The sequence below is a fragment of the Nodosilinea nodulosa PCC 7104 genome, from assembly GCF_000309385.1.
GTDB lineage: Bacteria > Cyanobacteriota > Cyanobacteriia > Phormidesmidales > Phormidesmidaceae > Nodosilinea > Nodosilinea nodulosa.
Map to the genome: position 1 here is coordinate 1,904,029 of NZ_JH976537.1, position 55,750 is coordinate 1,959,778.

The following is a 55,750-nucleotide window of genomic DNA, read 5'->3' on the forward strand; positions in this document are numbered from 1 at the left end:
GGACAAGAAGCGGTTGGTGGACTTTCTCCCCAAAGGAACCGGTGAAAATTTTATAAGGTTCTCAAGAACTTTTACGAGGAGGTTATTTATGACTGGGCTGGCGAGGATAGGAGCGTGAGCGAATTTGAGAAAGACGGGCCTAAGGTTGTGATTATTTTAGACAATGCGAGCATTCACAAAAAGGAGGAATTTACAGAGAAGATAAAGTTAGAGATGCCAAATTTAGTTTTGGAGTTTTTACCTGAGTATAGCCCGGACTACAATCTGGTCGAATTGGTTTGGCATTCAGCAAAAGAGTTCATCTCAAATCGTTTATTTAAGTCTATTGAAGATCTCGAGGCTCTTATCAATAAGCTTCTCAATGAAGGAGAACTGGCCATAAATTGGCATCGGAAGGTGAAAAACAAGGGAAGTGCTATTGATGCAATTTAGATGCGCAACAGCTTACAGTCGCTTTAAATATGCAGTAAAATTTATCATTTATCAAAGGAAGCTTCTTCTTTACAAAAAAGACCTGGCTAGTTGTGAAACTATGTCGCTAAGGCTACTATTCACCCAAAAACAAAAATTCCAGGTTTACTACAATGAAGAAGTTAATCGGAAGATTAGTGAATGCTATGGCCGCGATTCGTAGCATTGCTCAGTTTGAGCAATGCCTTGGGTATTGATAGATAGATAAGCAGATGGATTTTAATCCCTCACAACCTTGCCTCGGATGCGGCGGTAGACCTTCTCCAGCTCGACCCAGACAAATAGCAGGGTGCTGAAGCCGAAGCAGATCAGCAGTTCGTAGGGGCTGAGCAGGTGGGTGCCGAAGAAGTTTCGCAGGGGCTCAACGTAGATCAGCATGAGCTGAAGCAGGCAGGTGACAGTTACGGCCACCAGCACAAACGGGTTTGAGAAGGGCGACATTTCTACGGTTAGGCGGGTGTTGGAGCGCACGGCGATCGCGTGGCCCATTTGAGCCAGACAAAGCGTGGTAAACACCATCGTCTTCCAGCGATCGGGGTCGCCCTCTTGCTGCGACCAGTGATAGGCCCACACCATCATCGTCACCGAAATAATCGTAAACACAATGCCAATACGCAGCATGTATGCCCCCAGCCCCCGCGCAAAAATGCTCTCCTGGGGGTCGTGGGGGGGGCGCTCCATCACGTCGGGTTCTGCCGGTTCCACCGCCAAAGCCAGGGCCGGAAAGCCGTCGGTGACCAGATTCATCCACAAAATTTGCAGGGGCGACAGGGGCACATCCAAAATGGGCAGCAGCAGCGGCGACAGGGCGATGGTGAGCAGCTCACCGATGTTGCTGCCCAGAATGTACTTCACGAAGCGGCGAATGTTGGTGTAGACCACCCGCCCCTCTTCGGTGGCCGCAACGATGGTGGCAAAGTTGTCGTCCAGCAGCACCATATCGCTGGCCTCTTTGCTGACATCGGTGCCGGTAATGCCCATGGCAATGCCAATTTCGGCCTGCTTGAGGGCGGGGGCATCGTTGACGCCGTCGCCGGTCATAGCCACGATCTGGTGGTCTTTTTGCAGGGCTTTAACAATTCTCAGCTTGTGCTCGGGAGACACTCGGGCGTAGATGCTGACCTTTTTGACGGCGGCCTCTAGCTCGGCCTGGTCCATGGCCTCCAGGTCAGCGCCGCTGAGGGACCGGGATTGGCTGTCGGCAATGCCCAGGGATTGGGCGATCGCCATGGCGGTGAGCTGGTGGTCGCCGGTAATCATCATCGGGCGAATGCCTGCGCCCCGGCAGCGCTCCACCGCCACCCGCACCTCCGGGCGCAGGGCGTCGATCATGCCCACCAGGCCCAGCCACACCAGGCCTTGCTCGGCGGCGTCGGCATCGCCCTCGATGGGTACGGTCGCCATGGGCCGATAGGCGAAGCCCAGCACCCGCAGCCCCTGGCCCGCCATGGCGGCGTTGTCGGAAAGGACCTGCGATCGCCCCTCGGCAGTTAGCGGAAACTGCTCTAACCCCTTTATCCCGCTGGTGCAGCAGTCGAGCAGCATCTCCGGCGACCCCTTGGCCAGCATCAGGTAAGGGGCCTCGAGCACCTTCCCCGGCAGGGTGAGGTCAGTCCCCAGCGCCCCTACGCCGCTCACCACCACGCTCATGCGCTTGCGCTCCGACGAAAAGGGAAACTCCACCACCCGCTGCATTTCGTGGCCCAGGCGGTGGCGATCTAACCCACTCTTGCAGGCCATCACCACCAGCGCCCCCTCGGTGGGGTCGCCCATAATCGCCCAGTCGCCCGCTTCCTTTTGCAGCACAGCATCGTTGCACAGCAGGCCATCCAGCAGCAGCAGCCCTATGTCGGGCACCTGGCGGGGGTCCACCGAGGCTCCGGCGCTCAAAAAGCTGCCCTCGGGGGCATAGCCTTCGCCGGTAATCTCCAGCGTCTGGGACAGGGTGCGCACCTGCTGCACCACCATTTTGTTCTGGGTCAGGGTGCCGGTTTTGTCGGAGCAAATAGTGGTCACCGAGCCCAGGGTTTCGACCGCAGGCAGGCGGCGAATCAGGGCGTGGCGGCGCACCATGCGCTGGGTGCCGATCGCCAGGGTGACGGTAATTACCGCTGGTAACCCCTCGGGCACCACGGCCACGGCCATACTGAGGGCAACTTCTAGCAGGTTTTCAAAGGCCTGCCAGCCGCCAAAAATAACCCCACCCACCACCACGATGGCGACCAGGGACAGCGATCCGACCACCAGCACGTTACCCAGCTGATCCATGCGCTGCTGTAGGGGCGTGGGCTCGGTTTCGACCCCTTGCAGCATGGCGGCAATGCGGCCCAGCTCGGTTTTCATACCGGTGTTGGTGACCAAGACTCGGCCTCGGCCCTGCACCACTTCGGTGCCCTGAAACACCAGGTTTTTGCGATCGGCCAGGGCGGCATCGGCGGCTAAGGTCATGGTCGCCTGCTTGTTGACCCCCTGGGCCTCTCCGGTCAGGGCCGACTCGCGCAGCTGGAGGTTCACCGCCTCTAGCAGGCGGCCGTCGGCGGCCACCTGATCCCCCGCCTCCAGCAGCATGATGTCGCCGGGCACCAGGTCCTGGGAGGGCACCTCCAGCAGGCGACCGTCGCGCTGCACCCGCACGTTGGGCGAGGCCATTTGCTTCAGGGCGGCGAGGGCTTTTTCGGCCCGACTCTCCTGCAGGTAGCCCAGCACGCCGTTGAGAACGACAATGGCAAAAATGGCGATCGCATCCTTGGGAAATTCTTGATTTCTAAAGGACAGCACCCCCGACACTACCGCCACCGCGATCAGCATCAGCAGCATAATGTTGGTGAACTGGTCAAGCAGAATGCGCCAGGCGGGGCGACCCCCGACTTCCTCTAGCTCGTTAGGGCCATACTGGCGGCGGCGATCGATTACGGCCTGGGGGCTAAGGCCGGTGTCGGCACTGCTCTCGAGCTGGTCTAGAGCTGCGTCAACGCCAACCGTATGCCAGGCGGTGATGGGGGCAGGGGAGAGGTCATTCATGCAACGCTACCGGCTACCGTTGGATCTAACGCTCTAATGGTATAGCCTTGGCCAGGGCTGCGGAGCGAGGCAAAAAGAGTGGCATCAGAACGTAACGCTATGAACGCTATGGGCGATGGATATTTCAGGGCCGCCTCTGGGGCTTGGCGGCAGCTGCTAAAGCGCCTGCCCCTGCTGCTGCTGCCCCTGGTGCTGAGCGGCTGTCTGCGCTACGACCTCACCCTGCGGTTTGATCACCATACCCACGGCCAAATCTCCCAAACCATCGCCCTCAGCGATCGCGGGGCAGCCCTGGCCCAGCCGACCCTGGCCCCCTGGCTGGAGGCGCTGAGGTTGCGATCGCGCCCCCTGGGTGGCCAGCTCAGCCAAGGCCCCCAAACCATCACGCTCACCGTACCCTTTGGCACCGCGCAGGATTTGACCGATCGATTTCAGCAGCTGTGGGCGGAGCCAGCGCCAGCCCCAGACTCTGACCCTGGCCCCGCGACGGCCCGCAGCGCTGACATCGCCCGCCCCACCTATCTAGAGCTGCCTGGCTGGGGGGCCGTGCCCTTTGACCTGAGCCTAGACCAGACTAACTGGGTGCTGGCCAGCCGCACCCACCTCACCTATACCCTCGACCTGCGCGACCTGCCCGCCAATGCTGCGGACTCTGCCACTCCCCCCTGGGCCGATCTGCGCTTTCGCCTCCAGGTGCCCTGGGGGTTGGCTAAAATTTCTCCTGCGGCTGCATCGCCCCTGGCCAAAGATGCGGGCGGGGCCGTCTGGCAGCTTGAGCCAGGGCAGATCACCCGCATTGAGGCCGTGTTTTGGCTACCCAATGCCATTGCCCTGGGCACCCTGGGCATTGTAGCCCTGGTCTTGGGCGGCTACGGCCTGCGCTATCGTGTGCTTAAATCGGCAAAAACCTTTCACCAAAGTTAAAGTCTGCCTGGTTAAATAACCTTATCTAAGTCCAGATCCGGGGGCTGCCCGTCGGCAGGCGATCGATCCCAGGCTGAACCTAGTATTGACCCAGCGAACCCAGCATTTTGAGGCCAGAGCCATGCGGCAAGTAAATTTCGTCGTTATTTTTGTAATTGCCTTAGCCCTGGTGCTATTCGGCATTGAAAACACCGAACCCGTCATTATCCACATCGCCCCCGGCATAGATGTGGAATCGCCCCTGTGTGTCGAGCTGATTATCGCCATGGGCATTGGGGCCGTCTTTGCCTGGGTATTTAGCGTCTGGGCTCAGGTGCAGGGTTATATTTCCTTTGGTAAAGATATGCAGCAGCGCGAGGTGCGCATTCAGCAGCTAGAGCAGGACGTACAGCGCTACCGGGTGGAGCTCGAAGAGCAGAGCCTGATGCTGCCCGCGGCCAAGGTCGAGGATGGCGATGGCGGAGAGGCCTTTGCCCAGTAGAGTGAATGCCGATAGGTTTGATCGGCGCTCGGGTAATAGTTCGTTAAGATAGGGCCAGCTCTCGGCTTGAGTTCGCCCTTTGGTTGATCGTGTCTGCTATTGTCTCCAACGCATTTCCCATGCGTGAATTGGATATAACTGGCTAACGACAAGGGAATCTGTAATGGCTTCTAACCCTACTGACGATGCGACTAAAGCAGCGCCATCCCCTAGTACTGGGGTAATTCAGCGATTTGCAGGGGGTGCTACGCTCGGTGCATTTTTGAGCATTGTTCTAATGTCCTATGGAGCATCCATTGACTGGAACTGGCCTCAGGTAGGGGTTGTATTGGGCTTGGCCCTGGGGTTTGGGCTGCTGTCAGCGGTTTTTGGCAAGCCGTTTGTCGACGCGGCGGTGCAGGCCTTGAACAATCTGGGGCTTTAACCTACTGAAATTCTCCAAGTTTCTCAGCCCGTCTTCCAAAAATTCTTTATGGTTTGGCAGCACCGCTGTCTTTTAACCGTTCTATGTCGTCATCCCTGGCTCAAACCGCGATCGCATTTCTCATCGACCTGGCCGATCAGGGCGAAATCGACCCGTGGGATGTGAAGGTGATCGACGTGATCGATCGCTTTTTATCGCTGCTCAAGGCCCAGTCTGAAACCCTGGCCAGTCAGGGCCGCACCCCCTACGAGGCCAACCTCTCCGAGTCGGGCCAGGGGTTTCTGTACGCCTCCATGCTGGTGCTGCTCAAGGCCGACACCATGGTGCGGGCCGAGGCCGAGGCCGAGGCCGAGGCCAACCCTGAGGAGCTGTGGGAAGAAGAGATTCCCGAGCTGGTGCCACTGCCCCGCAACCTGGAGCGCCACCTGCACCGCCGGGCTGTCGCCCCCACCCCCCAGCGCAGGCAGGTCACCCTGCAGGAGCTAATTCAGCAGCTCGAAACCATGGCCACAGTCATGGCCGACCACACCCCCCGCCTGCGAGCCCGGCGGGCCAGGCCCCAGCCCCAGCGCCAGGCGGTGCGCGCGATCGCCCAGCTGGCCCACCAGGAAAATCTCTCCGAAATCGCCGCCGCCCTCGAAACCTTTCTCGACCAGTACTGGGACGAGCTGGGGGAAGACCTGCTGTGGATCGACTTTGAGCTGTTGCTGGAGCAGTGGCCCAACTTTAAGCCCGCCGACCTGGAAGATAACCACGACTTTGATACCCCCCACGCCGCAGCGGTGCACGAGAAAGTGGGAGTGTTTTGGGGCCTGCTGTTTCTCTCGGCCCAGTCGAAGGTGGAGCTGGGCCAGGACGCCTTTTACGGCGATTTACGGGTCAGAAACCTCAACCGCGCCCCCCTGACAGCCGCAGAGGCCGAACTGCCCGCGTTTATTCTGCCTGACTAAAACTTAGAGGCCTGGGGGCGGTAGGCGATCGCTACCGTTTCAAGAGCGCTCAGGCTATTTTAAAGAAAGTGTAAGAACTCCTTGAAGGCCCGCTGGGTTATCGGCGCTCTGGTAGGGGTCGCTGTTAGCATGGCCGAGTGCAATGGCGAAGACCGGTCCAGGAAGGCCAACGCCCCATCCTGCAATCATTTCCGGCTTCTGGCTCGGCGACTTAACCCCACCCTTAACTCAAAAATCTGCTCCGCTGTAGATCTATACCCTGCAAACTAAAGGATCCTATTTTTATGAAAGCCATGATCTTGGCTGCCGGCAAAGGCACCCGTGTCCGGCCCATCACCTACACCATTCCCAAACCCATGATTCCGATCATGCAGAAGCCGGTGATGGAGTTCTTGCTTGAGCTGCTGCGCCAGCACGGGTTTGACCAGATTATGGTAAACGTCAGCCACCTGGCCAACGAAATTGAGGGCTATTTTCGCGATGGGCAGCGCTTTGGGGTAGAGCTGGCCTATTCCTTCGAGGGCCGCATCGAAGAAAACGGCGAGCTGGTCGGCGATGCCATTGGCTCCGCCGGGGGCATGCGCAAAATTCAGGACTTCTCGCCTTTCTTTGACGACACCTTTGTGGTGCTCTGCGGCGACGCGCTGATTGACCTCGACCTCACCGAGGCCGTGCGCCGCCACCGCGAAAAGGGTTCGATCGCCACCATCATTACCAAAACCGTGCCCCTCAAGCAGGTGCCCAGCTACGGGGTTGTGGTCACCGACGGCGAAGGGCGGGTGAAGTCGTTCCAGGAAAAGCCCTCGGTCGAAGAGGCGCTCAGCACCGAAATCAACACCGGCATCTACATTTTTGAGCCGGAAGTCTTTGACTACATTCCCTCGGGCGTTTCCTTTGACATTGGCGGCGATCTGCTGCCCAAGCTGGTGGCCAACCACGCCCCTTTCTACGGCATTCCCATGGAGTTTGAGTGGGTCGACATCGGCAAGGTGCCCGACTACTGGCGCGCCATCCAGGATGTGCTGACCGGCGTGGTCAACCTGGTCGATATTCCCGGCGAAGAGATTCGCCCCGGCGTTTACGTCGGCCTCAACGTCAAGGCCAACTGGGATAAGGTCAACGTCGAAGGTCCGGTCTACATCGGCGGCATGACCCACATCGAAGACGGGGCCACCATCATTGGCCCCAGCGCCATTGGCAACAACTGCTCGATCTGCAGCGGCGCGATCGTCGACAAGAGCGTGATCTTTGAATATTCGCGGATTGGCCCTGGGGTGCGCCTGGTCGATAAGCTGGTGTTTGGCCGCTACTGCGTCGATAAAACCGGGGCTTCTATCGATATGAAGGCCGCCGCCCTCGACTGGCTAATTACCGACACCCGTCAGCAGTTTCCGCTGGTGCCGCCCGTGGAGCACCGGGCGATCGCCGAGCTGCTGGAACAGCACATTTAGAGCGTCGCCTGGAGCGTCGCCAGCTGACTAAAACCCCAGGGGTGAAGAAACTCCTGGGGTTTCGGTGTTGCTGCCGCCGCCAAACGCGGTGCTCCTATCCCCAGCGCGATGCCCTGACTACTCCAGACGTTGCGCGGCCTGGGGTGAGGGGCGATCGCCCCTCACCCCAGGCCGCGCAAGAACCCGGCAAACTGTTCTTTTTGATACAACTACAAGCTTGGCTTTTACCAATTCTTAGGAGATGGTGTAAAAGCTGCAGAGCAGCCGTGGGCAAACTGGCGGTTATGAACGCTAGGGTTTGCTGGTGGGGCTGTGATTTCGCCACTATATTGGTCTATCCCTGAATCAGAGAGTTGTACACACGATGAGCGATCGCAACCGTGCTTTTGGTTTTTCTCGGCGGCAGGTGGTGCGGGGGCTGCTGGCCTCCTCTGCCTTTGGTCTCACCGCCAAGTTTGGTACTGGCTGCGCCCAGTCGCCCAGCACAGGGGGTGACGCCGCAGCCGACGGCGCTGCCCCCGAAGAACTGGTCGTGGGCTTTATCTACGTCGGTCCTAAGGACGACTACGGCTATAACCAGGCCCACGCCGAGGGGGCTGCGGCCATGGTCGCCAACGTGCCGGGGATTCGCCTGGTAGAGGAAGCCAACGTGCCCGAAACCACGGCGGTAGCCGAAACCATGCGCAGCATGATCGAAATCGACGGGGCCAAGGTACTGTTTCCCACCTCCTTTGGCTACTTCGACCCCCACATTCTGAACATGGCTAAAGAATTTCCCGATGTGCAGTTCCTGCACGCCGGGGGGCTGTACCAGGAGGGCGTACACCCCAACAATGTGGGCAGCTACTTTGGCTACATCGACGAAGCCCAGTACGTGGCTGGGGTGGTGGCCGGGCGCATGAGCAAGTCGGGCAAGCTGGGCTTTGTGGCGGCCAAGCCCATTCCCCAGGTGCTGCGCAACGTCAACAGCTTTACCCTGGGGGCGCGATCGGTGAATCCGGCGGCGACCACCCAGGTGATTTTTACCGGTGAGTGGGCAGAGCCAGTCAAAGAAGCTGAGGCCACCAACAGCATGGCCGACCAGGGAATTGAGGTGATTACCTGCCACGTTGACAGCCCCAAAGTGGTTATAGAAACGGCTGAAAAACGCGGTGTCTATACTTCGGGCTATCACGCCGACCAAAGCTCCCTGGCTCCTAAGGGCTACCTCACCGGGGCCGAGTGGGACTGGTCGAGCATCTACACCAAGCTGGGGCAAGATTTCATGGCGGGCAAGACCCTGATGGCCGGAGATATTCCCCATATCCTGCGGGGTGGGCTAGCCGATAACTTCTGTAAGCTCTCGCCCTACGGTCCGGCGGTAACCGATGAGGCCAAGGCCGATGGTGATGCCGCAGCCGCCGGGATTAAATCTGGGGACCTGGTGATTTATAAAGGCCCTCTCAAAACCAACACTGGCGACGAAGTTCTTCCGGCCGATAAGGAGATGAAGACCAACAACGTTGAACTCGAAAAAATGGACTACTTTGTCGAAGGCGTGATCGGTTCTGTGAGCTAGGGCATAACCATGGCGTCTACGACAGCTTGGCGGCGCTTCGCGCAGCGTCCTTTGAGAGAATCGCTAGAATCGATCGCCCTTCCCATTGGTGCAGTGCTGGCGGCCCTGGTCATCTTTGGTGTTTTTTGTGCCCTGGCGGGGGCAAATCCCCTGGCGGTGTACGGGTCTATTTACAAAGCGGCCTTTGGCAGCTGGAGCGCCTGGCAAAACACCCTGATTCGGGCCTCGCCCCTAATGCTCACGGCCCTCTGTACGGCCCTGCCCGCCCGGCTGGGGCTGGTGATTATCGGCAACGAGGGGGCGTTAGTCGTTGGCGGGCTGGCCGCCGTGCTGGTGGGCCTGGGGCTGGGGGGAACGCTGCCCGGCGGCCTGGTGCTGCTGGCGATGGCCCTGGGCAGCCTGGTGGCAGGCGGGCTGTGGATTATGGCGGCGGGGGCGCTGCGCCACTACCGGGGGGTGAACGAGACCATCAGCAGCCTGCTGCTGAACTACATCGCGATCGCCCTGATGAACCACCTGGTGCAGGGGCCCCTGCGCGACCCGGCTTTTGTCAGCAAGCCCTCCAGCTACGAGATTGACCCGTCGGCCTGGCTGGGCACCCTGCCCGACACCCGCGTGCACTGGGGCCTGATCTACGGTCTGGTGGCCTCGGCGCTGGCCTACATTTTGATTCAGCGCACCACCTTTGGCTTTGCGGCCCGCACCGCCGGGGGCAACGTGCGGGCCGCCCGCATCGCCGGACTGCCGGTGGGCAAGCTCACCCTGGCGGTGTGCTTTTTGGCCGGGTCCTGCGCCGGGCTGGCGGGCATGGTGGAGGTCGCCGCCGTGCAAAAGCGGCTGAACGAATCGATCGTGTCAAACTACGGCTATGCGGGGATTTTGGTGGCCTTTGTGGCCCGCCACAACCCCCTGGCCACGGTGCTGGTGTCGGTGCTGCTGGGCGGCATTTTGGCGGCGGGGGGCATCTTGCAGCGATCGCACAACCTGCCCGACGCCACCGTGCTGGTGTTCCAGGGCATCGTCTTTCTCTGCGTGCTGTACAGCGAGTCGCTCTACGGTCGCTTTGCTTTCTTTCAAGAGCGCGAGGTTGAGGCTGAGGGGGCAGTTGTGGCCGGGTAGATGGGTAGGTGGGTGGATGGGTAGATGAGTAGGAGGGATGAGTAATGGCGACGGAAGCACTGGGCTGGTGGGGGGTACCCCTGGGAATTTTGGCCGGTACCCTGCGGGGCAGCGTACCGTTTTTGCTGGTCAGCCTGGGGGAATGTCTGACCGAGAAAAGCGGCAAAATCAACCTGGGCCTGGAGGGCACTCTGCTGTTTGGGGCCATGAGCGCCTACGCCATCTCCTACCTCAGCTCGGGCATTGTTGGCCCCACTCTGGCCCCCTGGCTGGGGGTGCTGGCGGCGGGGGTAGCGGGTATGGTGCTGGGGTCGATTCACGGCTGGCTGTCGCAGCAGCCCCGCGTTAACGATGTAGCCGTCGGCATCGCCATGATTATCTTTGGCGGCGGGCTGGCGAATTTCTTTGGCAAGCCGTTTATTCAGCCCCAGGCCCCCCATCTGCCGACCCTGCCCATCGGCGGCTGGAGCGACCTGGCCCCGGTGCAGTCGGCCCTGCAAATTAGCCCGCTGTTTTTGCTGGGGGTGGCGATCGTGCCCCTGATGAGCTGGTTCTTTAAGTCGACCCGATGGGGCCTCTACGTGCGGGCCGTGGGCGACAGCCCCGATGCGGCTCTGGCCATGGGAATCTCAATCTTTTGGGTGCGGATGGCCAGCATTGTGGCGGGCAGCTTTTTGGCGGGCATAGGCGGGGCCAGTCTGTCGCTGTTTTACCCCGGCGTGTGGACCGAGCGCATCTCCAGCGGCCAGGGGCTAATGGCGGTGGCGCTGGTGATCTTTGCCCGCTGGCGGCCCTGGCAGTGCCTGTGGGCGTCGCTGCTGTTTGGCGGTGCCCAGGCGTTGGGGCCTGCGTTTCAGTCGGTGGGCATTGACTCGTACTACTACCTGTTTAACGCGGCCCCGTACATTCTCACGCTGGTGATTATGATCATCACCTGCTCGCCCAAGCGAACGCTGGCGGGCGCGCCGGGAGCGTTAGGCCAGGATAGTTAGACTGGCTCAGTCGTCCTTCACCCACGTATAGCGGGCAGGCTCAAACTCCAAGTGCTGTTTGAAGTCGTGCACCATGTTCAAAAGGCCATCCAAAGAGCTAATCTGCAAGCCTTCTTTCCAGTTTTTGCGATCCATTGTGCCAACGACAAGGTAGTCATTGCCAACTAGGTCGGGATAATGTTGCAGGCAGATGGTCTGAAGTAGGCCGTCCAGGTCGTCCTTGTGAACGATCAGCAGGTCGCAGTTGGGGCAGTAGCGGCAGGTTTTATTCAGGCTCACCGGCTGGGGGGGCTTGAACAAAATAAGCAGCGGCTTTTTGCGCAGCTTGGTGGGTCGGTCACATTTGGGACACCGAGTAAACCGCGCATCGTGGTAGGGGTTGAGAAAAAACTTATGTTGGGGAGGAAGGTAGCCAAACTGCCCCGGTTTTCTGCTTTGCTTCTTAGCCATTGGCAAGCCATTACGCTATAGATAACGGTACAGCTGGATAGGGAAATTGCGCCATGGTCACAGCACCACCGCCCCTAAAAGAGTCGCAGGTCAAAGCCCTGGCTACGGAGCAAAGCTTCGAGCGGGGTCAGCGCTACTACCGCAAAGGGGCCATTTTCAACCCGGTGCTTCAGGGTCTTACGCTCTGGGCTGACTGCGAAGGCTCTATGACCTATCGGCCCAGGGTAACGCTGAGTGCCCAAGGAATTGAAGACTCTAGCTGCACCTGCCCCTACGACTGGGGCGGCCTGTGCAAGCATCAGGTGGCGCTACTGCTGACGTATATTCACGATCGCGATCGCATCCGAGTCATTCAGCCGATCAAAACACTACTGGCCCAGCGCAGTCGAGAAGATCTGGTACGTATGGTCGAGCAAATGGTGCAGCGCTACCCCGATCTGCTGGCGATGGTTGAGGCCCCTGCGGCCCCCACCGCTGGCCAAGCCCCCGACCTTGACAAGTACCGTCGCGCGACTGCGCGAGTGTTTCAGGGCACCGAGATGAAGCCCATGGCCGCGGCGCTGGCGGCACTGGCGGAGCACGGCCAGCGATTTGCCCAAAACCAGGATTGGACGAATGCCGGAGACATCTACCAGCTCCTGCTAGAGACCGCCAACGACTGCTACGACTACAGCGTGCTTGACATTGATTACAACGGTGAGGTGGGCTGCGTTATTCAAGATATTGCCCAGGGCCTGAGCGACAGCCTGGGCAATGCTGAAAATCTCGATGTGGGCCGCCATCGGCTCTGGATTGAGACCTGCCTGAATGCAGTATTCAAAGATATTGAGCTGGGCGGCATGGACTACGCCTACCCGGCCTGGGATGCCCTACTCACTTATAGCACCGATGAGGACTGGGCCTGGGTAGAGAAGCAGGTGCGCCAAGCCCTTGATAAAACAGGGCAGCGGACCTTCGGCAGCTGGGGACGAGAGGCCCTAGTCAAGCTGCTGGCTGACCGGGCCGAGAGGCAGGGCAGCGGTACGGACTCTGGCGAACTATTACTAGAGCTGGGTACTCCGCAGCAGCGGGCCTTCTACCACCTCAACCAAGGGAATTTTGAGGAAGCGCTGGCGATCGCGCGATCGCACTTTAAAGACCTACCGGGGCTGGTGATCCAGTTCGCCGATGCCCTCCTTGGGGCTCAGGCCACCGACCTGGCGATCGAGTTCGTGCAGGAGTGCAATCAGAAAAGCCACTTCAGCTATCAAGAATGGCTGACCAATTTCTATAAAAACCACGGTCAACCCGAGCAGTTTGTCGCGGCCCAGATTGAGCTGCTCAAGGCCCACTTTACCCTGCAAGGTTATCAAGAATTGCAGGCCCAGGCAGAGCCCCTGGGGCAGTGGAAAACGCTTCGCCAGCAGCTTATCACTGAACTCAGCGAGCAAAAGCAGGTTACCGCGCTGCTCAATATTGCCCTGCTTGAGCAAGACTGGGACCTGGCCCTGAGCTATTTGAACCAGCTGCGTTTCAACAAATTGGCCCATCAGGAGCGAGTGGCGAAGGCAATCCAGACGGATCGGCCTGGGGAGGCCATAGTTCTCTATCGAGAACTCGCAGAAGCGGCCATCGGTCAGCGCGGTCGTGACAACTACCGACAAGCGGCCGGTCATCTCAAAGCGATCCAGCGGCTCTCGAAGACAACCCAGCGAAAGGCAGAATTTAGCCAGTACGTTCAGCAGTTGCGCGATCGCAACAAAACCCTGCGTGCCCTCAAAGAAGAGCTAGACAAAGCAGGGCTTTAGCCAGAGAAATGAAGACCGTTACAGTGAGATAATTGGGCGGGAAAACCGTCTCCCCCTGACCTCACTTCGGACAATCCCCCTATGACCATTGCTGAGCAGCTCATTCGCATGGCCGAAGACGAGCTGACCGAGTACAGCACCGACGCCCGCAAAATCGAGAAGCTGCGCCGCAAGTTTAGCTTTGCCGTGCCCTACCCCAAGCAGGCAGCCGTGCGAGAAGAAGTGGCGGCGAGCATGCCCAACAATTTTCTGGCCAAGCTGATAGAAGAAAACCGCCAGACGGTGGCCCTACCCTTTTGGGGCATCGGCGGCCTGGGGCTGCTGCTGGGCATCTCGGGGAAGCAGCCGCTGGATTTAATCGCCACGGGCATTGGCTTTTACCTGGCCTTTCAGGTGCAAAAGTGGGGCTGGGAGCTTCAGGCCAAGCGGTTGGTGCTGCAAACCCTAGATGAGATTGAAGCCAGCGTGAAAAATCCAGAACCCGAAACGACGCCTTAGACGATACAGCGTCCTCTACCCAGAGATAGCTATGGTGTAGCCTAGTGCAGCGATACAGTCCTAACGCCGCGCTCAAGCTGAGCTGCAGCGCTAGGCGATCGTCCCTGCCACAGCCCGTTCACCTACCCACTGACTTCTTTTGCCCATGGCTGAGTCTCTTACCAACCAAATTGTGCTCATCACAGGGGCCAGCAGCGGCATTGGCGCTGCCTGTGCCCGCCAGCTAGCTGCCACCGGGGCGAGGCTGATATTAGCAGCCCGCCGCCTGGAGCCACTGCAGGCGCTGGCCACAGAAATCCAGCAGCACCAGAGCGCAGACGTACTAACTCTAGTGCTCGACGTGCGCCAGCCCACAGCCGTGAGCGATGCTATTAACGGATTGCCCGAGGCCTGGGGGGCGATCGACATTCTAATCAACAACGCCGGGCTGAGCCGAGGGTTAGACAAACAGTACGAAGCGCCCCTGGACGACTGGGAGGCCATGATCGACACCAACATCAAGGGGCTGCTCTACGTGACGCGGGCGGTGGTGCCGGGCATGGTGGCACGGGGCCGGGGCCACGTGGTGAATATCGGATCGATCGCAGGGCGGCAGACCTACCCCGGCGGCAGCGTTTACTGCGCCAGCAAGGCGGCGGTCAAGTCTCTCTCAGAAGGTCTAACGCTCGATCTGCTGGATACCCCGGTGCGGGTTACCAATATCGACCCTGGCCTGGTCGAAACCGAGTTCAGCCTGGTGCGCTTTGGGGGCGATGCCGATCGCGCCAAAGGCGTCTACCAGGGCATGACCCCTCTGACCGGAGACGATATAGCCGATGTCATTTTGTTTGCCCTCACCCGCCCGCCCCACGTCACCGTCAGCGACCTGCTCATCATGCCCACCGATCAGGCCTCGGTGTTTCACGTTCATCGCAGGGCGCAGTAGGTGCTTAGGTTAGTGGGGAACGCCTGCCGCCGGGGCCAGCGCTATACAATGGGTCATGGCGCGCAACTATTTCTTAAATACCGACTATGACTCTCTCCGTTGGCGACCCCGCCCCCGACTTTAGCCTCCCCGATGCCACCGGCAAAACCTACAGCCTGGCCGACCTCAAGGGCCAGCGGGTGGTGCTGTACTTTTACCCCCGCGACAACACCCCCGGCTGCACCAAAGAGGCCTGCGGATTCCGCGATCGCTACGCCGACTACCAGGGCAAAGATGCCGTGGTGCTCGGGGTCAGCACCGACGACGCCAAATCCCACGGCAAGTTTATCGACAAGTTCAGCCTGCCCTTTCCGCTGCTGGTGGACGAAGGCGGCGAAGTGGCCAGCAAATTCGGCGTTTATGGCCTGAAAAAGTTCATGGGCAAAGAATATATGGGTATTACCCGCAGCACCTTTATCATCGGCCCCGACGGCAACCTGGAGAAAATCTATCTCAAGGTCAAAGCCGAAACCCACGCCGACGAGGTGCTGGCCGACTTGGAAACTCTGTAGCCCATGGCCTACTTCGCCCATATTTTTCGCACCCTGATGGGGCTGCTGCTGCGCCGCCCCATTTTGGGCACCTGCGTCATTCCGCTGATGGCTGACGGCACCATTGCGCTGGTGCGCCGCCGCGACAACGGCCTCTGGAGCCTGCCCGGCGGCATCGTAGACTGGGGCGAAGATGTGATCACCGCTGCGGCCCGCGAACTCAGGGAAGAAGCCGGATTGCAAACCGTAGGGCTGGAGCGCCTGGTGGGGGTCTACTCCCAGCCGGGGCGAGATCCCCGCTTTCACTCGGTGTGTGTGACGGTGGCGGTGCGGGTTAGGGGCAAGCCCTACCCCGCCGATCCCCGCGAAATATTAGAAGCGCGCACGTTTACGCCCGAGGGGCTGCCCTGGGAGCACCTTTCCCACGATCATCGCCAGCATTTGCAAGATTTCTTTAAGGGAGAAACGGTTTTAGCCTAAGCTTTTGGGTAAGCCCGCCGGATTCGTCTACTAGAGCACAATCCCCGGTTATTCTGGTGCCATCTACCCCAACGAGTTGCTATGCCGCTATCCGCCGAGATTCCCCTGCGCACTGGCCGGATCAAACTGCCGCCGGGGACCATGTTTTGGCATGAGGGGGGCAAATCCCAGGCCGAAACGGTGGTATTTCTCCACGGCTCCTGGCACGATAGCACCCAGTGGCTGCCGCTGATGCAGCGCCTCGCCCCCGGCTACCACTGCCTGGCCCCCGATCTGCTGGGCTTTGGCGAATCGTGGCCCCAGGGCAAAACCACCTACTCCGTGGCGCTACAGGTGGAAGCGCTGCACAGTTTGCTGAGCGCCCTGCGCATTCATCGCTGTCGGCTGGTGGCCCATTCGCTGGGGGCCTGGGTGGCGGCTCAGTACGCCCTCACCTACCCCGATCGGGTGCAGAGTCTGGCGGTGCTGGCGCCGGAGGGGGTCAGCGATCGCGCTTTGCGAGGCCGCTGGCGGCGCGATCGCTGGCTGGTTGCCCCCTGGTCGCCGCTGCCCCTGGTGCTGCCCTGGCTGGGCAAAGGCCCCTGGGCTAGGGCGCTGCGCGATCGCCGCCGCTGCCTGCGCCAGCATTCTGCTGCCTGCCAAATGCTCTTTCGCCGCCGCGCCGCCGCCATCAATGGCGAGCTGCTCCAGGGCGAACTGCTCCAGCAGAGACTAGAAATGCTTGGCTGGCCAATACTGGCGCTAGAGTCCGCCGCCGCTGACCCCACCGCCCATCGTCTTACTCAGGCCTGGCTGCGCCTGCTCAGCAATTCGCAGCACCAAACAATCTCCCCAGCCGACACACCCCTGGGCGTAGGCGAAGGGGACTGCGCAGCGGCTCTGGAGGCATTTATGGGGACCAACCGGGCGAAACAAACAAAATTTAGCGCTCCACCAGCGATCGCCCCCAGTTCAGCCCCTGGAATCTAGCGCAGAAACGGTGCAGAAATTGCCCCTAGTCCTGGCCCTTAAGCGATTCAATTTCCTGGCGAATTTCGGCCAGTTCCTGGGTGAGCGCTTCTAAATCGCTCTGCACCGAGGTGTTGACCACAGGGCTGGCCACGGTGGTAATGGTGGAGACCTCTGGCTCCGAGGCGGAGCTGGTAAACGGGTTGGGCATTTGGCTCAGCAGCGAATCTACAAACAACCGGGCCTCGCGCTCGGTGGTTTCGCCTTTAACTTCCAGCTCTTCGGTGAGGCGGTTGACGTCATTGCCCAGGGCAGAAAACTTCTGGCTAGAGTTTTCAGGATCCTGAATTGCTTCAAGCAGCGAGGCAGTGGCCCCAAGGGTCACGCGAAATCCTTTTTGCAAGGTCTGGGAGAGATCGTCGGGATACATAGCTTTACTGCCTTAGAAACTCCATAAATCAGGAAATCAGGTGGCGGTTAGCGGCCACCAGTTGCCCCCAGTAGCGCCATCAAGCCCTGGTTTAATCCAACAGTAGCGCATTAAATCAGGCTCTCCAGAACGCTTTGGCTCGGACCCAAAGCGCCACTAGAAGCTGTTCAGCTTTGTATTTTACCCTGCTCGCCCAGGCAGGTGCGGCATCTCAGACTACTATCCTCCCTGGGATAGAGGGAAGCGATCGGGGGGCCAAGCCTGGCTTCTAAGGGGGTGGTGGGGAGGATGTAGCGTCGTGCGCCTAGGCTAAATAGGCGTTGACGTCTTCGTAAATTTGCGATAGCTCAGCCTCGGTGGTGACCCGAATGCGGTCGTCTCGCAGCGTCACCAGGGCCTTAGCCGAAAAGGGACTCGGCCAGATGTTGGGGTTGCAAAAGACCTCCAGAAAAATTTCCCCGGTGTGGCGATACTCCATCGGCGGCTGCGGCGGGCGGCGGGCCGACTCTCCCGCTGCCGCCGCCGCCGCTTTGAGCGCTGCCATCAGCTCGCCTAGGGCCGTTTTCAAGCCTAGCGCCGCTTCTTCGGAGAAGGAAAATTGGAGGGATCCCTGGGGCAGGTTGAGGGTAAGGGGGGCGCTCATAGTAATGTGCTCGTCGCGATCGGTGGATGGTTGACAGGTAGCTTTGATCGGTTGTGCCAGTCACCTGGCGGAACCAGGTAAAGGATCGGCGGTGCACCTAAGCCACTTCCCAGGTCTAGGTCTAGGCCTGGGAACTGATTGATGCTGGCACCTGCTAGCCAGGGTACGGCATTGGGGGGCACTGCGGACAGGCCAGGCGATCGCCAAGGGTGTATGCTCGACGGCTTCATCGGCAGGGGAGCACGGCCAAAGGTAACGATAGGTTACGTTGTGTGTCTCGCTACGGCACTGTGCTGCTTTTTGTATAGCGCCACGGTGCTGAGGTCAAATCCCAAAGAAAACCCTAAAGCTTTGCCAGTTCTAGGGTTGCACTCCCTACAGTAGTAATCAGTAACCAAGCTTGTCAGCGCTGATACAGCTTAGGTAGCTTGTAATTCATGAGTAGGGCAATTACTCCGGCAGGTTTTCCATAGTCTTAACACTCTAGCCTCAACACTCTGAGATCATTTCCGAGATTGTGCCCCTGCTGCGTCCCCTGACGACGGCCTTTGTAAAAGTCTGATTGCCCTGCTTCCATCGCTCAAACGCCCCAACTGCACTGCTCAATGCTGGAGATGGCATGGCCGCAAATTTCCCTTTTCTTTCTTCCCCGGCTTCAGCCCGTGAATCGCTGTGGTCTGCCACAGCCGCTACTCCGGTCGATCGCATTCGCCGTCTGGCGTGGAAAATCGCCTTTGCCACCCTGGCCCTGATGGCGGTGGGCAGCGCCACCCGAGTCATGAATGCGGGTTTGGCCTGCCCCGACTGGCCCCTCTGCTACGGCCAGCTGGTGCCCCAGCAGCAGATGAACCTCCAGGTATTTTTGGAGTGGTTTCACCGCCTGGATGCCGCCTTGATTGGCCTCAGCACCCTGTGGCTGGTGGCCCTGTGCGGCTGGTATCGGCGGCAGGTGCCGGGCTGGCTGCCCTGGGCGGCGGTAGGTGCCCTGGTCCTGATTGGCTTGCAGGGGGCGCTGGGGGGGCTAACGGTGACGCAGCTGCTGCGTTTTGACATTGTGACGGCCCACCTGGGTGCGGCTTTGCTTTTCTTTAGCGCTATGCTCGCGATCGCTAGCTGCCTGCTGCCCTACCGCTCCACCGGTACCGTGGGGCGATTGCCCTGGCTGGGGCTGGGGGCAACGCTGATCGTCTATGGTCAGTGCATGCTGGGGGGCTTGGTGGGGTCGCGCTGGGCGGCCCATCAGTGCCTGGGGCTGAGGGAACTCTGTCAGGTGATGAACAGCCATCTGCTGGGCATCGTGCCCGCCTCCGTAGCGGTGCTGGTGCTGACCTGGACCGTGTGGCGAACTCCAGCGCTCACCTATCCGCTCCGCCGCCTGGGCAATTTGGCTAGCATGCTGCTGGTGTTTCAGCTCGTGATGGGGATTGCAACCTTTCGGCTGCGGCTTCAAATAGAGCCTCTCACCGTGGCCCATCACGCCCTTGGGGCAGCGCTGGTGGGTACGCTGGTGTGCTTTACGGTGCTGGCCTGGCGCGACTCGCGCAGTGATCTGTCCCAGAATCGCCTGGAACCTGCCTCCGGAGACTATCGGGCTGGCGCGGCGGCGCTTGCCTCTGGGCTGACTGGCGCTGGTCCCACTGCCGTTAAACCGTAGTTATGTCTGATTGGCAACAGCACAGTCGCTTAAAGCCGTTATCTTGGGAGCTATCCGACTGTTTTTGGTCATAGGCAGTTAATTTTGCGGTTTTTTACAGAATCGGTTTTTAGAACCACTTAGGATTTTTTGCATGAATCAGACCACCACATGGAATGCCCCCACCCGCCACCACGAGTCGTTTAAGGCCGTTGTGCAGAGCTATGTACAGCTCACCAAGCCCCGGATTATTCCCCTGTTGCTGATGGAAACGGCGGCGGCGATGTGGGTGGCAGGCCAGGGAGAAGTAGACCCAGTACTGGTAATGGTGACGCTGCTGAGCGGCACCCTGGCGGCAGCCTCGGCCCAAGCCATTAACTGCGTCTACGATCGCGACATCGACTACGACATGGAGCGCACCCGCCATCGCCCGCTGCCCTCCGGACGCATCCAGATTCGCGATGCGCTGGTGTTTGCCGCTGTGCTGGCGATGCTGGCCTTTGGGTTGCAGGCGCTGGTGGCCAACCTGCTCAGCGCCGTGCTGGCGATGGTGGGCCTGGCCATCTACGTGGGGGTCTATACCCACTGGCTGAAGCGGTCTTCGCCACAGAACATTGTCATCGGCGGGGCGGCCGGGGCGATTCCCCCCCTGGTGGGCTGGGCCGCTGTCACGGGCGATTTGCCCCTGGCGGCGTGGCTGTTCTTTGCGATCGTGTTTATCTGGACGCCCCCCCACTTCTGGGGCCTGGCAATGCTCATTCAAGACGACTACGCCAAGGTCAACGTGCCGATGATGCCCGTGGTGGCAGGCGATGAGTCGACCGCCCGGCAGATCTGGTACTACACGCTGGTGCTGGTGCCCCTGACCCTGATGATGACCTACCCCCTGGGGGCCACGGGTGCGGTATACGCCGCGATCGCCCTGGGGCTAGGCGGCATGTTTATTCAAAAAGCCTGGGCGCTGCTCAAGGAACCGAGCGATCGCGACCTGGCCAAGGGCCTCTTCAAGTTCTCGATTCTCTACATGATGCTGCTATCGGCGGCCATGGTAGTCGATAGCTGGCCGATAACGCGATCGGCGGTGGCGGCTGTCTCGGGTCAGCTAGGGCCATTGGTGAGCCTGCTGCCGTTTTAGAAGGTAGCGGTAGGCAAGCTTAGTAAGGGGTTCTAGGCTACGGCTGGTTTGATGACGATGGCAGCTGAATCTCGATGCCGATTTTGCTGCCTAGCTCAATCACACCATCAACCAATTCGTTGGCTGCCGCTACACCGCCAGTCAGCATGGTGGCTGCGGTTGCTAGGGCCGCAAGACGTTTTCTCAACTTCGGCATGCTGCGCTGGTCATCGGGCTTTTGAAGTTCGGCCTCAACGTCGTCGATATCGATAATCAGGTCGTCGCGCACTTCGGGGGGCAGTTGGCCAGCGGTCTGGCGCAGGCGATCGACAATTTGGAGCAGTTCGGCGGTGGTGGTGCCGCTGGTTTGGCTAAAGCCTGTGGCAACAACCTGGGCATGGCCGCTGGCTTCGTTGACCAGATTGCCAATGTTGCCGCCGTTGACCTGGGTGCCAATTTTTTGCCCCATAACTTTGTCGCCTGCAACGTTGTCGCCGCTGCCGTGCTGGTGAATGGTACTAGCCATGGTTGAAGCCTCTAAAGAAATATCGTTGGGAGCGTAGTGGAGCTTGAGGAGCTGGCTGGTGTGTAGCGGCACCATGGCGTAGGTTTGGCCGTCATCGTCGCTAAAGTCGACTTCGTAGACATCGGGGGCCAAGCTCTCGACCAGGGTGCCGACTTGGCCAGCCGCTAGGTGATGGGTAGGTAGGTCTTCTTTGAGAGCAACCACATCTAGCAGTTGAAATTTTGTTAGAGCGCTGACCATGGGCATCACCTCAAAATGTAGCAACTCACAAGCCGAGGAAAGGTTTCGTCGGGGCGAATAATCCAGGCAGTACGAACAATCGCGGCGTTTTGGTTACGGGTGAGCGGGAAGTCAACAATGTAGCGTTGGCCATACTCGTCAGCCATCCCAATCACCGCATCGTACTGCTGAAGTGCTTGCAGAATATACGCCCGAAGCACCTCTGTATCGCTGCTGGTTAACCCTAAGATAGCGGCAAAAAGGCGGGCCTTGTGTTTGCCCCGAGAGTGGGTGGGGTTAAGGCTGTAGTCTCGCAGCTTCTCCAGATCGATGTAGACTTCACCAGCATTGGGGAGTTTCATTCAGAGGCGGGGGTGTTTTTGTCGCCGTGCACCAGGTCGCCTGCTACATTATCGCCGCTGCCATGCTGATGGGTAGTGCGGCTGCCCTGGTAAATGTGAATATCTCCATAGCGTTCTTCCATATCAAGGCCGCGTTCTTTGAGGTCGCTCTGGCGACGGGCTTCCACGGGTTCATAGCCGTCGAGGATCTGGCGCAGGTTGAGGCGCAGGCGTAGTTTGCCAATGGTGACGGTCTGTTCGCCCATGGCCTCTAGGCCCAAAAGCTCCTGGTAGTCGAGCGGGGGATGGTCGGGATGATTGGGGACGGGCACCCATTCGGTGACTTCTAAATCGGCAAAGCTCTTGTGGATTCTGGTGAAGGTGTCCCGAATAAGGGCCAGGAAAATGCGGCGGGTGGTTTCGCGTCCGCTAATGGAGATAAAAATCTTTTTGTCTTCAGGGTCGGCTTTGACGCGGGCGATGTTGCAGACCTCGTCGCCTTCGCAATATTCCAGCATGACGCCGCTGCGCCAGCAGGTTTGGCCGTGGATTTTTTCGTGGCTGAGCACGATGAACCGCGACAGCACACTCTCGGGCAGGATGCGGTAGTGGTACTGAAACTCTAGGGTGTCGCCCTCCAGTCCTGTATCTTCGGGTTCGTCTTTGGGCAGCAGGCCCGGGATGAGAAAGCGGGGGCAGGGGCAGTCGGGCAGGGCGAAGCAGAGCTGAAACTCCTGCATGAGTTCGGTCAGGTAGCGGTAGCGCTCTGGAGGGTAGCGGGTTGGCTCTAGCACCCGGCTCAGATCGTCGTAGTCGAGAATGCCTTTGCCCTGGGTTTTGAGGGTGTCGTCGCTGAGCAGGGTGTAGATGCCCGTCGTCACCCAGTCGGGGTTGAGCACGTTGGTGTTTTGCAAAAAGTCGTGCTCACGAAAGTTGAGCACCAGGCCCAGATTGTGCAGCAGGTCGATGAGCTGGGTTTGGTTTTGCTCTTCGGGAATCTGGTTTTGGTGGCAAATGCCGATGTACTCGCCGTAGCTAATGAAGTCTTTATCTAGGGCTTCAAGCTGTTCTTTGACCTGAAACCAGGAGAGGGGCAGCAGATTATACACATCCCGCAGTTTGCCCACTTCGGCGATAATTTGCTGGCGTAAATCATCGATGCCGTCGCCGCTTTGGCAAGAGGTTTCCAGAATGGCGCAGATGTTGGGATATTTGTCTCGCAAAGCTTTGCGGTTGATGTCGAAGGGCTGCTCGTCTTTTTTGTTGCCGACAATGATCACGGGCGACTCGCTGCCAAAGCTTTGGATCAGCTTGAGCCAATATTCAATGCGGTTTTCGTCTTCGCTGGTGCGGCAGTTGCAGACCAGCAGGTAGAGGCTGCGCTTGGTGAGAAAAAACTGGTGGGTGGCGTGGTAGATTTCTTGACCGCCAAAATCCCACACGTTGAGGCGCACGTCTTTGCTGTTGACGTGGACACCCCAGGTATGCACCGTGAGGCCATCGGTTTGGGCTTCATTGGGGTTGTAGGTGCCCTCCATGAGCTGCTTGACCAGAGAGGTTTTGCCGACGCTGCCCTGGCCCACTAACAACAGTTAGGCCTCGTTGAGAGGCCTAACATCACCGCTACGAAGTTTACGTAGGTAGTTAAAAATCTCCTCAACCGGACCAGGATTCTCACTAAGTTTAGTTGGCCCCAAAATTTCTGGAGAAATAGGCAGAGGGTTCTGTCGTAGATCAATCCTAATTAGGGCAGTTAAGGTTTCTAAACTTTCAGGAATTTGGCTAATTTTATTATTGCTGAGATCAAGCTCCTTTAGATTTTGAATCTGAGCCAAGGAATCCGGAATATAGCTAATTTGATTGGAACGGAGGTCGAGTTCTTGTAGGTTCTGGAGCTGAACCAAAGAATCCGGAATGTGGCTGATCCGATTGGAGCGGAGGCTAAGCTGCAGAAGATTCTTAAGTTTCGCTAGAGAATCTGGAATTTGGCTTATATGGTTATCGAAAAGAAAAAGTCTTTGTAGGTTTTGAAGGTGGGCTATTGAGTCAGGAACTATGCTTATTTGGTTGCCGCCAATGTTGAGCTATGTCAGATTTTCAAGTTGGATTAAGCTATCCGGAATAATCTGAATTTGGTTGCTGTGAAGAACTAACAACTGAAGCCTTTTAAGTTGGGAAAAGCTATTCGAAATTGCGAAAATTTGGTTGCTATGAAGAGTCAGTAGCTGGAGGTTGGAAAGTTGTTCTAAGAAATCTGGAATGAAACTGATTTGGTTCAAGCCAAGGTGAAGTGATCGCAAGCTTTCAAGCTGAGTCAAGCTGGCGGGAATAACGCTGATTTTGTTATTATATAGATTGAGTTCCTGGAGGCTTTGAAGTTGAGACAGGCTGTCGGGAAGGACACTTATTTTATTATGGCTAAGGTTGAGCTCTTGGAGGCTTTGAAGTTGAGACAGATTGTCAGGAATCGCGCTGATTCGGTTGGCACTCAGATTGAGTTCTTGGAGAGATTGAAGTTCAGTAATCGCTTCGGGTAGATCGGTAAGTTGATTGCTTATCCACTCAGATTTTACCTTATCCCATTTTCCGAGAATCAAGCTCTTAAGCTGGATGAGCTTGCCAATTTCAGGGGGTAACTCCGTCAGCCCTTTGCCCGCCAGGTCTAGCTCTGTCCAGCCTTCAGCGGCGGCCTTATCGATTAGTTGCAGAAGCTCATCCTGTGTCATGGGGGCAGCCTTTTAGGTAACAAGATGAATCCAGTCGTAGGCGTCATGTACTGAATTGACCAGGCGGCGATCTGCCGTCCACAGTTCAGCGGCCAGTATTTCAGCCAGGGCCAGATAGTGAGCATCGTAGGTCGCTGGTAGCGAGAGCTGGTTAGCGATTTGCCAAGCCCGCTCATGCAAGTTGGCATCCCCTACTTAGCAGTACTTGATCGCGCTGTTGGCGTTCTTGATTAATCAGATCGGCAATGGGGAGATTGGCCATGCTGCCATCATCACCTTGTTGAAGGCGCTGATGCAGGTGGCGCAAACGATTTTGGCTGGCTTTCCAAGCCGCTTTGCGATCTAGCTTGTTGTACAGCAAGCTCCGCTCCGCCTCAGAGAGGGACTCAATGACCTGGAGAAGGGAATCTACCAGCTTGGTGTTCATGGGTGAAGGTGCACTTAACTAACCCTATTGTAGGAGCTACCCAAACTCTGAGGTTCCCTGGCCGGGGCGGTCTAGCTCTGTCCAGCCCTTTGCGGCGACTGGTCGATCAGCTGCAGCAGCTCGTCCTGGGTCACGGCAATTTTGGCTTAGGCGGGGTTCCCCCTTTTGTAGCCGCGATTTGGGCAGAGTGGGCGACTTACCAGATTGTTGTGAAAAAGTTGACAGCCGTAGATACTGTGTTGGCCCGAGATCGTCAAGGGACAGCCAAGGCCGATTTTTGGGGTTTCAGCTTTTCAGGATCGTAGAGTTGACCTGAGGACAACACGCCGTAGACGATACGAATGAGCTTGTGCATAGCAGCGCCGATAATCGCCATTTTGGTTTTGCCCGCCGCCGTTAGGCGCTCACACCAAGGGTGAAGTTCTCGGGCATGGCGCAGGAAGGCGATGGCCGGGAAATACAGCGCTTTTCGCATGCGGGCATTGCCAATCTTGCAGAGTCGGGTTTTGCCCTGCACTGATGTGCCAGAGGTATGTTCTTGGGGCGTTAACCCCGCATAGGCAGCGAGCTGACGAGCGGAGGTAAAGGCATGAATATCGCCGATTTCAGCCAGCAGCCGGGCGGCGGTATCGGGGCCGATGCCCACGATGGAGACCAGCAAGTCCGCCTGGGCCTGCAAGTGCTCATGGCTCTGGATATGACTGCGCAGCTGCTTTTTTAACGCCTTGACCTGGGCTTCGAGGAAGGTGATGTGGGCTTGAATATCAGACTTTAGCGCGTCGGAACTGATGGCCAAGCGGTTCTTCTCCTGGGTCAGCATGTGGGTGAGGGCATCGAGACGGCGGGTGTACTCTTGTAGCGTTTGGATGTCCGCTGATGACGGTTGCCAGGCACTGGGCTTGAGGTCACGGCAGAACTGGGCAATCAGCGTAGCATCAGGGCGATCAGCTTTGGTGCGCTTGAGTTGGCTTTTGGCGTAGCCGTGAATCCGCACCGGGTTGACAATGCTGACCCGGTAGCCCTGCTGGTGGAGCGCTGTCGCTACACCATGGCCATATATACTGGTCGCCTCTAGGCATACATGGGCCGTCTTCACCCCGGCCTCGATTAACCACGCCTGCAAGGCGGCATAACCCACTTCGGTGTTATCAAAGGTCTGATACTGGGGTTTGGCACGCTCTGGAAATAGAATCGCCACATGTAAGGTGGCTTTGCTCACATCAATGCCAACGGGAATCAGGTTTTGAGTCATGGTTCGATACTCCTGATGACGGCAAGGGGGCAGATCGCTCTCAGCGCTATCCTTGTTATCCAGCTTGGGAATCTCAGGACTCCCTAATATACTGTCCAGTCTGCTGGCGGCAATCTAGGTCAATGAAAGGGGGAGGCTCTTGTTCTACATAGCAAGCTCCAAAGGGCTTTAGGGTGCGTCCAGAGTCACTCCTAGGTCTATTTTGGGCCAAACCTTACATACAAGGGTGGGTTAGGCGGTCACTTCCCTACGCCACCTGCCTTCACCATTGCGCCCCGCCGTAACCCACCGTCCACCTATTGCAGAGATTTCCCGTTTGGGAAAGCGGTAGGTCGGGGCGATCGCCTCTAGCCCTGCACCTTGGGCGATCGCATCACCCCGCCCTGGGGGTAATTAAGACCCATCCTCCCCTGCTCACCCTCCCGCCGCCCGGTGGAGTTCTGTAGAATGACAAGGGTAGAAACCAATACGCTTGGGGCTAGCTCTACAGATGGGCGCAGCGGTATCGATTCAAAACCTGAAGAAGTCCTACGGGGCGGTAAAAGCGGTGCAAGACGTATCGCTCACCATTCAACCGGGCGAAATTTTTGGCCTGCTGGGGCCAAACGGGGCGGGCAAAACCACCACCATTCGCTGTCTTTGCACCCTGGCGCTCCCCGACAGCGGCACCCTGGAGGTGATGGGGGTTTCCGTGGTCGAGCAGCCCCGGCTAGTGCGCCAGTACCTGGGCTACATTGCCCAGGAGGTAGCACTCGACAAGGTGTTGACCGGGCGCGAACTCTTGCAGCTTCAGGCCGATATCTACCACATGCCGAAGGGAGTTGCCCGTCGCCGCATCGAACAGATGATCGACCTGCTAGAGCTAGGCGACTGGGCCGATAAAAAGACCGGCACCTACTCCGGCGGATTGCGCAAGCGCCTGGATTTAGCCCTCGGGCTTCTCCATCAGCCCGATTTGCTGGTGCTCGATGAGCCCACCGTAGGCCTCGACATTGAGACACGATCGGCGGTGTGGAGCTTTTTGCGACAGTTGCGGGCAGCGGGCACCACCATTTTGATTACCAGCCACTACCTCGAAGAGGTCGATGCTCTGGCCGATCGCGTCGCCATTATCGACCAGGGCCGGGTAATCGCCTCCGGCACACCCAGCGACCTGAAGGACAAGATTGGAGGCGATCGCATCACCCTGCGCATTCGCGAATTTACCGCCGATGACGAGGCCAACAGCGCCCGCGCGATGCTGGCCGATCTGCCCTTTGTGCGGGAGGTGATCGTCAACGCCGCCCAGGGAAATTCGCTCAATCTGGTGGTAGACCGCCAGCCCGATGTGCTGCTCACCGTGCAGCAGGCCCTCAAAGCTGCCGACCTACCCGTCTTTGGCATTGCCCAATCGCGCCCCAGTCTTGACGATGTGTATCTGGCAGCGACGGGCCGCACATTAATGGATGCCGAACTGGCCGCCGTGGGTCAGCGCGACATCAAGAAGGAAAAGAAACAGGCCATGAAGGGACGCTAGGATAAGATCATGAGTACCACCATTCCCACCCCATCCTCCACCCGAGAGGCTGCTCCCAGCCTCGAAAATTCCGAACTCAACGCCTGGAAGGCTGATGTCGTTAAAGCCCAGGGGCTAGTTTCCGGAGCGTTTTTACAAGAAACCCTGGCCATGACTCGGCGGCTGTTTATTCAGCTGCAGCGCCGTCCCACCACCCTGGTGGCGGGGGTCATTCAGCCCTTGATCTGGCTGGTGCTGTTTGGCGCTCTGTTCCAGAACGTGCCCGCCGGGCTGTTTGGCGAAAGCCGCAACTATGGCCAGTTTTTAGGGGCAGGCATCATTGTGTTTACGGCCTTTGGCGGTGCCCTGAATGCCGGTCTGCCAGTGATGTTTGACCGCGAGTTTGGCTTTTTGAACCGCTTTTTGGTCGCCCCGCTGGCCTCGCGCTACTCCATTGTGGTGGCGTCGGCGCTGTTTATTGCTGCCCTCAGCCTGGTGCAAACGGCGGCTATCTTGGCCCTCAGCGCGGTGCTGGGGGCGGGGTTGCCCAGCCTGCCGGGGCTGGCGCTGGTGCTGTTTATCGTGATGACGCTGGTGCTGGGGGTAACGGCCCTCAGTCTGGGGCTGACCTTTGCCCTGCCCGGCCACATTGAGCTAATTGGGGTAATTTTTGTCACCAACCTGCCGCTGCTGTTTTCGAGCACGGCCCTGGTGCCGCTGGAGTTTATGCCCCGCTGGCTACAGGTGGTGGCCAGCCTCAACCCGCTTACCTATGCGATCGAGCCGATTCGCTACCTGTACCTGCATCCGGCCTGGGGGTTAGGCAGCACCGTGCTACAGACTCCCTTTGCGGCGGTGTCTTTAGGGGCCTGCCTGGCGGTTTTAGTGGTGTTTTGCGGGCTGGCGCTGGGCCTCATTCAGCCGCTGCTGCGCCGTCGCATTGCCTAACCGCAGATAAAATACATAAAGCCATTGGCCAATCTATGGGCTGGTCGATGGGGGGGTGCAGCGCGTGATTTAGTCGCTACAATGACAGACGTAGACAGCACAGCCCCTTGTGCAAATGTTTGGTTATTGCATTGTCAGTTGTTACGGTGTCAAGGAAATATCCTATGGCCTACCTCAGTTTTTTATCTCGATCGGCTGCTGTTGCGATCGCGGCCTTTAGCCTACTTGCGCCTGCTGCCCTGGCGCAAACTGCCGGTACTGACCCAGATCAACCCGTCCGCGTCAATGCCGACGAGGGGTTTACCTCAGCGGATGACACCAACAATGTCTTTGGCGACAGCAGCAGCCCCTTCGATCTAATTCACCGAGCCGTGCTCGCCAACGATCGCACCCCCAGTGATTTCAGGCGTGAGCACCGCAATCAGATCAACGCCGAGGCCAGCAACTTCCGCACTCTTCAGCAGGATGCCCTGCGCCGCCAGCAGGCCCAGTCGCAGGGTGCAGGTACGACCCTGATGCCCCCCGAGACAGAGGTCGCCCCTGCCACGGGAGAGTAGCCGGTCTGCCGTCAGGCAGATAACCCTCCTGTGGTCATCTCCTATAGCCTATGAGCCCTCCGGCTGAAATCTCTCAGCTGGAGGGCTTTGGTATAGCTGTGGCCAGTCAGGTTAAGACATGTCTCCTATGAACGTTCAAACGTTTGAAGTTCATAGGGTTTCTGGATGTCCTAACCAACGTGACTATGGCTATGTCTCAGCTCAGGCCGATGTAGAGCTGCCTGAGCGGTACTGATTGCCCAAGCCCTACAGTTCGCAGGTAAACAGTCGAGTCAGAAAATAGTTGACCATCTTGGCCCCGTAAGGCGAATCCCACCAGACGACGGGATAGCAGCCGACGGGATCGTCTAGGTCGTGGCGGGCCTGATCGATAGTCTTCCACTGGTCGTTTTGGCGCCAGCCCACCCGTTCTCCGAGGCGGTTGAGCATAGTGCTGTCCTGGGCGATCGCGGTTTCCAGGGTGCCGCCCACGGCCTGGTATAGCTGAAGCTGGACGCTAAAGCCAAAGCGACCGCCGGTATAGGTGGTCCACAGGCGATCGATGACCCGCAGCACGCTGCAAGGAAACAGGCGAACGGCGTCGGGGGGCAGATCTTCGCGATCGGGCGTGCCCGCCTCCTGCAGGATGACCCGTACGGTTTCTTCGTCCGCCTCCAGCAGCTTGCCGGTTTTGAGCAGCCGCTGGAGCGGTTGATAGCGCTCTACATCGGTGACTAGCGTCAGCGCATCCTCCAGGCGAGCAATACGCTCGGTCAATCCCTGCTGAATGAAGCCCTCTACCCTGGCCTCTAGCGCCTCTAGGCGAGCAGCCATTTCGGCCTGTGACCCATCCCCATCCATATCGACTCCTTACAGGTAATTTGGGCACTGCCCTGGGCGGCGGGGCATCGAAGCCGCAGTCCGCCCAGGGATTTCTGGCCAACGCTATAAATTTTAGTCTTCTCCCGGCAGCGATGACAGCAATCCGGCTGTTAGGCAGGATTTTCCCCGTCGGCGCCCGAACGCTCGGTAAATCGCAGGGGAGCGACGGGATCCCCGACTTCAGCCCCGGCCCGATCGCTGCTGCGGCCAGTCGAGGTGGTCGTTGGCGGGGTGCCAGGGCCGCCGGGCAGCACTCGCTCGGACAGCCCCTTCAGCACCACGTATAGCACCGGCACCACCAGCAGGCTCAGCACCGTGGCCACCAGCAGCCCCCCAAACACGGTGTAGCCCACCGACCAGCGGCTGGCGCTGCCCGCCCCGGTGGCAATCAACAGCGGAAAGAACCCCACCAGCGATGAAATTGCCGTCATGATGATGGGCCGGAACCGCTGCTCGGCAGCGGCGATCGCCGACGGTACCAGTCCCAGTCCCTGACTGCGGGCCTGGTTGGCAAATTCCACAATCAGAATGGCATTCTTGCTGGCCAGACCAATCAGCATCACCAGGCCGACCTGGGCATAGATATTGAGGTCGAGCCCGCGCAAGAACAGAAACACCAGCGCCCCCAGCACCGCCAGCGGCACCGTCAGCAAAATGATCACGGGGTCAACATAGTTTTCGTACTGGGCCGCCAGCACCAAAAACACCACCAGCACCCCCAGACCAAAGATAATGGTGGCCAGCCCGCCCGAGGCAATCTCTTCACGGGCGGTGCCCTGCCACGCCTTACCCACCACGGGCAGAGCCGCCTGGGCGTGGGCCGCAGACATGGCCTCAATCAGCTGGCCAGAGCTGGCCCCCGGCGCTGGCATGCCCTCCAGCTTGATCGATCGCAGCAGGTTGAAGTGGTTGATGGTCGATGGCCCTACCACCTCGCTGAGGGTGACGACTTCTCCCAGGGGAATCATGGTGCCCTGGCGCGATCGCACGTAGATGCTGTTGATGTCGGCCGGCTCGTTGCGGAAGCCCTGGTCGGCCTGGACGTAGACCCGGTAGTTGCGGCCGCCGTAGGTAAAGTCATTGACGTAGCGCGAGCCCAGGTAGGTGCCCACGGTACTCAGCGCCTCGTCAATGTCCACATCCAGGGCTTTCAGGCGATCGCGGTTGACATCCACCTGCACCTGGGGCGAGCTGGCGGTGAACTGGGTAAACACCCCCATGGAGGCCGGGGACTGGTTGGCCAGCCCGATGATTTGGTTGGCATTGCCCAAAAACTGGTCAATGGTCATCTGGTTGCCGCTGCGGTCTTGCAGCTGCATCTCCAGCGCTCCGGTAGGGCTAAAGCCCGGTACCGGCGGCGCGTTAAAGGCAATCACCAGGGCTTCTTGAATAGCCGCGAGGCCGCCGTTCACCTTGGGCAGCAGCCCAGTCACCGTCGACTCAGGGGCACGGCGGTCTTCCCAAGGGGCCAGGGTGGCAAAAAACACGCCCTTGTTTGGGGAGGGGCCATCGAAGCCAAACCCCGACAGCATGAAGGTACTCTCCACCTCCGGAAACTGAGAGATAATTTTGTCGGCCTGGGCCATCACCCCTTTGGTGTACTCCAGCGACACCCCGTCGGGGGCCTGCACAATGCCTAAGAAATAACCCTGGTCCTCGGCGGGCACAAAGCCCGTGGGCACCACGCGCAGCATGGCCAGCATCAGCAGCACCCCCACCGCAAACATGGCCAGCACCGCATAGCGCAGGCGAATCAGCAGGCGCACCGCCTCCCGGTAGCGCTCAATCAGGCGCACCAGCTGGCGGTTAAACCAGGTGAAAAACCCGGCCAGCGGCCCGCCGCGCTGCCCCGCCCCCACCGGACGCAGCAGCAGCGCCGACATCGCCGGTGAAAAGGTGAGGGCGTTAAAGGTCGAAACCAGCACCGTAAAGGCGATGGTGAGGGCAAACTGCTGGTAAATCTTGCCGGTACTGCCCGGAAAAAACGCCACCGGAATAAACACCGCCATCAGCACCAGGGAGGTAGAGACCACCGCCCCCGACAGCTCCTGCATGGCGTCGAGGGCGGCCAGGCGGGGTCGCATGCCCTGGTCAATTTTGGCGGCGATCGCCTCCACAATCACAATCGCGTCGTCCACGACCAGACCCGAGGCCAAAATGCAGCCAAACAGGGTCAGCGTGTTGATGGAAAAGCCAAAGGCCAGCAAAAAGGCCATCGAGCCAATCAGCGCCACCGGAATCGCGATCGCAGGCACAATGGTCGCTCGCCAATCCTGCAAAAATAGGAACAAGATCAGCAGCACCAGCACGATCGCCATCACCAGCGTCGTCAGCACCTCCTTCAGCGACACCCGCACAAAGTCGGTGGTGTCAAACACCAGCTCGGCCCGGTAGCCCGGCGGAAAGCTGGCCCTCAGCTCGTCCATGCGATCGCGCACCGACTGAGCCACCTGCAGGGCGTTGCTGCCCGGCAGCTGGTACACCAGCAGACCCGCCGCCAGCTTGCCCTGGGTCTTGGCATCAAAGCTATAGTCTTCGGCTCCCAATTCAGCCCGGCCCACATCCTTGAGCCGCACCAGGTTGCCGCCGCTGCCCACCTTGACGACCATGTTCTCAAACTCGCTGACATCCTCCAGTCGACCGGGCAACCGCACGGTGTACTGGTAGGCTTGCCCCGCATCCATAGGCGGTGCCCCCACCGCCCCACCGCCCACCTGCACGTTTTGCTCCTGCAGGGCGGCGATGACATCGCTGGGTGTTAGCTTCTGACTGGCCAGGGCGGGAGGGTCTAGCCACAGGCGCATGGCGTAGCGCCCTGCCCCAAATATCTGCGCGCTGCCCACCCCATCGAGCTGCTTCATCTCGTCGAGAATGAACAGATCGGCATAGTTGCTCAAAAACAGCGCATCGTAGCGATCGTCGTCGGTAAAGAACCGATAAACCAGCAAAATACTGGGCGACTGGGCACTCACCGTCACCCCCAGCTGACTGACCTCCGGCGGCAGCAGCGGCTCGGCCCTCGACACCCGGTTTTGAACGTTGACCTGGGCCAGGTCCTTATCGCGGCCGGGGCCGAACACCACGTTGATGCTGCTTTGCCCCGTATTGGTGCTGCTGGAGGTGATGAACTGCATCCCCTCTACGCCGTTGACCTCGCGCTCTATCACCGTGGTGACGTTGTTTTCTACGGTCTCAGCATCGGCCCCGGTGTAGCTAGAAGACACCTGAATTTGCAGCGGCGCAATCTCTGGCAGTTGCTCAATGGGCAGCAGCGGAATTGCCACCGACCCCGCTAACACTATCAGCAGGGAACACACGGTGGTGAGCACCGGGCGACGAATAAAGTTGTCGGCAATGGAGAACAGCGCCATGGCTAGGTTACCGGGGGCTCAGGGAACAGAAGAATCGTCTTGCGAATCGGGACGGACGGAGATAGGGAGCTAAACGTCAGCAACGCCAACCAGTGGCCCACCCCGCCGCGTGGCCTAGGGGGCGGCTGAGGCCTTCTCCTCGGGGGAAACAGGGCGGCCATCTTGCAGCTGCAAAAGGTTGGTGACAATGACCTGGTCTCCAGCTTTCAGCCCGTCAATGACCTGGTAGTTGTTCCCCTGGAGTTGCCCCAGCTGCACCGGGCGCTGGGTGGCGACCTGAATGGTTTGACCGTCCTCCTGGGGCTGGTCGGTGGCCACAAACACAAAGCTCTGCCCGGCCACGCGAGTAACCGCCACCGTGGGCACCAGCAGCGTTGCGGTGGTGCTCCAGATCAGTCTGGCCCGCACAAACTGCCCGTCGCGCAGGTTGCCCGCCTCGTTCGGAAAGCGGGCCTTAACCAAAATAGATTGCCCGTCGCCGTCCACCTGCGGCGAAATAAAGCTGAGGCTGCCCGTGGCCAGGGGTTCGCCGGTATCGGGGTTGAGCAGCTCCACGGGAATTCCGGGCCGCAACTGGCTGGCTCGGGTAGAGGGCACCTGAATGCGCAAATAGAGTTCGCTATTTTGGGTGATGGTGGCCAGGGTATCGCCGACATCGACAAAATCCCCCACCTTGAGGGAGACATCGCCCAGGCGACCTGTAACCGGAGCCACCACCTGCTTAAACCCTAAATCTTCCTGGCTGACATCGACCTGGGCCTGGGCCTGCTCAAAGGTGGAGAGCGCCTGCTGGAGCTGAGACTGGGCGGCCCGCACATTGTCTTCGGCCTGGCGCTGGGCCGCCCTGGCCACGTCTAGCTGGTTTTGAGCGTTGTCTAAGTCTTGCTTGCTCAGGGCTCCCGCTGCCACCAGCCGTTCGGTGCGGCCATATTCGACTACCGCAAGCTCCACATCGGCCTGGGTGCGGGCGACCTGAGCCCTAGCTGCCTCCACCTGGGCCTGGGCCGCATCGCGGCCAAAGCGGGCGGCCTGGGCCCCAGACTGGGCCGCAGACACCCGAGCCTGGGCCTGGTCTGGACTCAGCTGCACCACCGGCTGGCCCCGGCTAACGGCGCTGCCAGAGCTGGCGAAGATCTGGGTTACGCGGCCTGCCACCTGGGGTTTAAGCTCAATGCGCTGCTCGGCCTCCAGGGCGCCCACAAAGTCAGCGCTTTCCTCAAAGGTGCCGGGCTGCAACTCTTGCACCTGCACCGGCACGGCCTGGGGCGCCATGGCTCCCGGCGGCTGGGGCCGACTACAGGCCGCCAGGGTAAATGACAGGGCAAGGGCCGCTCCTAACGCCCGCCGCGATCGCCAAACACTGAGTGACAGCATATTGAGTGACAGCATAGGGTAGCTAGACCTGGAGTGCGCGTTAGACATCGGACGTCACTTTAGAAATGGTAATTCGAGAAAACTCTAGGATCATGACCAAGGGTTTGGCGAGGCCGATTATCTCCGATTCGTTTGTTTCCAATCCGCTGAGGGCTGGGCTTTCGATGAATAGCCATTCATCCATCAATCAAGGGGACGTAACGAACCTCGGTCAGTGAGATAGAGCTTTACCATATCGATCAAAATGCGGGCATGGTCGCGAAACGAGTAGCTTTGCGGTTCGTAGATGCGGTGCAGCAAAATACCGTCCACCACGGAGCTTAGAAAGCCTATCAGTTTTGGATCGTCCAGGCCTAGTAGGGCGGCTACATGCTGCTCGTTCTCCTGGCAGACCCGGTGAAAGACCTCGGTCGGCGCACCGCTTTCCCGGTGCTGATGCTGATAGAACTCGATCCAGATCAGCTTTTGCTTCCTTAGAAAGTCTTCGTTTTGAGCGACGTACTCCAGGGCCGCTTCCACGCGCCCCAGCACGCACTCCTGCTGCCCCGCAGCGGCGATCGCGCTTTGAATATCTCGCAGCGTGGTCTCACGCACCAGCTGTTCAAACAGTCCTTCTTTGCTGGGGAAATAGTGATAAAGCGTGCCCGTCGACACCCCTAAGCCCTGGGCGATGTTACGCATGGTTAGAGCGGCATAGCCCCTTTCAGCAAACAGGTCAAAACATTGCTTTAAAAGCTCCCTACGGTACTGGTCGTGGTCAACAATCTTGGGCATACACGTTCAGGCGCTGCGGCCTAACCTCTGAGCAGCTTTGAAACGATACCCCAAGCACCAGAAAAATTTATGTTGGACGATCGATATAAAAACAATAGTCTCTTTAATCTGACCTGTAAACCTTTTTGTGCACCGCCCGGATGGTGGCCTGGACGGTCCGCCCGGCTGGCCTCGGCTAAATTCCCAGGCGGGCTGCGATCGTGGCCAGCACCGACTGGCTGAGGGCGTCGTAGTCATAGCCGCCTTCGAGGCCAAACAGAATGCGGTTGGTAATGCCCAAGCACAGGCGAGTAAATGCGCCAAAGTCTTGGGGTTGCAGATTAACGCTGGCCAGGGGGTCGGCGGCGTTGGCGTCGTAGCCGGCGCTGACGATCAGTAAATCGGGGCCAAAAGATTGGAGGAAGGGGATGACCTTCTGCTCAAACTGGGTTTTGTAGTCGTCGCTGGCGCTGCCGGGGGCCATGGGCAGATTCAGCACGTTGCCGTGGAGGCCAGTTTCGCTGCTGTGGCCGGTGCCGGGGTAGCCGGGAGACTGGTGCAGGGAGCAGAAGGCGATCGCGGCATTGCCTTCCACCAGCGCCTGGGTGCCGTTGCCGTGGTGCACATCCCAGTCGAGGATGGCGACGCGGGCAATGCCAGGCTGCTCCAGGGCGTAGTGGGCGGCGATCGCCGCGTTGGCAAACAGGCAGAACCCCATACCGCGATCGCGCACCGCGTGGTGTCCGGGCGGGCGCGCCAGCACGAAGGCCGAATGCCCCGTCTCCAGAACATAGTCCACGCCGTCGAGCCAGGCGCTCACCGCCAGCCGGGCCACGGCGTAGCTGCGCTCAGACACCACCGTATCGCCGTCGAGGTGACCGCCGCCCGCGTGGGCAATCTCCCGCACGGCGGTGATGTAGCGCGGATTGTGGAGCCGCGCGATCGGCTTGTCCACATCCCGCTGCTGCACCGGAGAGGGTTCGCGCCAGTCGAGATGATCGGCCCAGGATACGTTCTCTAAAGCCGCCACAACGGCGGTCAGTCGCCCGGCATTTTCAGGGTGAAAACTGCCCGTATCGTGAGTTAAAAACTCCGGCGAATAGATGATGGCAAAATCGGTCAGGGTAAAGGCGTGGTGCACAGCAAACTCAGGGGGAATGAACTATTCCAAATCAAGGATCGAAGCAGCACGGCAAAACATAGCCATATCAAGGATCTTGCGCCCTTAGCTACACCATAGCGTCCGCTGATTTGAAGCGGGGAATTCGTGCTAAAATATAACTCACATGAGTCCGCAAAAAACATACTGATTAAGCGCTATTCAGCACCGCTCGGTGCGAGGGTCTGACTAGCGCTTTGTTGTTCGCAAATTCGGAGCTTTTTAGCCTATGGCAACCCCAGAAGAGCGCATCGTCCCGACCGATCTGCGCAACGAAATGTCTCGCTCTTACCTGGAATACGCCATGAGCGTGATCGTGGGTCGAGCGCTGCCAGACGCCAGGGACGGGCTCAAGCCAGTGCATCGCCGCATTCTCTACGCCATGCACGAGCTGGGTTTAGCCGCCGATCGCCCCTTCCGTAAGTGCGCCCGCGTCGTCGGGGAGGTGCTGGGTAAGTACCACCCCCACGGCGACACCGCTGTGTACGACGCCCTGGTGCGCATGGCCCAGGACTTCTCCATGCGGATGCCGCTGATCAACGGCCACGGCAACTTCGGCTCCATCGACAACGACCCCCCGGCGGCGATGCGATACACCGAGTGTCGCCTGCAGTCGCTGACCAGCGACTCGCTGCTCCAAGACATCGAGTCTGACACCGTCGATTTTGCCGACAACTTCGACGGTTCCCAGCAGGAGCCGGTGGTGATGCCCTCGCGGCTGCCCCAGCTGTTGCTCAACGGCTCCTCCGGCATTGCCGTGGGCATGGCCACCAACATTCCGCCCCACAACCCCGGCGAGCTGATCGACGGCGTGATTGCGCTAATCCACAACCCCGACATCTCCACCGCCGAGCTGATGGAGATCATCCCCGGCCCCGACTTTCCTACGGGGGGGCAGATCTTGGGCCGCAGCGGCATTCGCGACGCCTACATGACCGGGCGGGGCTCGGTCACCATGCGCGGCGTGGCCACCATGGAAACCATCGAGCACCGGGGGCGGCCCGATCGCGAAGCCATTATCATCACCGAGCTGCCCTACCAGACCAACAAGGCGGGCATGATCGAGCGGATCGCCGAAATGGTGAACGAGCGCCGCCTGGAGGGGATTTCGGATATTCGCGACGAGAGCGATCGCGACGGCATGCGCATCGTCATCGAGCTGAAGCGCGATGCCTACCCCCGCGTCGTGCTCAACAACCTCTACAAGCAGACGCCGCTGCAAAACAACTTCGGCGTCAACATGCTGGCCCTGGTCAACGGCGAGCCCCAGCTGCTCGGCCTCAAGCGCATGCTGGAGGTGTTTTTAGATTTTCGCGAAGAAACCATCATTCGCCGCACCCAGTACGAGCTGCGCAAGGCCCAGGAGCGCGACCACATTCTCCAGGGCTATCTGGTGGCGTTGGCCAATCTCGACGCCATCATCGCGCTAATTCGCGGGGCCGCCGACACCCCCGCCGCCAAGCAGGAGCTGATGGACACCTACGGCCTTTCAGAGGTGCAGGCCGATGCCATTCTGCAAATGCAGCTGCGCCGTCTCACCGCCCTGGAGGCCGACAAGATTCAGCAGGAGCACGAGGAGCTGGTCGCCAAAATCACCGACCTCGAAGATATTCTGGCCCGCCGCGAGCGCATTCTCGACATCATTGTCACCGAGCTGGGCGAGCTCAAGGCCAAGCACGACGACCCCCGCCGCACCATCATCGAAATGGATGACGGCGAACTCACCGACATTTCGCTGATCGCCAACGAGCAGGTGGTCATTTTGGTCACCGACCAGGGCTACATCAAGCGCATGCCGGTGGCCACCTTTGAGGCCCAGAGCCGCGCCACCCGAGGCAAGGCCGGGGCCAAAATGAAGGAAGACGACGGCGTGCAGCACTTCATTACCTGCTACACCCACGACTACCTGCTGTTCTTTAGCGATCGCGGCGTCACCTACGCCCTGCGGGCCTACCAGATCGCCGAGGGCTCCCGCGCCTCGCGGGGCATGCCCATCGTGCAAATGCTGCCCATCCCCAAAGAAGAGGCGATTACCTCGGTGCTGGCGGTGCGCGAGTTCACCGACGAAGACTACCTGGTAATGCTCACCCAGGGAGGCTTCGTGAAGAAAACCACCCTGTCGGCCTTCAGCAACATCCGCACCAACGGGTTAATTGCCATTTCCCTTGAAGAGGGCGACCAGCTCAAGTGGGTGCGCCTGGCCCGCAACACCGACAGCATTTTGATCGGCTCGCGGCGGGGCATGACCATTCACTTTAAGGCCGACGACGACCAGCTGCGGCCCCTGGGGCGACCCACTCGCGGCGTGCGGGCGATGTCCCTGCGCGACGGCGACGAGCTGATCAGCATGGATATTTTGCCGACCCAGGTGGTGGAAGCGGTGGTGCAGGCCGCCGAAGCCGAAGGCGACAATGACGAGACCACCGGCAACGAGGGCGGTCCCTGGGTGCTGGTGATCACCGCGTCGGGCCTGGGCAAGCGGGTGCCGGTGGCCAAGTTCCGGCTGCAAAACCGGGCCGGTATGGGCCTGATGGCGATCAAGTTCCGCAAGGGCGACGACACCCTGGCGGCGCTGCTGGTGGTGGGCGAGGGCGACGAGCTGATGCTGGTCACCAACCGAGGCATTATCATTCGCCAGCGGGTGAACGATATCTCAATTCAGTCGCGTCCGGCCACCGGGGTGCGCTTGCAGCGGCTGGATGGAGAAGATGCGATCGCCGCTGTGGCCGTCGTGCCCCCTGCCCTACAGGAAGACGGCGACGATGAGGCCGCTGATATCGTCATTGAGGCCGCTGCCGAAGCTGTGGCCGAGGTGTTTCCGGAGGCATCTCCCGAAGTCGCCGCCGAAGCGTCCACCGAGGAAGAGTAACCCCCGTTTCCCCGCCCCTGGGGAGGTAGTCCACCATGGTTGACCTGGGACTCACCCACATCGCGCTACCCGTTGCCGACGTAGACCGCAGCGTTTCCTTCTATGGCACCTACGCGGCTATGGCGATAATTCATCAGCGGGTAGATGCGGAAACCGGCGTCAGGGTGGTCTGGCTGTCGGACCACACGCGCCCCTTCGCGATCGTGCTGATCGAGCAGGCTAGCGTGCAGCCAGTTTTGACTCCCCTGGCTCACCTGGGGGTTGGCTGCGAAAGCCGCCAGGCCATGGATGCGCTGTGCGATCGCGCCCGCCAGGAGGGTTGTCTGATTCAAGCCCCCCAGGATTCGGGCTACCCGATTGGCTACTGGGCCTTTTTGCGCGACCCCGATGGTAATACCCTGGAGCTATCCTATGGGCAAGAGGTTGGGCTTACAGTGGAAAAAAATTAGGCCAATTCTGGCAGCGAAACGACTTGAGAATGTTGATTCTTCTCAAGGACGCAGGTCCTGCCCCCCTACGTGGGGTCTCTTCTTTCCCGGAAATCTCTTTAAGGCTATGCCTCAGGATTGTTAGCTGCGCCGAAGGTAGACTCTATGCCGCTTGTGAATTTAGTTAAAATCCCTATTCAAACCATTGATCTATCGCCAGGCAGCCATCTGCTAATTGAAAATGTTACCTGGGATCAGTACGAAACCCTGCTGGAGGATTTAGGCGAAGCTCGCCACATTCCGCGCATCAACTACTGCGATGGCACCCTGGAACTCATGGCCCCACTCCCTGCCCACGAACGTCCCCATCGCATTATTGCTTACATAATCACAGCGATTTTAGATGCCCAGGGCAGGGCCTGGGAGGATTTTGGCGCTACTACCTTCAAAAAGCCCAAAAGAGCCGGGTTAGAGCCCGACACCTGTTTTTATATTCAACACGCAGAGCAGGTCAGGAATTTAATGCGCATGGACACGGATGTGGACCCGCCCCCCGATCTCGCCATTGAAGCAGACGTCACATCTAAAACAACTCTCGATGCCTATGCCATCCTGCAGGTTCCTGAAGTTTGGATCTATGACCACGGCAAACTAACCATTTATTTACTGCGGGAGAATAAATACGAGTCTGGGGCGATGAGTCTAGTATTTCCGGATCTATCCATTGCAGATTGGATTCCCCAACTGGTTGTCCAGGCGTTTGCTAGAGGCACTAGCACAATGCTGCGTGACCTGAGACAGCAGCTGCAACAGGGAAAGCTAAGCCTGTAAATGCTGTCACTGCCCTGCTGAAACCAACTGGGTCACCAACGGGCCAAAGGCTTGAAACGCCGAGGGCAAAATCGCTACCGTCGCTGCCGCAATGATGATCGTCGTGGCCAGTCGCACCAGCTTGTCTGAGGCGTTTTCGTAGGTGTCGAACTTGTAGTCCAACTTATCAAGGCGCTGCTCAAACTGCTGCTCTATCTGTTCAAAGCGCCTATCCACTTGTTCAAAGCGCTGGTCTACATTCGCCTTAAACTCGCGCAGCTCGGTGAGCACGTCGGTAAGGGTAGGTTCTCTGGGCGGTTCGGCCTGCATAGTGTCGGTCATAGGACTACCCTGATTTTAATCTGAATACGGTTTTAGGCGGATTGATCTGCGGCGAGGGGAGTTGCTGCGAGAGGAATAATGGGAGCCTCGGCGGGCTGGTTTTGGAAACTATTCCATTGTTCCAGGTATCGAATCAGGGAGCGATCGTCCTGGGCAATGCGATCGCCCACCATCCCCCGCACTCGATCTTCTTCTTCAAGGTACTGATCTGGGCTAAAGAACCCAGCAAAGCGCGCCGTTTTCAGCCACACCAGGTAAGTGCTCAGCGCGTCATACTGGCTTTGCTCAACGATGGCTCGCAGGTCGCCTTTTACCCACCAGTCCACCACATCGGGTGGCTCTGGTCCCACCCATCCTGGAATGCCCATCGCTGCCGCCAACTCGTGGAGGGCAGGTGTGGCAATGCCCCAGCCGCTGAGCGTGCTTTTCAAATCGATATGGGCATCGCCGTGGCGGCTAAAGTAGTCGCTGCCCCAGCCCTTTTCGGCCCGACGGCAAAATTCCGCCGCTGAAATGCCCGCGACCAGCCCTCGCTGAAGCAAAATCGGCAGGTCGGCAGTTTGAGAATTAAAGCCCACGAGCTGGGGATGGTGCTGGCCGAGGTAGCCCAAAAATGTGGCAATTAATTCTCCTTCATCCATGGGCTGATCAAACTGCCTGGGCAGGGTCGTCAGCCGAAGGTGCATCTCGCCGTTGGTTTGCTGCTCCCGAATCACAGCAGAAATCGCGACGACTCGACAGAGCGCTGTTTTTAAGTGGGGGCGAGGCTTGGCGGCGGTGGCTCCGGCTTTTTCCCACATCACCTCAAAGACCTCGGCATCGGAAGCCTTTGCTGGCAGTCCGTAGAGCCTTCGCCCAGAGGCTGGATCGGGTGCCCACTCCAAATCAAAGGCACAGACATGACGACCGACCGATTTAAACATGGCTGCCCCCTGAGCACGCTAGAAACTGGCCCAGGCTATCCCTGAACTGTCTCTAAGATTCCCAGGCGGCATGGTCAGGGAACCTGCCAGGCGCGCTGATGGTAGTCTTCGGGCTTGGGAAATAGGTCTACGGGTTCACCATGCCCATGCTCGTGCCCGTGACCGTGACCGTGTTCGTGGCCATGGCCGTGGTCATGGTCGTGCCCGTGCCCGTGGTCGTGCCCATGGCCATGGTCGTGGCCGTGCTGACCACCCCCGGCGGCGAGGCGAAACTTACACATTTCGCAGTTCATGGCCACCTGGCCCAGGTGGGTTTCGATTTCGCGATCGCGCAAAATCTGCATCAGCTGCGGGTGGCTGCCCATCTCCGGCAAATAGGCCACCAGCTGCTCGGGGTGCGCCGCCTGCTCTTGTTGGGTAATGTCTACAATCTTTTTCACCAGCACGCCCGTAAACAGAAAGTAGGGCAGCACAATGATGCGTTTGGGGTCGTACAGCCGGGCGCGGCGAAAGCCTTCTTCTAACCGAGGGTGGGTAATGCCGATAAAGCAAATCTCGACGGTTTTATAGCGGCTGCCCTCCCACACAATGCGGGCCAGCTTGTATACATCGCCGTTGGCGTCGGGGTCGCTGGCTCCCCGACCCACAAACAGCAGCACCGTATCTTCGCGGCCAATGCCGTCGGGATTAAAGCGAGGAGTATCTAACTCTGCCAATCGCTCCTGCCAGAGCTGAATAATCGCTGGGGTAATGCCAAAGTGGCGACCGTAGTGAAAGGTGACCTGGGGGTGGCGCTGGCGGGCGCGATCCAGCTCATTGGTGACATCGAACTTATTGTGGCGGGCGGCAAACAGCAAGATCGGCAGCACCGAAATATCGGTATAGCCCTTCTCCACGCAAAGGTCTACGCCGTCTTGAATGGTCGGCTCACTCAGCTCTAAAAAGCAGGGAATCACCGGGCGAGAGGTGTCGAGGGCTTGGTAGGCGGCGGCGAACTCCAGGACGCGATCGCGCCCCTCCGTATCTCGACTGCCATGGCCCACCAGCAGCAGCGGTCGCTGGCTGGGCAGCGGCGGCCAGGCGCTGGGCGCAGCGGGAGAAAAATCGTGCAGAGTGGTAATAGTGGGGGCGATCGCCATAGGTAATCAACGTGCCGCAGTGATAATAAATCTAACCTTCTGCTCAGGCAAAAGATACCGGCAATCACAATTTGGACAATAGCCAACCGGGAGGGGGCCAACGCTAACCTAAACCCGTGCAGACCGAGAGGCCAAACCCACCGCCGGACTAGCCTGAGATAAAACTATGATTGCCATAAAAACGCAGCCAGATAAAAATCAGTCTGCCCGGCTATCTTAGCCTAGAGCAGAGCGCAGAACCATCCTGGGGGTGGGCATTAACACCGCATTGACACCATGGAAGAGATCCTAGACGAGCAGCAAAAACCCTGGCGCGATGGTCAAAAACTCGCGCTGCGCGATCGCCTGCGCAGCGAATTGAACACCACCGACACCCTGGCAGGTCGGCTGACCAACGGCGCGATCGTGCTGCTGATTTTTCTATCTGCCGTCATTTTTGTCCTCAAAACCTACCCCATTCCGCCCACCCTCGACACCTGGCTAAATCGCCTCGACTGGGTGATTGTGCTGGCCTTTACCCTTGAATACGGCCTGCGACTTTGGGTAGCCCATCGCCCCTGGCACTACGCTTTCAGTCTGTACGGATTGATCGATCTCATCGCCATTCTGCCCTCCTGGATCGGCATTTTTGATATTCGTTTTCTGCGATTTTTTAGATCGCTGCGCATCTTGCGTCTGGTGCACATTTTCAACAATCGACTGTGGTTTGGCCGCGTGACCAGTGCCGACAGCCTGATTTTGATTCGCATTTTACTGACCATGGGCACGATTATTTTCATCTACTCCGGCCTCATTTTTCAGGTCGAAAATCCCAGCAACCCAGAAGACTTTGGCACATTTTTAGACGCGCTCTATTTTGCTGTCGTCACCATGACCACCGTTGGCTATGGCGATGTCACCCCCATTTCTGAAGCCGGTCGAGGACTAACCGTCATGATGATCCTCACGGGCATTGCGCTCATTCCCACCCAGGTCAGCAGATTGATTCGGCAGTTGGGCAAAGTGAGGCAGCCCCAGCACATGCCCTGCCCCGGCTGTGGCCTCACCCCCCACGACGAAGATGCTCAGTTTTGCAAACGTTGCGGTACGCTTCTAGAGCCATAGTGGTTCAGTTTCGACTGTTCCCTCGGTAACAAAACATAACGATTATTGAAAAAACAAATATGCCTTTTGCCGGATACGGTCTTTCCGGTACAATGGCCACCCAAAAGCAGTGTCAGCCCTGTCCCCGGCGCTGGCTGCGCAGTTCATACGTTTCAGCTAGGCTTATTCCCGAGCCCAGCCCCGACCCACCTCAGTTAGGACGTTCCATGACCTCTGTGCTCCATCGCCCCACCAACGCTCGCCCCGCCGTCCCCCCCACCGACGACGCCAAGCTGTCCAGCCTCCCGGAGGAGGTCAGGGCTAGGCTGCAAGGCCGCTTCAAGCTTGTGGTGCCCGCCCGCTCTGACTCCGATCCTTCCCCATCTCCCGTGCTCGACACCGCTCCTCCCAGCGACCCTTCTGTTCAGCCCATCGTCTCGCTGGCTAACGTTGAAAAGATTTATGCCAACGGCAGCAAAGCCTTAGCCGGTGTGGACCTAACGGTGAACCCCGGCGACTTTCTCTTTGTCACCGGCCCTTCCGGTTCAGGCAAATCCACTCTGCTAAAGCTGCTCTACGGCTACGAGCGTCCCACCAATGGCAGCATTCTCGTCGGAGATGAACCCATTTCAAATCTGCGGGGCAACCGCCTCGCCATGATGCGCCGCCGCATCGGCGTTGTTTTCCAAGACTATAAGCTCATTCCCCGTCGCACCGTAGCCGAGAACGTAGCCTTTGTGCTCTGGGCCCAGGGCTTTACCCGCAAAGAAATTCACCGCCGCCTCTGGCCCACCCTCAAAATGGTAGGCCTACAGGGTAAAGCCCAGTGCTTCCCCGACGAGCTCTCCGGTGGCGAACAGCAGCGAGTCAGTATTGCCCGTGCCGTGGTCAACACCCCGCCTCTGCTGCTGGCCGATGAACCCACCGGCAACCTGGATGCCGACAACTCCCTCCAGGTGATCAAAATCCTCAAGAAGCTCAATTCCATCGGTATTACCGTCATCGTTACCACCCACGATGAGCACCTGGTGCGCATCTCCAACCACCCCGTAGTGCAAATTAAGAATGGTCGCCTGCACCACCTGCGTCGGTAACGCTACATTCCTTAACATCAGACAGTACTCCTTATCCAATCAATAGGATAATGATCAGAGCTAACGTTCAGGTGGCCTAGGCCGCTGAATGATTTTGGACTCTGAGAGGAACGTGCCTTGGTCAGTACAGCCCCATTTAAAACAGCAAAATCACAGGAAATTTTCTCTGCTGCTCAAAACCTAATGCCGGGTGGCGTTAGCTCTCCGGTTAGGGCTTTTAAGTCGGTAGGTGGGCAGCCCATTGTGTTTGACCGGGTTAAGGGTGCCTACATCTGGGATGTAGACGACAACCAGTACATCGATTATGTGGGCACATGGGGTCCTGCTATCTGCGGCCACGCCCACCCTGAGGTGCTGACCGCCCTGTCTGCAGCCCTGGAAAAAGGTACCAGCTTTGGCGCTCCCTGCTACCTCGAAAATGTGCTGGCCGAAATGGTGATCCAGGCGGTGCCCAGCATCGAGATGGTGCGCTTCGTCAACTCCGGCACCGAAGCCTGTATGGCGGTGCTGCGCCTAATGCGGGCCTACACCGGGCGCAACAAAATTATCAAGTTCTCGGGCTGCTATCACGGCCACGCCGACATGTTTTTGGTGCAGGCAGGCTCTGGCGTTGCCACCCTAGGCCTACCCGATTCTCCAGGGGTGCCCAAATCGGCTACCAGCGACACCCTCACCGCCCCCTACAATGACCTAGAGGCTGTAAAGGCTCTCTTTGCCCAAAACCCCGACGAAATTGCTGGGGTAATTCTAGAGCCTGTGGTGGGCAATGCTGGGTTCATTACCCCCGACGGCGGCTTTTTAGAAGGGCTGCGAGAAATTACCCGCGAAAACGATGCCCTGCTAGTATTCGACGAAGTCATGACCGGCTTCCGGATTGCCTACGGCGGTGCCCAGGCCAAGTTCAACATCACTCCCGACCTGACCACCCTGGGTAAAGTCATTGGCGGTGGATTGCCTGTTGGGGCCTACGGCGGTCGCCGCGACATTATGGAAATGATTGCTCCCGCTGGCCCGGTCTACCAGGCCGGCACCCTGTCGGGCAACCCCCTGGCCATGACCGCAGGCATAAAAACCCTGGAGCTGCTGCAACGGCCCGGCACCTACGACGAACTAGAGCGGCTGACGGCGAAACTCACCGAGGGGCTGCTTCAGACGGCGCGGGATGCGGGGCACGAAGTCTGCGGTGGCCACATCAGCGCCATGTTTGGCATGTTCTTTCACCCCGGCCCCATCACCAAGTTTGAAGATGCTAAACAGTCTGATGTAGAGAAGTTCAGCCGCTTCCACAGGGGCATGCTGGAGCGTGGTGTGTACCTAGCCCCATCGCAGTACGAGGCGGGCTTCACCTCTCTTGCCCACACCGATGCGGATATCGACGCGACGATCGCCGCCGCCCGCGACGTGCTAACAAGCCTGTAAGTAGCCCAACTCATCCATAGCAAAAAACCCGGTTTCTTTGAGAAACCGGGTTTTTATCGTGCTTTCGCTAGAACTACGACATCGCCTGGATGATGTAGTCAAAGTAGGGGGCAGCCTCGGCGGCGTCTTCATCGGACAGCAGGTTGAGAGAGGCGTCTTTTAGGCAGCGGATGGCTTCAGCCATGCCGGGTACGGGCACGTCTAGGGCGTTGTACATTTCGCGGACGCCCACAATGCCAATGGCTTCAATGGGAGTTTGGTCGCCAGCCAGCACGCCGTAGGTGACCAACCGTAGATACCAGCCGTAGTCGCGAATGCAGAGGGCACGCTGCTTTTGGCCATAGGCGTTGCCACCAGGGGCAATGAAATCGGGCCGCCGCCGCCATAGCTCTCTACTGGCCTGGTCGACAATCTTTTTCTCGCTTTCAGACAAAGTGGCGGCAATGCGGGTGCGCTGCTCGCCGGTTTTCAAAAAGTCTTCAATCGCCTTGAGCTCGCCGGTGGTTGGGTAGCGCAGCTCGTCGTCGGCATTCAAAATAACTTGGCTAACAACAGACATAGTTAAAAATGACGGGGATGACCTTTTTCACTGATAGTTTAGCGACTTGGGGGTATCCAAGGAAAGTTAAATTCTCATTTAGTTAGCGATACAGGGTGGGGATGGGGGCTGTTGCCAGGGGTGGAAACCAGCTAAAAGCGCCTGTTTTGTCTGAGATGTATAGCTTTTACTCAATATTTTGCCCCTGAGAAGCCAGGGAAACTCTGTAACACTTTTGCAACAATTGGGCTAGGTCAGCAAGTCAGCGCGGGGGCGAAAGCGTTCGGTCTGACGCAGTTCTTCGTAGAGGGCCTTTTCGCGATCGCTCAGCCCAGTCGGTACCACTACCTCTAACTCTACGATTTGATCGCCCCGCCGTTCTTGACCAACCAAGTACCCCCGCCCCGGCAGCTGAATGATTTGGCCAGTCTGCGCTCCGTGGGGCAGCGTCGTTCGCACGGGACCATCGAGGGTAGGAATATCGATGGTGCTGCCCAGGGCGGCCTCGCTGGGGGTGATAGGCACCCGACAGTACACATCGTTGCCCTGGAGCGTATAGAAGGGGTGAGGATCGACCTGAATGCGCAGGTACAGGTTGCCGCCGCCAATGCCCTGACCCCGCAGCCGAATGCGCTGGCCCGTGACCATACCAGCGGGCATGTTGACCTCTAGGGAACGGCCATCCTCCAGGCGAATGCGCTCGCGCCCGCCCCGAAAGGCTTTTTCAAGGGGAATGGTGAGGTCGGCTTCGGCATCGCGGCGGCCCGCTGTTGCCCCGTAGGTTGGACTAACGCTGCTCTCTGCATCATCGCTGGCGCTGCGACGGCTGGAGGGGCGGCGGTTGAGGAGCTGATCGACAAAGGCATTGAAGTCGGGAAATTCGCCAAAGCCAAAGTCTTCGAGGGAAATGCGCCCGCTAAAGATGTCGCCGACGCCAGATTTCCCCTGCCCTTTCTTGAAGCCTTCCTGCTGCCAGTACTCGCTAAATTTTTCGTACTGGGCACGTTTTTCGTCATCAGAGAGGACGGTGTAGGCCTCACTGAGGAGCTTAAACTGGTCCTCTGCGTCCTGGTCACCGGGGTTGAGGTCAGGGTGGTACTGCCGGGCCAGCTTTCGGTAGGCTTGCTTGATATCGCTAAAGGTCGCTTCTCTGGGAACCCCCAGAATGTCGTAGTAGTTCCGAAAGTTCTCCATAGAGGGTGGGGGAATGGACGGGTAGGGGAGTGGATGGGTGAGCGAGTAGGGGAGTGAACAGTCCTGTTTACTGATTCACTCTCCTACCTAGCGCAGAGTGAAGTGAGGGGGAGCCTTAGAGCCATTCGTCGCGATCGCTCCAGTTGTCGTCCTCATAGCGGGGGGCTGGTGGACGATTCTCGGAGCGATTCTGGCGCGGTGCCGTTTGCCGATCGGTGCGGCTGCCTCGCTCGGGGGATGCGGCCGGACGAGGGCGGCTTTCGGGGGTTGGGGTCTCGGGACGACTCGCGGGGGCCGATTGTCCCCAGGGGTCGTCTTCCCAACTGTTCTGGGTAGGGGCCGCCGGGGGCGAACTGGGGCGGTCGTAGGAGTCGTAACCCTGGCTGCCGTAATCCGAGTCGGGGGGGTAAGAGCGATCGTAGCCTGGGTCGCCATAGCCGGCATTGCCGTAGCTGGGGCGGGTTGGTTCAGCATTCTGCGATCGCGAAGTTTCACTGGAGGCTGGCTGGCCGTAGGCTGACTGGCCACTCGCTTGGCGACCATAATCCTGGCGATCGGAGCCTTGGCGGCCATAGTCCTGGCGATCGGAGCTGGACGGGCCGTAGTCTTGACGACCGTAGTCCTGCTGGCCGTAGTCCTGCTGGCCGTAGTCTTGCTGGCCATAGCCTTGCTGGCCGTAGTCCTGCTGGCCGTAGTCTTGCTGGCTATAGTCTGAGACGGGCGGCTGAGGCCGATTTGGTGCCGGGGGAGGATTTCCCGTCGGGGAGGCCGGACGATCGTAGCCCTGGTCGCCGTAGCCGCGATCGCCCCTGCGGCTATCTCCATAGCTGTCATAGCCCGAGCGATTTGCCTCAGGGGGCGGTTCGCGATAGCCCTGGCTGCCATAGCCAGGGTCGTTATAACCCTGATTGCCATAGCCCTGGCTGTACCCCTGGTCGTTATAGCCCTGACCGCTGTAGCCCGTCGTGCCGTAGGCGCGATTGTCGTAGGCGGGGCTGCCGTAGCGTTGCCCCCCAGATCCCCCCCGGTTGTCGTAGTCCCAATCGTCATCCCAGTTGCCCCAGGAGGACGACCCCTGGTAGCCGTAGTTGGGTCGGGCCTCCAGGTCGTCGTCGAAGGAGAAGGTTTTCTTCAGGGTATTGCCGATCTGGCCCAGAATGCCGCCCTCCGGCACATCGTCGGCCTCGTACAGGTAGGCCTCGCGGTTGAGATCGTAGAGTTCGTCCTGCAGCTCGGCCTGGGCAATGTCGATGCCGCGCTCGTCGCTTTGCTCTAAATAGTCGCGCAGCTCTTGCACCAGGCCCTCAATGCGGCGGCGGCGATCGCGGGCAAACTGCATACCAAAGTCGAGGGCCACCTCCCGCAGCAGCCGCTCGGCCTGGAAGGTGAGGGCTTCGGCCCGGTTGCGCTTCTCCACTCGCTCGCGCTGGAGGCGATCGGTTTCGGCAAATTCTTCGGCCTCGCGGATCATCCGCTGCACCTCGCCCTCTTCCAGATTCGAGGCGCCCTGCACTGTCAGGCTCTGCTCGCGCCCGGTAGTCTTATCCATGGCCGACACCTGCAAAATGCCGTTGGCGTCGATGTCGAAGGACACCAGCACCTGGGGCACGCCGCGCGGCGCGGGGGGAATGCCCATCAGCTTGAAGCGGCCCAGGGACTTGTTGTCCATGCCCATTTCGCGCTCGCCCTGGAGTACATGCACTTCCACGGAGGTCTGATTGTTCTCGGAGGTCGAAAATATGTCCGATCGCCGCACCGGAATGGTGGTATTGCGGGGAATTACCTTCTTCATCACCCCGCCGATGGTCTCCAGCCCCAGGGACAGAGAGGTGACATCCAGCAGCATGATGTCCTGCACTTCCTGGGTGATGATGCCCGCCTGCACCGCCGCTCCCACGGCCACGGCTTCGTCGGGGTTCACCGCCTGGCTGGGTTCGAGGCCGATCAGCGATCGCACCAGATCCTGCACCATGGGCATACGGCTGCCGCCGCCCACCAGCACCACTTCGTCAATGTCGTTGGGGGTCAGCCCCGCATCGCTGAGGGCCTGCTTGAGGGGCGCGCGCAGGGCGCTGACCAAGTCACCGCACAGGCCCTCAAACTGCGATCGGCTGAGGCGGGTTTCGATATGCTTGGGGCCATCGGGGGTGGCGGTAATAAACGGCAGGCTAATTTCGGTGCTGGCCACGCCAGATAGCTCAATTTTGGCTTTTTCTGCCGCCTCGGTCAGGCGTTGCAGGGCCTGGCGATCCTTACGGAGGTCAATCCCTTCTTTTTCTAAAAAGCCATCGGCTAACCAGTCGACAATTTTGGTGTCAAAGTTAGTGCCGCCCAGCTGGGTATCGCCCGAGGTCGATCGCACCTCAAACACCCCATCGCCCACATCGAGAATCGACACGTCAAAGGTGCCGCCCCCCAGGTCAAACACCAGAATGGTCTCGTTTTGGGCCTGGTCAAGGCCGTAGGCCAGCGCCGCTGCCGTGGGTTCATTAAGAATGCGCTTCACCTCTAGACCCGCGATGCGACCGGCGTTGCGGGTGGCCTGGCGCTGGGCATCGTTGAAGTAGGCGGGCACGGTAATCACCGCCCCGGTCACCGGCTGGCCCAGGTAGCGGCTGGCCTCATCGGCCAGTTTGCGCAGCACAATGGCCGAGATCTCCTCGGGGGCAAAGTCTTTTTCGAGGCGGGGGCAGCGAATTTTGACGTTGCCCGCCTCATCCCGGCGAATGGTGTAGGGCACCCGCTTAGAGGACTGGTCTAGCTCGGCGTAGCGGCGACCCATGTAGCGCTTGACGCCGTAGAAGGTGTTCTGTGGGTTGAGCACGGTCTGCCGTCGGGCCATCTGCCCCACCAGGCGCTCGCCTTCTTTGCTAAAAGCCACCACCGAGGGCGTAGTGCGCATCCCTTCAGCGTTGGCAATTACCACAGGCTTGCCACCCTCCATGACAGAGACCACTGAGTTGGTTGTGCCCAGGTCGATGCCAACTACTTTTCCCATTCGCTCTGGCGTCTCCTTATCTGTCTGTCTGCGTGCTCAATGAAGGTTAGCACCGAGGGGGCATCGCTTCTGCCAACCTACTTACATCAACTTTCTTAATGATAGTCTGTCACAGGCTGGCCTAGATTCTACCGCATGGGTTTTGGGAGGCAGGGGTTGATAGGGACAGTAGTGGTTTGAGGATTTGGGCCTAGGGTTCCAACCCTTCTTTGACCTTAGCCTCAAAGACTAACCGATCGCATCTCCCCATCCGACTAAACTGAGGATAATCTCGCAAACTCTTTTCGATGGTGCAGACTCGGCCCAAATTTTATAGCTTTGACGACTATCTGGCCTACGACGACGGCACAGAGAACCTTTACGAGCTATTTAATGGAGAGCTAATTGAAGTGCCGCCAGAGTCAGGGCAAAACGTACAGATTGCCAACCGTCTATTTCTGACCTTTGCGTTGCTGGTAGGCATCGACCGAGTTCGTGGGCATGGTCTAGAGCTAGAGGTGCGGGGCGAACCCAAAAATCGCTACCCAGACCTGACGGTGATTCAGCCTGAACACATTCAGCTATTAGCCAAGCGCAACACAATTCGTTTGATGATGCCGCCCCCGGCCCTGGTGGTCGAGGTGGTTAGCCCTGGCGAATTGCAGTGGGAGCGCGATTACGTGGCTAAACGCGCTCAGTACCAGGATTTAGGCATTCCTGAATACTGGCTTATCAACCCTCAGGATCAGACGGTGCTGGTGCTGGCGCAGAATGGTCAGGGGTATGTACCCATTGGCACTTTTTCAGGCGATCGCCGGATTGAATCGGCTCAGTTTGCGCAACTCAACCTCACGGCGGCGCAGCTCTTTGGGGCAGGTGCCCAAGCATAGAGCGGTGTGGTAAAACACTGGGTTGATTGGCTGATTGACTGCGCGACTGAGGCATGGCCGCTGTGCGTAGTGGGGCCTATCTAGGGACTAGATAAGCCCCAAACGGTTTGGCTCTGCTTAGCCGTCTATTCTTCTTCGCTGTAATCCTCCTCCTCTTCTTCGTCTTCAGAATCGTAGTCTTCCTCTTCGGAATCTTCCTCCTCTTCAGAGTCCTCTTCGTCTTCGGAATCGTAGTCTTCCTCTTCGGAATCCTCCTCTTTGTCTTCGGAATCGTCTTCCTCTTCAAAGTCCTCCTCTTCCGCTTCAGAGTCCTCTTCCTCGGACTCTGCATTCCCGTAGCCGAAACCGAAGGACCCGTCTACGGCATAGTCTTGACAGAGAGAGTCGAGCGCTGCGATGAATTCGGTGGCGTCTTCAATAGATAGATCAAAGTTAAGGATGTTGAGCAAGTAGGGGCTATCTTCGTCTTCGTCATACCCGTAGTCGAAGTAGTAGTCGTCCTCGCTTTCGACATACTCCATGCAGAGCGCTTCGAGCGCTTCGGTGAACCCTTCTGGGTCTTCGGTCTGGAGGTAAAAGTCGTAGAGCAAGAGGGAGCCGTCGTCGGCAAAGAATGACTCGTCGTCTTCCCAAACGTCGGCGCTAAAGTCGAGGTCGCTGAGCGATTTGATAATCCACGAGTCATGGCCGTTGTAGTCGGCGTGGATGACATAGTCGTAGGGAATATAGCAGTAGCCGCGATCGCCCCACCCTGCTCCCCAGGAGTTGCGCACGATGAACATGCGGTCTTTGTCGGAGTAGCCAACGCACAGCATGGCGTGCCAGCCGTGGGTTTCGCGCACATTGTCGGAGCGCTTGGGTTTGGGCACCCGGCCCTTGTTGCGGGTGGCTTCGTCAAACGACTCAAAGGTATTGAGGGCAAAGGCGATTGGGTAGCCCTCGGCCAGGGTGTGCCGCCAGAGATCGAGATCGGTGTCGATGGCCTCGGCTTCAATGATTTTGTAGTTGGCGGCGTGGTCGTAGGCGCTGGCGTCGGGCTCGGTGAAGATGAGCTCCTCGTCGTTGGGCCAGAGGTCTTCGGCGCAGGCCCCCTGCTGCATCAGGGTATCGATCGCGCAGTACATCTGGGTGCCGCCGTCTTCGTTGTGGCTGCCGGTCCGCGATCGCGCGTTGTAGTACACAAACAACCGGCTGACGTCGGCGGCATCGCCCAGATCGCGCTTGGCCAGGTACTCGTAGGCACCCACAAAGGCATTGGCCACGCAGCTGTTGCCCACCTGCTCTTCTACCTCGGTCATGTGCTGACGCAAATCAACGCGGGGCGGCAGCTCTTCTCTTTCAAACCGCCCGATCTGGTGATGCTTGACGTTGGCTGGCTTTTGGCCCGCCTGATAACCGCCGATGCGAAACTTGCGGTTCTGCGTAAACATGCCTGTGACCTCTAGGAGATAGTCTCTCTAGCATTCCCGCAGATGATCTCTGGCTGTTAGGGCGTGTCATCAATTCTTGCTACAATCCTTATCCCATAGGCATTGCCACGCCCGACCCAAAAAACAGGCTAGTGGCTGTAACCGCTGATTCTTAGACTATTAGCGATTAATTGATGACAGCCCCTAGCGCGGCAGGCGGTTAATGGCGAATCTAATATGGTCCTCAGCCACAAAAAAAGGCGGATAGCTGAACCGCTATCCGCCTCTTTGCTAGCCGGAGCAAAGCTTGTGGGCTGTGTGCCCGGTTAGTTAGTTAGAGCCAGGTTCAGAAAACTCGGCATCGATCACATCGTCGCCGCCGGAGCCATCGCTGGGGGCAGCGTCAGGCTCGGGGGCAGCGCCAGTCGCATCGCCGCCAGCCTGCTGGTACAGGTTGGTGCTAATGCCGTAGAGGGTCTGCTGGAGCTCGCCAGTGAGGGTTTTGATGGTGTCAAAGTCCTCAGCTTCGATGGCGGTGCGCAGCGCCTTGATCTGCTCTTCGGCCTTCTCTTTGTCGGCGGCGGGCACCTTGTCGCCCATGTCGGCGAGCTGCTTCTCAGCCTGGTAAGAGAGTGAGTCAGCCTGGTTCTTGAGGTCGATGCGCTCGCGCCGCTCTTTGTCGGCGGCGGAGTTGGCTTCGGCATCCTTCACCATGCGCTCGACTTCGTTCTCGTCGAGGGTCGAGGCTCCAGAGATGGTGATGGTCTGCTCTTTGCCGGTGCCCTTGTCTTTGGCGGTGACATTGAGAATGCCGTTGGCATCGATGTCAAAGATCACCTCAATTTGGGGCACGCCGCGGGGCGCGGGGGGAATGCCAGAGAGCTGGAAGGTCCCCAGGCTCTTGTTGTCGGTGGCCATTTCGCGCTCGCCCTGGAGCACCTTGATCTCCACATTGGTTTGCCCGTCTTGAGCCGTAGAGAACACCTCCGACTTTTTGGTCGGGATGGTGGTGTTGCGGGTGATCAGCTTGGTCATCACGCCGCCCAGGGTTTCGACGCCCAGCGATAGCGGGGTGACATCCAGCAGCAGAATGTCCTTGACTTCTCCGGCCAGCACGCCGCCCTGGATAGCAGCGCCTACAGCCACCACTTCGTCAGGGTTGACGGTTTCGTTGGGCTCTTTGTCGAGGGTGCGCTTGACCACATCCTTAATGGCGGGAATGCGGGTCGAACCACCCACCAGCACCACTTCATCGATGCCGGTCTTGGCAATCTTGGCATCCTTGAGGGCCTGCTCGACGGGAATGCGGCAGCGATCGATCAGATCGGCGCACAGCTCCTCAAACTTGGCTCGGGTCAGAGTCATTTCCAGGTGCTTGGGACCATCCTGGGTGGCGGTGATAAAGGGCAGGTTAACCTCTGCCTGGGTCACGCTGGACAGCTCAATTTTGGCTTTTTCAGCGGCCTCGGTGAGGCGCTGGAGGGCCTGCTTGTCTTTGCGCAGATCGATGCCTTCGAGCTTTTGAAACTCAGCGGCCAGGAAGTCAACGATTTTCTTGTCGAAGTCGTCACCGCCCAGGTGAGTGTCGCCCGAGGTAGCCAGCACTTCAAACACGCCGTCGCCCACTTCGAGAATGGAGACGTCGAAGGTGCCGCCGCCCAGGTCAAATACCAGAATAGTTTCGTTGCTCTTGCGATCGAGACCGTAGGCCAGCGAAGCGGCGGTGGGCTCGTTGATAATTCGCAGCACTTCAAGACCGGCAATTTTACCGGCGTCTTTGGTGGCCTGGCGCTGGGA

General features: G+C 59.0%; 52 protein-coding genes and 1 pseudogene (1 of these 53 cut by a window edge). 28 read left to right on the top strand and 25 right to left on the bottom strand.

The window, feature by feature from the left end; all coding sequences use genetic code 11:
- Window positions 1–432, top strand: a pseudogene (locus LEPTO7104_RS33225) (transposase); the annotation flags it as partial.
- 258 nt (window positions 433–690) lie between these two features.
- On the opposite strand, the gene LEPTO7104_RS0108625 reads toward LEPTO7104_RS33225, so the two are convergent.
- Window positions 691–3,492 (bottom strand): cation-translocating P-type ATPase, encoded by a 2,802-nt coding sequence (locus LEPTO7104_RS0108625; protein ID WP_017298160.1) that lies wholly within the window; start codon window positions 3,490–3,492, stop codon window positions 691–693.
- Window positions 3,493–3,591: 99 nt separating this feature from the next.
- On the opposite strand from LEPTO7104_RS0108625, the gene LEPTO7104_RS0108630 reads away from it, so the two are divergent.
- From LEPTO7104_RS0108630 to LEPTO7104_RS0108665, 8 genes are all read left to right on the top strand, one after another.
- Window positions 3,592–4,416 (top strand): DUF3153 domain-containing protein, encoded by an 825-nt coding sequence (locus tag LEPTO7104_RS0108630; RefSeq protein WP_017298161.1) that lies wholly within the window; start codon window positions 3,592–3,594, stop codon window positions 4,414–4,416.
- A 121-nt stretch (window positions 4,417–4,537) separates the two neighbouring features.
- Window positions 4,538–4,897 (top strand): lipopolysaccharide assembly protein LapA domain-containing protein, encoded by a 360-nt coding sequence (locus tag LEPTO7104_RS0108635; protein ID WP_026072502.1) that lies wholly within the window; start codon window positions 4,538–4,540, stop codon window positions 4,895–4,897.
- Window positions 4,898–5,174: 277 nt separating this feature from the next.
- On the top strand, window positions 5,175–5,321 hold the full coding sequence (locus LEPTO7104_RS39965; protein WP_017298163.1) for a hypothetical protein: 147 nt from the start codon (window positions 5,175–5,177) through the stop codon (window positions 5,319–5,321).
- Between the two features lie 83 nt (window positions 5,322–5,404).
- The gene (locus LEPTO7104_RS0108645) at window positions 5,405–6,271 is read left to right on the top strand and encodes a segregation/condensation protein A (protein WP_017298164.1); all 867 of its coding nucleotides are present in this window, start codon (window positions 5,405–5,407) and stop codon (window positions 6,269–6,271) included.
- 284 nt (window positions 6,272–6,555) lie between these two features.
- A complete protein-coding gene (locus tag LEPTO7104_RS0108650) occupies window positions 6,556–7,722 on the top strand; it encodes a nucleotidyltransferase family protein (protein WP_017298165.1) in 1,167 nt (388 codons plus the stop codon).
- Between the two features lie 364 nt (window positions 7,723–8,086).
- A complete protein-coding gene (locus LEPTO7104_RS0108655) occupies window positions 8,087–9,280 on the top strand; it encodes a BMP family ABC transporter substrate-binding protein (protein ID WP_017298166.1) in 1,194 nt (397 codons plus the stop codon).
- 9 nt (window positions 9,281–9,289) lie between these two features.
- A complete protein-coding gene (locus LEPTO7104_RS0108660; protein ID WP_051158485.1) occupies window positions 9,290–10,399 on the top strand; it encodes an ABC transporter permease in 1,110 nt (369 codons plus the stop codon).
- A 44-nt stretch (window positions 10,400–10,443) separates the two neighbouring features.
- Window positions 10,444–11,391 carry an ABC transporter permease gene (locus LEPTO7104_RS0108665; RefSeq protein WP_017298168.1) on the top strand — a complete coding sequence of 316 codons (948 nt, stop codon included), beginning with the start codon at window positions 10,444–10,446 and terminating at the stop codon, window positions 11,389–11,391.
- Window positions 11,392–11,397: 6 nt separating this feature from the next.
- Here the strand turns inward: LEPTO7104_RS0108665 and LEPTO7104_RS0108670 are convergent, their stop codons facing one another.
- Window positions 11,398–11,841, bottom strand: a complete 444-nt coding sequence (locus tag LEPTO7104_RS0108670) for a hypothetical protein (RefSeq protein ID WP_017298169.1) — start codon at window positions 11,839–11,841, stop codon at window positions 11,398–11,400.
- 53 nt (window positions 11,842–11,894) lie between these two features.
- On the opposite strand from LEPTO7104_RS0108670, the gene LEPTO7104_RS0108675 reads away from it, so the two are divergent.
- The 6 genes from LEPTO7104_RS0108675 (at window position 11,895) to LEPTO7104_RS33230 (ending at window position 17,030) form a co-directional block, all read left to right on the top strand.
- Window positions 11,895–13,628, top strand: coding sequence for an SWIM zinc finger family protein (locus LEPTO7104_RS0108675; RefSeq protein ID WP_017298170.1), 1,734 nt, complete (start codon window positions 11,895–11,897; stop codon window positions 13,626–13,628).
- 81 nt (window positions 13,629–13,709) lie between these two features.
- Window positions 13,710–14,126, top strand: a complete 417-nt coding sequence (locus tag LEPTO7104_RS0108680; RefSeq protein WP_017298171.1) for a hypothetical protein — start codon at window positions 13,710–13,712, stop codon at window positions 14,124–14,126.
- A gap of 145 nt (window positions 14,127–14,271) precedes the next feature.
- The gene (locus tag LEPTO7104_RS0108685) at window positions 14,272–15,051 is read left to right on the top strand and encodes an SDR family oxidoreductase (protein WP_017298172.1); all 780 of its coding nucleotides are present in this window, start codon (window positions 14,272–14,274) and stop codon (window positions 15,049–15,051) included.
- An 86-nt stretch (window positions 15,052–15,137) separates the two neighbouring features.
- Window positions 15,138–15,602, top strand: coding sequence for a thioredoxin-dependent thiol peroxidase (gene bcp / locus LEPTO7104_RS0108690; protein ID WP_017298173.1), 465 nt, complete (start codon window positions 15,138–15,140; stop codon window positions 15,600–15,602).
- A gap of 3 nt (window positions 15,603–15,605) precedes the next feature.
- On the top strand, window positions 15,606–16,061 hold the full coding sequence (locus tag LEPTO7104_RS0108695) for an NUDIX hydrolase (protein WP_017298174.1): 456 nt from the start codon (window positions 15,606–15,608) through the stop codon (window positions 16,059–16,061).
- 81 nt (window positions 16,062–16,142) lie between these two features.
- A complete protein-coding gene (locus tag LEPTO7104_RS33230) occupies window positions 16,143–17,030 on the top strand; it encodes an alpha/beta fold hydrolase (RefSeq protein ID WP_017298175.1) in 888 nt (295 codons plus the stop codon).
- A 25-nt stretch (window positions 17,031–17,055) separates the two neighbouring features.
- Here the strand turns inward: LEPTO7104_RS33230 and LEPTO7104_RS0108705 are convergent, their stop codons facing one another.
- Both LEPTO7104_RS0108705 and LEPTO7104_RS0108710 read right to left on the bottom strand, forming a co-directional pair.
- Window positions 17,056–17,439, bottom strand: coding sequence for a hypothetical protein (locus tag LEPTO7104_RS0108705; protein ID WP_017298176.1), 384 nt, complete (start codon window positions 17,437–17,439; stop codon window positions 17,056–17,058).
- A gap of 304 nt (window positions 17,440–17,743) precedes the next feature.
- Window positions 17,744–18,082, bottom strand: coding sequence for a hypothetical protein (locus LEPTO7104_RS0108710; protein ID WP_017298177.1), 339 nt, complete (start codon window positions 18,080–18,082; stop codon window positions 17,744–17,746).
- Between the two features lie 619 nt (window positions 18,083–18,701).
- Between LEPTO7104_RS0108710 and LEPTO7104_RS33235 the strand changes: the two genes are divergently transcribed.
- Together LEPTO7104_RS33235 and LEPTO7104_RS0108720 are read left to right on the top strand one after the other, a co-directional pair.
- Complete coding sequence (locus tag LEPTO7104_RS33235; protein ID WP_017298178.1) at window positions 18,702–19,736, top strand: COX15/CtaA family protein; 1,035 nt, start codon at window positions 18,702–18,704, stop codon at window positions 19,734–19,736.
- Window positions 19,737–19,869: 133 nt separating this feature from the next.
- Window positions 19,870–20,850: a heme o synthase gene (locus LEPTO7104_RS0108720; RefSeq protein WP_017298179.1), complete on the top strand. Its 981-nt coding sequence runs from the start codon at window positions 19,870–19,872 to the stop codon at window positions 20,848–20,850.
- A 37-nt stretch (window positions 20,851–20,887) separates the two neighbouring features.
- On the opposite strand, the gene LEPTO7104_RS43215 is transcribed toward LEPTO7104_RS0108720, so the two are convergent.
- The 8 genes from LEPTO7104_RS43215 to LEPTO7104_RS0108750 all read right to left on the bottom strand — a co-directional run bounded on the left by LEPTO7104_RS43215 (window position 20,888) and on the right by LEPTO7104_RS0108750 (window position 26,320).
- Window positions 20,888–21,595: a DUF4926 domain-containing protein gene (locus LEPTO7104_RS43215; protein WP_083887167.1), complete on the bottom strand. Its 708-nt coding sequence runs from the start codon at window positions 21,593–21,595 to the stop codon at window positions 20,888–20,890.
- A gap of 5 nt (window positions 21,596–21,600) precedes the next feature.
- Entirely contained in the window at window positions 21,601–21,936 is a 336-nt protein-coding gene (locus LEPTO7104_RS0108730; protein ID WP_017298181.1) for a DUF6883 domain-containing protein, read from the bottom strand.
- The gene (locus tag LEPTO7104_RS43220; protein WP_017298182.1) at window positions 21,933–23,498 is read right to left on the bottom strand and encodes a COR domain-containing protein; all 1,566 of its coding nucleotides are present in this window, start codon (window positions 23,496–23,498) and stop codon (window positions 21,933–21,935) included. The genes LEPTO7104_RS0108730 and LEPTO7104_RS43220 overlap by 4 nt, the downstream gene beginning before the upstream one ends.
- A gap of 9 nt (window positions 23,499–23,507) precedes the next feature.
- Window positions 23,508–23,993 carry a leucine-rich repeat domain-containing protein gene (locus LEPTO7104_RS43545; protein ID WP_422879848.1) on the bottom strand — a complete coding sequence of 162 codons (486 nt, stop codon included), beginning with the start codon at window positions 23,991–23,993 and terminating at the stop codon, window positions 23,508–23,510.
- 6 nt (window positions 23,994–23,999) lie between these two features.
- On the bottom strand, window positions 24,000–24,641 hold the full coding sequence (locus tag LEPTO7104_RS43225; RefSeq protein ID WP_017298184.1) for a leucine-rich repeat domain-containing protein: 642 nt from the start codon (window positions 24,639–24,641) through the stop codon (window positions 24,000–24,002).
- Between the two features lie 12 nt (window positions 24,642–24,653).
- Complete coding sequence (locus LEPTO7104_RS39970; RefSeq protein WP_017298185.1) at window positions 24,654–24,821, bottom strand: type II toxin-antitoxin system VapC family toxin; 168 nt, start codon at window positions 24,819–24,821, stop codon at window positions 24,654–24,656.
- Window positions 24,814–25,068, bottom strand: coding sequence for a hypothetical protein (locus LEPTO7104_RS36845; protein WP_017298186.1), 255 nt, complete (start codon window positions 25,066–25,068; stop codon window positions 24,814–24,816). Before LEPTO7104_RS36845 ends, LEPTO7104_RS39970 begins: the two co-directional genes overlap by 8 nt.
- A gap of 253 nt (window positions 25,069–25,321) precedes the next feature.
- Window positions 25,322–26,320, bottom strand: coding sequence for an IS110 family transposase (locus LEPTO7104_RS0108750; RefSeq protein WP_017298187.1), 999 nt, complete (start codon window positions 26,318–26,320; stop codon window positions 25,322–25,324).
- A 299-nt stretch (window positions 26,321–26,619) separates the two neighbouring features.
- On the opposite strand from LEPTO7104_RS0108750, the gene LEPTO7104_RS41600 reads away from it, so the two are divergent.
- The 4 genes from LEPTO7104_RS41600 to LEPTO7104_RS0108765 all read left to right on the top strand — a co-directional run bounded on the left by LEPTO7104_RS41600 (window position 26,620) and on the right by LEPTO7104_RS0108765 (window position 29,320).
- The gene (locus LEPTO7104_RS41600) at window positions 26,620–26,766 is read left to right on the top strand and encodes a hypothetical protein (RefSeq protein ID WP_155523571.1); all 147 of its coding nucleotides are present in this window, start codon (window positions 26,620–26,622) and stop codon (window positions 26,764–26,766) included.
- Between the two features lie 44 nt (window positions 26,767–26,810).
- A complete protein-coding gene (locus tag LEPTO7104_RS0108755; protein ID WP_017298188.1) occupies window positions 26,811–27,836 on the top strand; it encodes a daunorubicin resistance protein DrrA family ABC transporter ATP-binding protein in 1,026 nt (341 codons plus the stop codon).
- A gap of 9 nt (window positions 27,837–27,845) precedes the next feature.
- Window positions 27,846–28,763, top strand: a complete 918-nt coding sequence (locus tag LEPTO7104_RS0108760) for an ABC transporter permease (protein WP_017298189.1) — start codon at window positions 27,846–27,848, stop codon at window positions 28,761–28,763.
- Window positions 28,764–28,927: 164 nt separating this feature from the next.
- The gene (locus LEPTO7104_RS0108765) at window positions 28,928–29,320 is read left to right on the top strand and encodes a hypothetical protein (protein WP_017298190.1); all 393 of its coding nucleotides are present in this window, start codon (window positions 28,928–28,930) and stop codon (window positions 29,318–29,320) included.
- A gap of 246 nt (window positions 29,321–29,566) precedes the next feature.
- On the opposite strand, the gene LEPTO7104_RS0108770 is transcribed toward LEPTO7104_RS0108765, so the two are convergent.
- The 5 genes from LEPTO7104_RS0108770 to LEPTO7104_RS0108795 all read right to left on the bottom strand — a co-directional run bounded on the left by LEPTO7104_RS0108770 (window position 29,567) and on the right by LEPTO7104_RS0108795 (window position 36,820).
- Window positions 29,567–30,160, bottom strand: coding sequence for a GUN4 domain-containing protein (locus LEPTO7104_RS0108770; RefSeq protein ID WP_017298191.1), 594 nt, complete (start codon window positions 30,158–30,160; stop codon window positions 29,567–29,569).
- 131 nt (window positions 30,161–30,291) lie between these two features.
- A complete protein-coding gene (locus LEPTO7104_RS0108775) occupies window positions 30,292–33,552 on the bottom strand; it encodes an efflux RND transporter permease subunit (protein WP_017298192.1) in 3,261 nt (1,086 codons plus the stop codon).
- 114 nt (window positions 33,553–33,666) lie between these two features.
- Window positions 33,667–34,941, bottom strand: a complete 1,275-nt coding sequence (locus tag LEPTO7104_RS33255) for an efflux RND transporter periplasmic adaptor subunit (protein WP_040695344.1) — start codon at window positions 34,939–34,941, stop codon at window positions 33,667–33,669.
- Window positions 34,942–35,109: 168 nt separating this feature from the next.
- Complete coding sequence (locus LEPTO7104_RS0108790; protein WP_017298195.1) at window positions 35,110–35,700, bottom strand: TetR/AcrR family transcriptional regulator; 591 nt, start codon at window positions 35,698–35,700, stop codon at window positions 35,110–35,112.
- A 175-nt stretch (window positions 35,701–35,875) separates the two neighbouring features.
- Window positions 35,876–36,820: a histone deacetylase family protein gene (locus LEPTO7104_RS0108795; RefSeq protein ID WP_017298196.1), complete on the bottom strand. Its 945-nt coding sequence runs from the start codon at window positions 36,818–36,820 to the stop codon at window positions 35,876–35,878.
- Between the two features lie 247 nt (window positions 36,821–37,067).
- Between LEPTO7104_RS0108795 and gyrA the strand changes: the two genes are divergently transcribed.
- From gyrA to LEPTO7104_RS0108810, 3 genes are all read left to right on the top strand, one after another.
- The gene (gyrA, locus tag LEPTO7104_RS0108800; RefSeq protein ID WP_017298197.1) at window positions 37,068–39,707 is read left to right on the top strand and encodes a DNA gyrase subunit A; all 2,640 of its coding nucleotides are present in this window, start codon (window positions 37,068–37,070) and stop codon (window positions 39,705–39,707) included.
- Between the two features lie 35 nt (window positions 39,708–39,742).
- Window positions 39,743–40,156, top strand: coding sequence for a VOC family protein (locus LEPTO7104_RS0108805; protein WP_017298198.1), 414 nt, complete (start codon window positions 39,743–39,745; stop codon window positions 40,154–40,156).
- 144 nt (window positions 40,157–40,300) lie between these two features.
- On the top strand, window positions 40,301–40,966 hold the full coding sequence (locus LEPTO7104_RS0108810; protein WP_017298199.1) for a Uma2 family endonuclease: 666 nt from the start codon (window positions 40,301–40,303) through the stop codon (window positions 40,964–40,966).
- A gap of 6 nt (window positions 40,967–40,972) precedes the next feature.
- Here the strand turns inward: LEPTO7104_RS0108810 and LEPTO7104_RS0108815 are convergent, their stop codons facing one another.
- The 3 genes from LEPTO7104_RS0108815 to LEPTO7104_RS0108825 all read right to left on the bottom strand — a co-directional run bounded on the left by LEPTO7104_RS0108815 (window position 40,973) and on the right by LEPTO7104_RS0108825 (window position 43,349).
- Window positions 40,973–41,287, bottom strand: coding sequence for a ssr2422 family thylakoid membrane protein (locus LEPTO7104_RS0108815; RefSeq protein WP_017298200.1), 315 nt, complete (start codon window positions 41,285–41,287; stop codon window positions 40,973–40,975).
- A 32-nt stretch (window positions 41,288–41,319) separates the two neighbouring features.
- On the bottom strand, window positions 41,320–42,210 hold the full coding sequence (locus LEPTO7104_RS33260; RefSeq protein WP_017298201.1) for a 3'-5' exonuclease family protein: 891 nt from the start codon (window positions 42,208–42,210) through the stop codon (window positions 41,320–41,322).
- A 74-nt stretch (window positions 42,211–42,284) separates the two neighbouring features.
- The gene (locus LEPTO7104_RS0108825) at window positions 42,285–43,349 is read right to left on the bottom strand and encodes a sirohydrochlorin chelatase (RefSeq protein WP_017298202.1); all 1,065 of its coding nucleotides are present in this window, start codon (window positions 43,347–43,349) and stop codon (window positions 42,285–42,287) included.
- Window positions 43,350–43,625: 276 nt separating this feature from the next.
- On the opposite strand from LEPTO7104_RS0108825, the gene LEPTO7104_RS0108830 reads away from it, so the two are divergent.
- From LEPTO7104_RS0108830 to hemL, 3 genes are all read left to right on the top strand, one after another.
- Complete coding sequence (locus LEPTO7104_RS0108830; protein WP_017298203.1) at window positions 43,626–44,453, top strand: ion transporter; 828 nt, start codon at window positions 43,626–43,628, stop codon at window positions 44,451–44,453.
- A gap of 206 nt (window positions 44,454–44,659) precedes the next feature.
- Complete coding sequence (gene ftsE, locus LEPTO7104_RS33265; RefSeq protein ID WP_017298204.1) at window positions 44,660–45,526, top strand: cell division ATP-binding protein FtsE; 867 nt, start codon at window positions 44,660–44,662, stop codon at window positions 45,524–45,526.
- Window positions 45,527–45,643: 117 nt separating this feature from the next.
- Complete coding sequence (hemL, locus tag LEPTO7104_RS0108840) at window positions 45,644–46,945, top strand: glutamate-1-semialdehyde 2,1-aminomutase (protein WP_026072504.1); 1,302 nt, start codon at window positions 45,644–45,646, stop codon at window positions 46,943–46,945.
- A gap of 73 nt (window positions 46,946–47,018) precedes the next feature.
- On the opposite strand, the gene LEPTO7104_RS0108845 is transcribed toward hemL, so the two are convergent.
- The 3 genes from LEPTO7104_RS0108845 to dnaK (LEPTO7104_RS33270) all read right to left on the bottom strand — a co-directional run bounded on the left by LEPTO7104_RS0108845 (window position 47,019) and on the right by dnaK (LEPTO7104_RS33270) (window position 51,675).
- The gene (locus LEPTO7104_RS0108845; RefSeq protein WP_017298206.1) at window positions 47,019–47,504 is read right to left on the bottom strand and encodes an allophycocyanin subunit alpha-B; all 486 of its coding nucleotides are present in this window, start codon (window positions 47,502–47,504) and stop codon (window positions 47,019–47,021) included.
- Between the two features lie 228 nt (window positions 47,505–47,732).
- Window positions 47,733–48,677, bottom strand: a complete 945-nt coding sequence (locus tag LEPTO7104_RS0108850; protein WP_017298207.1) for a DnaJ C-terminal domain-containing protein — start codon at window positions 48,675–48,677, stop codon at window positions 47,733–47,735.
- A 115-nt stretch (window positions 48,678–48,792) separates the two neighbouring features.
- On the bottom strand, window positions 48,793–51,675 hold the full coding sequence (gene dnaK, locus LEPTO7104_RS33270) for a molecular chaperone DnaK (protein WP_017298208.1): 2,883 nt from the start codon (window positions 51,673–51,675) through the stop codon (window positions 48,793–48,795).
- A 287-nt stretch (window positions 51,676–51,962) separates the two neighbouring features.
- On the opposite strand from dnaK (LEPTO7104_RS33270), the gene LEPTO7104_RS0108860 reads away from it, so the two are divergent.
- Complete coding sequence (locus tag LEPTO7104_RS0108860) at window positions 51,963–52,544, top strand: Uma2 family endonuclease (protein ID WP_017298209.1); 582 nt, start codon at window positions 51,963–51,965, stop codon at window positions 52,542–52,544.
- A 125-nt stretch (window positions 52,545–52,669) separates the two neighbouring features.
- Here the strand turns inward: LEPTO7104_RS0108860 and LEPTO7104_RS0108865 are convergent, their stop codons facing one another.
- A complete protein-coding gene (locus LEPTO7104_RS0108865) occupies window positions 52,670–53,974 on the bottom strand; it encodes a C1 family peptidase (protein ID WP_017298210.1) in 1,305 nt (434 codons plus the stop codon).
- A 309-nt stretch (window positions 53,975–54,283) separates the two neighbouring features.
- Window positions 54,284–55,750 carry the 3' portion of a molecular chaperone DnaK gene (dnaK, locus tag LEPTO7104_RS0108870; protein ID WP_017298211.1) on the bottom strand. It continues 441 nt past the right edge of the window, so 1,467 of the gene's 1,908 nt are visible here — the last part of the coding sequence; its start codon lies beyond the right edge, outside the window — the gene reads right to left on this strand; its stop codon occupies window positions 54,284–54,286.

Coding starts and splice junctions, on each gene's coding strand:
- LEPTO7104_RS0108625 (WP_017298160.1), bottom strand. CDS start 3,492: ATGAATGACCTCTCCCCTGCCCCCATCACCGCCTGGCATACGGTTGGC.
- LEPTO7104_RS0108630 (WP_017298161.1), top strand. CDS start 3,592: ATGAACGCTATGGGCGATGGATATTTCAGGGCCGCCTCTGGGGCTTGG.
- LEPTO7104_RS0108635 (WP_026072502.1), top strand. CDS start 4,538: ATGCGGCAAGTAAATTTCGTCGTTATTTTTGTAATTGCCTTAGCCCTG.
- LEPTO7104_RS39965 (WP_017298163.1), top strand. CDS start 5,175: ATGTCCTATGGAGCATCCATTGACTGGAACTGGCCTCAGGTAGGGGTT.
- LEPTO7104_RS0108645 (WP_017298164.1), top strand. CDS start 5,405: ATGTCGTCATCCCTGGCTCAAACCGCGATCGCATTTCTCATCGACCTG.
- LEPTO7104_RS0108650 (WP_017298165.1), top strand. CDS start 6,556: ATGAAAGCCATGATCTTGGCTGCCGGCAAAGGCACCCGTGTCCGGCCC.
- LEPTO7104_RS0108655 (WP_017298166.1), top strand. CDS start 8,087: ATGAGCGATCGCAACCGTGCTTTTGGTTTTTCTCGGCGGCAGGTGGTG.
- LEPTO7104_RS0108660 (WP_051158485.1), top strand. CDS start 9,290: ATGGCGTCTACGACAGCTTGGCGGCGCTTCGCGCAGCGTCCTTTGAGA.
- LEPTO7104_RS0108665 (WP_017298168.1), top strand. CDS start 10,444: ATGGCGACGGAAGCACTGGGCTGGTGGGGGGTACCCCTGGGAATTTTG.
- LEPTO7104_RS0108670 (WP_017298169.1), bottom strand. CDS start 11,841: ATGGCTAAGAAGCAAAGCAGAAAACCGGGGCAGTTTGGCTACCTTCCT.
- LEPTO7104_RS0108675 (WP_017298170.1), top strand. CDS start 11,895: ATGGTCACAGCACCACCGCCCCTAAAAGAGTCGCAGGTCAAAGCCCTG.
- LEPTO7104_RS0108680 (WP_017298171.1), top strand. CDS start 13,710: ATGACCATTGCTGAGCAGCTCATTCGCATGGCCGAAGACGAGCTGACC.
- LEPTO7104_RS0108685 (WP_017298172.1), top strand. CDS start 14,272: ATGGCTGAGTCTCTTACCAACCAAATTGTGCTCATCACAGGGGCCAGC.
- bcp (WP_017298173.1), top strand. CDS start 15,138: ATGACTCTCTCCGTTGGCGACCCCGCCCCCGACTTTAGCCTCCCCGAT.
- LEPTO7104_RS0108695 (WP_017298174.1), top strand. CDS start 15,606: ATGGCCTACTTCGCCCATATTTTTCGCACCCTGATGGGGCTGCTGCTG.
- LEPTO7104_RS33230 (WP_017298175.1), top strand. CDS start 16,143: ATGCCGCTATCCGCCGAGATTCCCCTGCGCACTGGCCGGATCAAACTG.
- LEPTO7104_RS0108705 (WP_017298176.1), bottom strand. CDS start 17,439: ATGTATCCCGACGATCTCTCCCAGACCTTGCAAAAAGGATTTCGCGTG.
- LEPTO7104_RS0108710 (WP_017298177.1), bottom strand. CDS start 18,082: ATGAGCGCCCCCCTTACCCTCAACCTGCCCCAGGGATCCCTCCAATTT.
- LEPTO7104_RS33235 (WP_017298178.1), top strand. CDS start 18,702: ATGGCCGCAAATTTCCCTTTTCTTTCTTCCCCGGCTTCAGCCCGTGAA.
- LEPTO7104_RS0108720 (WP_017298179.1), top strand. CDS start 19,870: ATGAATCAGACCACCACATGGAATGCCCCCACCCGCCACCACGAGTCG.
- LEPTO7104_RS43215 (WP_083887167.1), bottom strand. CDS start 21,595: ATGGTCAGCGCTCTAACAAAATTTCAACTGCTAGATGTGGTTGCTCTC.
- LEPTO7104_RS0108730 (WP_017298181.1), bottom strand. CDS start 21,936: ATGAAACTCCCCAATGCTGGTGAAGTCTACATCGATCTGGAGAAGCTG.
- LEPTO7104_RS43225 (WP_017298184.1), bottom strand. CDS start 24,641: ATGACACAGGATGAGCTTCTGCAACTAATCGATAAGGCCGCCGCTGAA.
- LEPTO7104_RS36845 (WP_017298186.1), bottom strand. CDS start 25,068: ATGAACACCAAGCTGGTAGATTCCCTTCTCCAGGTCATTGAGTCCCTC.
- LEPTO7104_RS0108750 (WP_017298187.1), bottom strand. CDS start 26,320: ATGACTCAAAACCTGATTCCCGTTGGCATTGATGTGAGCAAAGCCACC.
- LEPTO7104_RS0108755 (WP_017298188.1), top strand. CDS start 26,811: ATGGGCGCAGCGGTATCGATTCAAAACCTGAAGAAGTCCTACGGGGCG.
- LEPTO7104_RS0108760 (WP_017298189.1), top strand. CDS start 27,846: ATGAGTACCACCATTCCCACCCCATCCTCCACCCGAGAGGCTGCTCCC.
- LEPTO7104_RS0108765 (WP_017298190.1), top strand. CDS start 28,928: ATGGCCTACCTCAGTTTTTTATCTCGATCGGCTGCTGTTGCGATCGCG.
- LEPTO7104_RS0108770 (WP_017298191.1), bottom strand. CDS start 30,160: ATGGATGGGGATGGGTCACAGGCCGAAATGGCTGCTCGCCTAGAGGCG.
- LEPTO7104_RS0108775 (WP_017298192.1), bottom strand. CDS start 33,552: ATGGCGCTGTTCTCCATTGCCGACAACTTTATTCGTCGCCCGGTGCTC.
- LEPTO7104_RS33255 (WP_040695344.1), bottom strand. CDS start 34,941: ATGCTGTCACTCAATATGCTGTCACTCAGTGTTTGGCGATCGCGGCGG.
- LEPTO7104_RS0108790 (WP_017298195.1), bottom strand. CDS start 35,700: ATGCCCAAGATTGTTGACCACGACCAGTACCGTAGGGAGCTTTTAAAG.
- gyrA (WP_017298197.1), top strand. CDS start 37,068: ATGGCAACCCCAGAAGAGCGCATCGTCCCGACCGATCTGCGCAACGAA.
- LEPTO7104_RS0108805 (WP_017298198.1), top strand. CDS start 39,743: ATGGTTGACCTGGGACTCACCCACATCGCGCTACCCGTTGCCGACGTA.
- LEPTO7104_RS0108810 (WP_017298199.1), top strand. CDS start 40,301: ATGCCGCTTGTGAATTTAGTTAAAATCCCTATTCAAACCATTGATCTA.
- LEPTO7104_RS0108815 (WP_017298200.1), bottom strand. CDS start 41,287: ATGACCGACACTATGCAGGCCGAACCGCCCAGAGAACCTACCCTTACC.
- LEPTO7104_RS33260 (WP_017298201.1), bottom strand. CDS start 42,210: ATGTTTAAATCGGTCGGTCGTCATGTCTGTGCCTTTGATTTGGAGTGG.
- LEPTO7104_RS0108825 (WP_017298202.1), bottom strand. CDS start 43,349: ATGGCGATCGCCCCCACTATTACCACTCTGCACGATTTTTCTCCCGCT.
- LEPTO7104_RS0108830 (WP_017298203.1), top strand. CDS start 43,626: ATGGAAGAGATCCTAGACGAGCAGCAAAAACCCTGGCGCGATGGTCAA.
- ftsE (WP_017298204.1), top strand. CDS start 44,660: ATGACCTCTGTGCTCCATCGCCCCACCAACGCTCGCCCCGCCGTCCCC.
- LEPTO7104_RS0108845 (WP_017298206.1), bottom strand. CDS start 47,504: ATGTCTGTTGTTAGCCAAGTTATTTTGAATGCCGACGACGAGCTGCGC.
- LEPTO7104_RS0108850 (WP_017298207.1), bottom strand. CDS start 48,677: ATGGAGAACTTTCGGAACTACTACGACATTCTGGGGGTTCCCAGAGAA.
- dnaK (WP_017298208.1), bottom strand. CDS start 51,675: ATGGGAAAAGTAGTTGGCATCGACCTGGGCACAACCAACTCAGTGGTC.
- LEPTO7104_RS0108860 (WP_017298209.1), top strand. CDS start 51,963: ATGGTGCAGACTCGGCCCAAATTTTATAGCTTTGACGACTATCTGGCC.
- LEPTO7104_RS0108865 (WP_017298210.1), bottom strand. CDS start 53,974: ATGTTTACGCAGAACCGCAAGTTTCGCATCGGCGGTTATCAGGCGGGC.